Below are 56,166 nucleotides of genomic sequence, written 5' to 3'. Positions count from 1 at the left end.
CATCGGCGCCAGCGAAGTCGATTACGTGCTCAGGGATGGCCGCCAGGAGGCTGGCTCCCGCCTGCTTCCCGTCCATCTGCCGTAGGGATGAGGCCCTAGTCCAGCTTGAACTTGCCCACCACCGCAGCGAGGTTGCCGGCCTGGCCCTTGAGTGAATCGGCGGCGGCTGCCGCCTGTTCCACCAGGGCGGCGTTCTGCTGGGTGGTCTCGTCCATCTGGGTGATGGCCAGGTTCACTTCATTGATGCCGCCGCTCTGTTCCTGGGTGGCGGCGCTGATCTCGGCCACCACATCGGTCACGCGCCGCACGCTGGCCACCACCTCGTTCATGGTGCTGCCGGCGCGTTCCACCAGGGCGCTGCCGGCGCTGACCTTCTGCACCGAATCGTCGATCAGTTCCTTGATCTCCTTGGCTGCTCCGGCCGAACGCTGGGCCAGTGAGCGCACCTCCGAGGCCACCACCGCGAAGCCGCGGCCCTGTTCGCCGGCCCGGGCTGCTTCCACCGCTGCGTTCAGGGCCAGGATGTTGGTCTGGAAGGCGATGCCGTCGATCACGCTGATGATGTCGGCGATGCGGCGCGAGCTTTCGGTGATGCCTTCCATGGTCTGCACCACCTGGCCCACCACCTCGCCGCCCTGGCTGGCGATGTCCGAGGCAGTGGCTGCCAGCTGGTTGGCCTGGCGGGCGTTGTCGGCGTTCTGGGTCACGGTGGAGGTGAGCTGCTCCATGGCCGAGGCGGTCTCTTCCAGCGAACCTGCCTGCTGCTCGGTGCGGTTGGACAGGTCCAGGTTGCCGCGGGCGATTTCGTTGGAGGCGGTGGCGATGGTGTCGGTACCTTGGCGCACCTCGTTGACGATGTCGCGCAGGCTTTCATTCATGGCGCGCAGGGCCTCCATCAGGCGACCGGTCTCGTCACGCCCGGCCGGGCGAATGCGCAGCGTCAGGTCACCGCGCGCCACGCGCTGGGCGATCTCCACCGCTTCCTTGAGTGGACGCGCCACATTGGCGGCCACCACGAAGGCCAGCAACGAACCGATCGCCACGGTCGCCAGCAAGAGCCCGCCGATCCAGCGCTGGGCGCCACGGAATACACCGGTGGCTTCTTCGTCGGCCCGGGCGCTGCCGCTGGCGTTGATCTTCACGATGGCGTCCAGATTACCGACCATGGCGCCATACAGCCGCGCAGATTCACCCTTGAAGAGGACGCGGGTCTCGTCGTATTGCTGGTTGGCCGCCATCTCGGCCAGTTGCTCATCGACCTTGATGTAAGCGGCCAGGTTCTTGCCGAACTGGGCGTACTGCTCCTTTTCCTGCGGCTCGGACATACGTTGTTCGAAGACGGCGCGTTGCTTGGCCAGGGCCTCCAGGCGCGTCTTGATGGCCTGGTTGGCGGCGGCGCGCTCCTGCGGGGTGACGGCGGTGACCAGTTCCAGTTCGGTCAGGCGCAGCGGCGGCAGCGAACCCTGCAGCTCGCGCGCGGCATCCATGGTCGGCATCCACTTGGTGACGATCTCGCCGGAAGCGTTGTTGACCTGCTTGAGCTCCTTGATGGCGAACAGGCCCTGCAGCAGGGTCAGTGCGATCACCACGGCAAAGGACAGGGCCAGCTTCCTGGCGATGTTGAGGTTGTAGAACCAGATCATGTCTTCCTCGCGTTCGATTGCTATCGTTGTTGGTATCGGACCCAGGCGATGCGATCGATGCGGAGCCGCCCGTTTGGCGTGCGGGCGTGCGGGCGCGAGAAGTCAGGAGCGGCGGCCGGCCCGGATGGGCGGTCGCGGCGAGCAATGAAGTGCTGGTGATGTCATGCTGTCATGCCGTCACGAAGCGTCTGCTTCCTGCCCATCCTGTCTCTCTTCTTGCCGCCGGCTTCCCTGTACTGCCGGCGTTTGCTTGTTCGATGGTCGCATGGCTGAATCGCCAATGATAGTAATCAGCGGCAAGCCTTCCATCCAATGAAATTATTCTTTCGGGCAATGCGCGATTTGATATCGATTTGCAGCCCGTTCCCGTCGGTCGCGGCATTGGCTGGCGAGGGACGAAAAAAAAGACCGGGCGAACCCGGTCTTTTCTGGCTGCTTGCTTAGGGCCTGGCTCAGGCCTTGGACTTGCCGTCCTGTGCCTTGGCCGCTGCCAGCGCGGTCATGTTGATGACGCGACGCACCGTGCTCGACGGGGTCAGCACATGCACCGGGGCGGCCGCACCCAGCAGGATGGGGCCGATGGTGGTGCCCTGGCCGCTGCTGGTCTTCAACACGTTGAAGAGGATGTTGGCGGCATCCAGGTTGGGGCAGACCAGCACGTTGGCCGCGCCGGTGAGACCGCTGTCGGCCAGGCCGACGTTGTTGCGGATCTTTTCCGACAGGGCGGCGTCGCCGTGCAGTTCACCGGCCGATTCCACTTCCGGGGCCAGCTTCCTGAAGGCTTCATGCGCCTGCGCCATCTTGCGGGCCGACGGGCGCGAGGAGCTGCCATGGTTGGAGTGCGACAGGAAGGCTACCTTGGGCGGCACGCCGAAACGCGCCACTTCCTCGGCGGCGGCCTTGGCGATGCGCGCCAGTTGCTCGGCGTCCGGGGTGTCGTTGACGTAGGTGTCGGTGATGAAGAGGGTCTGGTCCGGCAGCAGCACGGCGTTCAATGCCGCGAATTCCTGGGCGCCGTCCTTCAGGCCGATGACCTTTTCCACATGCGCCAGGTGGCCGTCGTAGTTGCCGTCCAGGCCGCACAGCATGGCATCGGCGTCGCCGGCCTTGACCATCAGCGCGGCCAGCAGGCTGCCGCTGGCACGCACGTCGGCTTCGCTGCCGCCCTGGTATTGCGCGGCGTAGGCGGCCACGCGGGCATCGCTGGCGGGGTTGATGACTTGTACGTTCTGGCCGATCTTCAGGCGCAGACCAGCCTTCTTGATGCCGGCTTCGATGGCGTCCGCACGGCCGACCAGGATGGGTGCGGCCAGGCCTTCGTCGGCCACGAACTGTACTGCGCGCAGGACGCGCTCGTCTTCACCGTCGGCATAGACCACGCGCTGCGCGGCCACCTTGGCGGTGTTGAAGACGGGCTGCATGAACATGCCGGTCTGGTAGATGAAGCGGGTCAGCTCTTCGCGGTAGGCGGCGTAGTCCTTGATGGGACGGGTCGCCACGCCGGACTCGGCGGCAGCCTTGGCCACGGCCGGGGCGATCTTGAGGATCAGGCGCGAATCGAAGGGGGTCGGGATCAGGTAGTCGGCACCGAACACCAGCTCCTTGCCGGGATAGGCGGCGCTGACTTCGGCGCTGGTCTCGGCCTTGGCCAGGTCGGCGATCTCGCGCACGCAGGCCAGCTTCATGGCTTCGGTGATCTTGGTGGCGCCGCAGTCCAGCGCGCCACGGAAGATGTAGGGGAAGCACAGCACGTTGTTGACCTGGTTCGGATAGTCCGAACGGCCGGTGGCGATGATGCAGTCCGGGCGCACCGACTTGGCCAGTTCGGGGCGGATTTCCGGTTCCGGGTTGGCCAGGGCCAGGATGATGGGCTTGTCGGCCATGGTCTTGACCATCTCGGCGGTCAGCACGCCCGGGGCCGAGCAGCCCAGGAAGACGTCGGCGCCATTGACCACGTCGGCCAGGGTGCGCGCTTCGGTCTTGATGGCGTAGCGTTGCTTGGAGGCGTCCAGGCCACCGGGGCGGCCTTCATAGATGACGCCCTTGCTGTCGACCATGAAGACGTTCTCGCGCTTCACACCCAGGCCGATCATCACTTCCACGCAGGCAATCGCGGCTGCACCGGCGCCGGAGACGGCGATCTTGACGCTACCGATGTCCTTGCCGACCAGTTCCAGGCCGTTCAGCAGGGCTGCCGAGGAGATGATGGCGGTGCCGTGCTGGTCATCGTGGAAGACCGGGATGTTCATGCGGGCCGACAGCTTCTGCTCGATGTAGAAGCACTCGGGGGCCTTGATGTCTTCCAGGTTGATGCCGCCCAGGGTGGGCTCCAGCGAGGCGATGATCTCGACCAGCTTGTCCGGGTCGGTCTCGGCCAGTTCGATGTCGAACACGTCCACGCCGGCAAACTTCTTGAACAGGCAACCCTTGCCTTCCATCACCGGCTTGGACGCCAGCGGACCGATGTTGCCCAGGCCCAGCACGGCGGTGCCGTTGGAGACCACGGCCACCAGGTTGCCGCGCGAGGTGTAGTCGAAGGCTTTCAGCGGATCGGCTTCGATATCCAGGCAGGGATAGGCCACGCCCGGCGAATAGGCCAGCGACAGGTCGCGCTGGTTGGACAGCGGCTTGGTGGGGCGGACTTCGATCTTGCCGCGCGACGGGGTGCGATGGTATTCGCGGGCGGCGTCACGCAGGAGTTGCTCGGCGGCGGAAATTTGTTGGGTCATGATCTTGATGAGGGATTAACGGTCTTGAGGAAGCGAGGGCCGGATGCAGGCGGCTCGCGTTCGCTGTTCTGGTTTCCTGGTCTGAATGCGGCGGGCCGATCGCGCAGGGTGCTGCGTTCTCGTCGGCTCGGATAATGGGTGCGGGAACCGGTGACCGGCTCCACGCGCCTGCCTCCGCCCGCTCCGGGCTTGTGGCCGCCGGAACGGGTGCGGGGAGGGGGATATTACCTAAAATTTCAACATTCGGGTTTTTTGTGCGTACGTCGGCTTTGAGCGAAGTCTTGTCGGCTGTCTGTTACAAGCTGTTTCCATCTCGTTGATTGTCGACACATCTCTTCGAGAGGAAGGCGCGCATAATCCATTTGTCGGCGATCCCGTTCGTCCATGGGTTGAATGTGGGTCGCTGTGTCTACATTTGTCGTCATTACCGTAACGGCAGGAGCCCGCCATGATGAATCCGCAAGAAACCCAAGCCCTTCAGGATTTTCTCCAACAATTGACCCAGGTACGGGGCATCACCAAGGATGCCCAGGCCGATGCGATGATCGCCCAGGCGGTCGCGCAGCAGCCGGACGCGGCCTATCTGCTGGTGCAGCGGGCGCTGCTGATGGAGCAGGCGCTCAATGCCAGCAAGGCCCAGGTCAGTGCGCTGCAGGCCCAGGTACAGGCGCTGCAGGCCGGTGGCGCCCGTGAACCGGGTTTTCTGGATGGCAATGCCTGGGGGCATGCACCGTCTGGCGCCCGTCCGCAGGCGGCGCCGGCACCGGCCTATCCTCCGGCTTATGCAGCGGCGCCCGCACCGGCACCGGCCTATGCGTCACCTGCGCCAGCGCCGGCCTACCAGGCAGCGCCGGCACCGGCGCCGTCTTCAGGCTTCTTCGGGGGCGGCATGGGCAGCGTGCTGGGCAGTGTCGCCGCCACGGCGGCCGGCGTGGCCGGTGGTGCTTTCCTGTACCAGGGCATCGAGCACATGTTCAATGGCAATAGCGGGGCCGGCTTGGCGCGCCAGAACGGCCTGAGCGCTCCTGTGGAAAACATCGAGAACACCACGGTCAACAATTACTACGGCAGCGATGGCGAGCGCAAATCAGACCTGGCCAGCAATGCCAGCGGTAGTGACAGCGGTAATGACAGCAGTGACTTCGGCTCCAGCAGCGATCTGGCAGACCTGAGCAACTTCGATCTGGACGACAGCGGCGGTTATGACGATTCGCTGGTATGAGCGCATGAGGTCATGAGCATTTGGCGTGATTGCCTGATCGCCTGATTGCTTGATTGATGGAAGAAGAAAAGCCAGCTCCGCGGAGCTGGCTTTCTTGTTTTCGCTCAGGCTGGCATGGCTCAAAGCGGGTAGTGCTCATCTTCCAGCAGCATGTCTTCGAAGAAGGCGCCGAAGCGATGCTGAGGATCGCGCAGGTGGATTTCCAGGATCCAGCGCATGGTCGCCGGGGCCTGCTCGAAATCGGCCAGCGCACCGGTGTGGATGGCCGCATGCGGGAAATCGGACACGCGGTGGCCCGGCAGGTCGAAATTGAGTTCCCAACCCATGGCGCGCGCCGTCTTGTCCGCGAAGTCGTAGAGTTGGCGCCCGCTCAGTTGCTGCCGGTCCCAGGCCTGGCGTGCCTGGTGGAAGAGTTCCTCGGCATCGCGGGCGCAGCGTGCGTAATCGGCATGTTGGCCGACTGTGAAGGTCTTGCCGCCATCGCCTTCCCAGGCCTCCACGCGGGGGGCGATGTCGAGGAAGAAGATATCGTTTTCCCCCAGCACCACGCCGGGCTCGGAGGCCAGTTTCATGGGCTTGATGGTATTGCGCCCGAAACGCACGCGGGTGGGGTGCCAGCTCAGGGCCAGGCCCATCCCGGCCATCTCCTGTTTGGCCATGGCCACTGCGTCTTCTTCCACCATGCCAGGCACGACGCGCTCTGCGATGCGGGCGATGGCTTCACGGGTCTTGCGCCGCGCCAGCAGCATGCCGTCCACGGAGAAGGCCGGGCCGACGCGTTCGGCCGGCAGGGAAACGGAGGGGGTAGGGGAAGACATGCAGAACTCCTGGTGGTCATGCCGGCGGTGCGGCGGGAGCGAGGATTATCGCGGCGCCACCGCAAGCCGGGATGCGCATTCGGCCTGGACTTTCGGCCAGTCTGAAGGTGAATCCGGCCAGCACCGGGGCTGGCCGGATTCGGCTGTCGTCTGGCCGATGCTCAATGGCGCTGCCGCAGCGGCCGGCCCATGCGCGTGCCACAATTGCGCTCTGCCGAAGGCATGCGGGCAGGCCTGCATGCCGTTTTCCGACCCCTGATGCGAACCCCCATGAAGACAGTGACAGTCGTGATTTTCGATGGCGTGCAATCGCTGGATGTGTCCGGCCCGCTGGACGTGTTCTCCGAGGCCAACCGGTTTTTGCTGCCGGGTGACCGCTATCGCCTGCAGACCGTCAGTGTGGATGGCGCGGCAGTGACTTGTTCCAACGGCCTGGGCTTGAACGCCGGCCTTACCTGGCGCGACGCCGACGGCGAGGATGACCTCTTGCTGGTGGCCGGTGGCCCGACGCTGGTGGAACGTCGTTTCGATCCCGCCATCCATGCGTGGTTGCGCCAGGCCTGCGCCCGTGCCGGCAAGTTCGGCTCGATCTGCAATGGCGCGTTCATGCTGGGGCGGGCCGGCCTGCTGGATCACCGCACCGTGACCACCCACTGGAACGATGCCGCCGCGTTGGCCGCGCTGTGTCCGCTGGCGCGGGTCGAGGCCGATCGCATCTATGTGCAGGACGAGGGCCTGTACACCTCGGCCGGCGTTACCGCCGGCATCGATCTGGCGCTCTACCTGCTGCGTCAGGATCATGGCGCCGAACTGGCCCTGAACGTGGCCAAGCGGCTGGTGGTGGTGATGCAACGCAGCGGCGGCCAGTCGCAGTTCAGCCCGTATCTGGATCATCTGGCGCCGCCCGATTCTCCCATTGCCGAGGTGCATCGCCATGTGCTGGCCAATCTCAGGCAGCCGCTGTCGGTAGCCGAACTGGCGGCCGTGGCGCGCATGAGCCTGCGCAGTTTCTCCCGCAGTTTTTCACGCGAGGCGGGCATGGCGCCGGCCGAGTTCGTGCAGCGCGCCCGCGTCGATGCAGCACGCGCCCAGCTGGAGCATGGCACCGCGCCGATCAAGGCGATTGCCTACGCCTGCGGCTTTGGCGACGCCGGCCGCATGCGCAATGCCTTCGTGCGGGTGCTGGGGGTGAGTCCGCAGCGTTATCGGGAGTCCTTTGGCCAAGACCCGGGCACCTGATACGGCCGGGCTCAATTCTGCGGTGTGGCGCGGGAGGTACAACGCAAACCTGGAATCGGCAAAAAATATGATGATCATCATATTTGTGCTATTGTGCTTCCATGAATTCCACCGCACCCAGCAAGAAGGAGCAATCCCACCAGCGCATCGTGGCCGCCGCCGCGCGGGCGATGCGTCGCAGCGGCTTCAAGGGCGTCAGCGTGGCCGAGGTCATGAAGGAGGCCGGGCTGACCCATGGTGGCTTCTACGCCCACTTTGCCTCGCGGGATGCCTTGCTGGCCGAAGCGCTCAGCCATGCCAGCCGCGATAGCTCGACGCTGATCATGAACCACGTCGGCAAGCAGGCGGGCGCCGGTAGCGAGCGCTTCCGGGCCTACGTCAATGCCTATCTGTCCGACGCCCAGATCGAGGCCTGCGAAAACGGTTGCCCGGTGGCGGCGCTGTGCAGCGAGATGCGCGGCCAGGCGCCGGAGGTGATGGCGTCCTCGCGCGAGGCCATCCACAGCCTGCAGCAACTGGTGCGCGAGGTCTTGCCAGCCCATCATGACGAGCAGGCGAGCTGGATGGTGGCCGCGACCCTCAGCGGCGCGCTGCAGATGGCACGGGTGATGGGCAACACCCCGCAGGGACGCGCCTTGCTGGCATCCACCCGGGCCGAATTGCTGGCGCGCTACGCAGACTGAACAGGAAACTGAGCCAGGGCGCCCGGGATCGGGTGGCGCCCTGTTTTTTTACCCATGAATATGATGATAATCATATTTTGATTTGACCCGATCACAAGACGCTTGATTGCCAACCCGGATCGAGGCCGGACAGACCGGCCTCACTGACCCCACAGAACTCCATTGAAAGGAAAGATCATGAAACTCGAAAACGCTGTCGTCCTGGTGACCGGTGCCAACCGCGGCCTGGGCCTGGAATTCGCCAGACAAGCCCTGGAGCGCGGTGCCCGTCGCGTCTATGCCGGTGCGCGTGATATCGCTTCGGTCAAGCTGGCCGGCGTGGAGCCGATCGAACTCGACGTGACCAAGCCCGAGCAGGTCAAGGCCGCCGTGGAACGCATCGGCGACCTGAGCGTGCTGATCAACAACGCCGGCATCGCCCGCGTAGGCGGCCTGCTGCACGCCGGTGCGCAGGAACAATTGCAGGATCACTTGAACACCAACCTGTTCGGCATGCTCAACCTGAGCCAGGCCTTCGCCCCGGTGCTGGCCCGCCAGGGTGGCGGCGCGCTGGTCAACGTGCTGTCGGTGATCAGCATGGTCAATTCGCCCATGCTGGCGGCCTACGGGGTCTCCAAGGCAGCCGCCTGGTCGCTGACCAATGGCCTGCGCCAGGAACTGCGTGAGCAGGGGACGCAGGTGATGGGCGTGCACGCCGGTTTCATCGATACCGACCTGACCCGCGGCTTCGACGCCCCCAAGTCGCGTCCCGAAGATGTGGTGCGCCAGACCCTGGATGCGCTGGAAGCCGGTGCGCTGGAGGTCTTCGTCGATGAAGTCAGCCGCCAGGTGCATCAGGCCCTGTCGTCCTCGGTTTACCTGCAGGACGCGCTGGCCCGCTGAGTTGCGGCGTCATGCCTCGGCCCGCCCACGCGGCGGGCCCGCCTGGGGGCGGAACTTTTGGCGTACAATGATCATCTATTTTCGAAGTTGATCGACAGGAGAGCGCCATGCGCAAATCCAACGCCGAAACCGCCGAAACCAGGAAGCGCATCCTCGCCATCGCCTCCGGGCTGTTTCTCAAGAATGGCATCGCCGCCACCGCCATTTCCGACGTCATGTCCGCTGCCGGACTGACGCAGGGCGGCTTCTATCGTCACTTCACCTCCAAGGAACACCTCGTGGCCGACGCCAACGCGGTGGCCTTCGACTTCATCGTTGCCAACCTTGACGAAGCCACGCGCGGCATGTCGCCCCGCGAGGCGGTGCAGCAGATCGTCTTCCACTACCTGCGCCAGCATATGGGCCAGGACCCCCGCATGCTTTGTCCGCTGGCCAATCTGTCCACCGAACTGGGTCACGCCGACCAGCAGGTCAAGGAAGTGGTCACGGCCGGCTATTCGCGCTTCGTCAAGCTGTTCGCCGCCCACCTGATGCGGCTGGACTACCAGGACTACATCGGCCTGGCCGAGTCCATCGTCTCGGTCATCGTCGGCGCGGTCTCGCTGGCCCGCATGGCCGATGACCAGGCCCTGGTCGATACCATCGTCGGCAACGCCGAAAACACCGTCCAGCTGCTCCTGCAGAGCGCTCCCACCCAGACCGACCTGGTCACCGCCCGCCCATAAAAAAATCCCGGCAGGATGGCTCCTGTCGGGATAAAGTCGCTGCCCCTTGGCGGACAGCGACGCTCCACGGGGATGGTGCTCAGTCCTTGCGGGCCAGCCTGTCGGTGGCGCTGCCACTGCCACTGCCACTGCCACTGCTCTGTTCCTGCCAGCCTCCGCCCAGTGATTTGTACAGCGCGATGCGGTTCTGCACTTCGGCCAGGCCGGTACGGATGGTCTGCTGCTGGCTGGCGAACCAGGCACGTTGCGCATCGAGGTAGTCTAGATAGCTGGCTTCGCCGCTGTCATAGCGCAGCCTGGCCAGGTCATGGCGCTGCTGTTCGGCACGCTCCTGGGCCTGCACCGCACGCAGCTCGGCGCCTAGCGTTGCCTGTCCGGCCAGGGCGTCGGCCACTTCGCGGAAGGCCACCTGGATCGTCTTCTCGTACTGGGCCACGGCGATATCGCGGTCGGCCTGGGCCACGCCGAGATTGGCGCGATTACGGCCACCATCAAAAATCGGCAGGGTGATCGAAGGCAGGAAGCCCCAGGCCCGGCTGCCGGATTCGAACAGGCCATTCAAGGCATCACTGGCCGAACCAAAGCTGCCGGTCAGGCTGATGCGCGGGAAGAAGGCCGCCCGGGCCGCGCCGATGTTGGCATTGGCGGCGCGCAGCAGGGCTTCCTGCTGGGCGATGTCGGGGCGGCCCGTGAGCAGGTCCGAAGGCAGACCGGCGGGCAACTCGGCGATGACGCTGCTGTTCCAGTCGGTGTCGGCTGCCGGCAGCAGGCCGGCCGGGACCGGCTGGCCGATCAGCAGGGCCAGTGCATTCTGGTCCAGGGCGCGCTGGCGTTGGGCTTGCAACAAGGCGATGCGGGCGGCTTCCAGCAGCGAATCGGATTGGCGCAGGTCGTAATCGGAACTGGCACCCATCTCGCGCAGGCTGACCTGGCGCTGATGCGAGGCCGTGCGGCTGTCCAGCGTCTGGCGCGCCAGCGCCAGCAGGCGTTCGTCGGCCACCAGCGCTTCATAGGTGTAGGCCACTTGCGCCACCACGCTGATCTGCGTGGTCTTGCGAGCCTGCTCGGTAGCGCTGAAGCGTTCCAGTGCCGCGCCGCTCAGGTTGCGTACCCGGCCGAACAGATCCAGCTCGAAGGCGGTTACGCCCAGGCCCACGCTGTAGGCGGTGGTCAGGCCCCCCTTGCCGGCCGGGGCCACCGCATTCGGGGTTTCCTGGCGGGCGCCGGAGACGCCCAGGTTCAGCGTCGGCAGGCGGTCGGCCGACTGCACCTGGTAGAGGGAGCGCGCCCGCTCGATGTTCAGGGCGGCCACGCGCAGGTCGCGATTGTGGTCCAGGGCCAGGCTGATGAGCTGGCGCAGCGACGGATCGCGGAAGAACTGCTGCCAGGGCAGGCTGGCCGTCGACGGCGCCTCGCTGCCACCGGCGTTGGTGGTGGTGGCCAGGTCGGCCGGCCACTTGGTCTGCACCGGCAGGGCCGGGCGATCATAGGTGGGGGCCAGCGAGCAACCGGCCAGCAGGGTCGCCAGCAGAGACGCGGCGCCCAGATTTTTGATGACGTTCATGCGAACTCCTTGGAATCGGAATGCTTGACCAGAGGGGCGGTGGCCGAGGGTTTGCGCACCTTGAACCACAGCGAATACAGCGCCGGCAGGAACAGCAGGGTCAGCAGGGTACCCACGCCGACACCGCCGATGAGCACATAGGCCAGCGGACCCCAGAAGCTGGAATGGGTCAGCGGGATGAAGGCCAGCATCGCCGCCACGGCGGTGAGGATCACCGGACGCGCACGGCGCACCGTCGATTCGATCACCGCCTCGTAGGCCGACAGGCCGGCGTCGAGGTCATGGCGGATCTGGTCCACCAGGATCAGCGTGTTGCGCATCAGGATGCCGGCCAGGCCGATCAGGCCCAGGATGGCATTGAAGCCAAACGCCTGATGGAACACCAGCAGCGTGGGCACGGCACCCACCAGGCCCAGCGGGGCGGTGGCAAACACCATCCACATGGTGGCGAAGGAGCGCACCTGCAGCATGATGACGGTCAACATCAGCACGATCATCAGCGGGAACAGCTTGGCCAGCGCCTTGTCGGCCTTGGCGCTTTCTTCCACCGAGCCACCGGTATCGATGTGGTAGCCCGGCGGCAGGCTGGCCTTGAGCTGCTCCAGCTTGGGCAGGATGGCGTGGGTCACGTCGGGCGGCTGGGTGCCGTCGCGGATGTCGCCTTGCACGGCGATGTAGGTCTCGCGGTCATAGCGCTTGAGGACGGCATCTTCCATCCGCGTTTCCAGCCGCGCCACCTGGGCCAGCGGCACGCTGGCGCCGGTGTCGGTGGTCAGCACCAGATTGCGCAGGTCGGCCAGGTTGTTGCGTTCGGCGTGCGGGCTGCGGATGAGCACATCCACGGTGCGCAGGCCTTCCCTGACCTGGGTGGCGGGGATGCCGTTGAGCATGGCCTGCAACTGGTTGGCGGCGTCGCGCGGCGACAGGCCCAACTGGCGCAGACGCTCCTGGTCCAGGCTCAGGTGCACGGTGGGCGTACGGTTGCCCCAGTCCATGTGCACATCACGCATGTCGGGGTTCTGGATCATCACCACGCGCACCTGCTCGGCGATGTCGCGCACCTTGTCCAGGTCCGGACCGACCACGCGGAACAGTACCGGGAAGGGGACCGGCGGGCCGAACACGAACTGGCTCACCCGCACCCGTGCCTGCGGGAAGCGGCCTTCGGCGATCATCTTGCGGATCTTTTCCTTGAGCACGTCGCGCTCGGCAGGGCCGGCGGTGAGCACGATCATCTGTGCAAAGGCCGGGTTGGGCAGCTCGGGATTGATCGAAAGGAAGAAGCGCGGCGTGCCCTGACCGATGTAGCTGGAGACGATCTCGGCTTCCGGTTCCTGGCGCAGATTGGCTTCGATCTGCTTGACCACGGCGTCGGTAGCGGCAAAGGCGCTGCCTGGCGGGAGGTTGATTTCCAGCGTCAGTTCAGGACGTTCGGAGTTGGGGAAGAACTGCTTCTGCACCGACCCCATGCCCACGCCGGCCAGCAGGAACAGGCCCACGGTCACGGCGGCGGTCAGCCACTTGTGGTCCACGCACCAGCGCACCAGATTGCGCAGGCGCACGTAGTTGGGCGTGCTGTAGATCTCGTCGTGGCCACCGGCCTTGACAGCGATGTTGGGCAACATCTTCACGCCCATGTAGGGAATGAACAGCACCGCCACCACCCACGAGGTGATGAGCGCGAAGGCCACCACCCAGAAGATGTTGCCGGCGTATTCGCCCGCCGTGGAACGGGCGAAGCCCACCGGCAGGAAGCCGATGATGGTCAGGAGCGTCCCCGAGAGCATGGGGGCGGCCGTGGCGGTCCAGGCATAGGTGGCCGCCGCCACGCGGTCCAGGCCTTCTTCCATCTTCACCACGATCATCTCGATGGCGATGATGGCGTCGTCCACCAGCAGGCCCAGCGAGAGGATCAGCGCGCCCAGCGTGATGCGGTCGAACACCCGCCCGGTCATGAGCATGATGACGAACACCGCGCCCAGCGTCAGCGGCACGGCGGCCGCGACCACCACGCCGACGCGCCAGCCCAGGGTCGCCAGGCTGACCGCAATCACCACCGCCAGGGCCATGAAGAACTTGACCATGAATTCATTGATGGCGGCCTTGATGGCCTTGGACTGGTCGGCGATCTGTTCCAGGGCGACGCCGGTGGGCAGTTCATCCTGCATCTTGTGCTGGAAGCTGCCGAGGTCTTCGCCCAGTTGCAGGCCGTTGTAGCCTTTTTTCATGATCACCCCCAGCACCAGCGCGGACTCGCCCTGGGTGCGGATGACGAAACTGGCCGGGTCTTCATAGCCGCGGCGCACCTCGGCGATGTCGCCCAGCTTGACGGTCCGATCGGCACCCACGATGGGGATGGCCTTGACCGCCTCGACGCTGTCGATAGCGCCATCCAGGCGCAACTGCACACGCGGGCCGGTGGTCTCGACGAAGCCGGCCGAGGTCACGTTGTTCTGCTTGCCCAGCGCATCGATGATGGCCTGGGCCTTGATGCCCAGCGTGGCCAGGCGCTGGTAGGAGATATCGACGAAGATGCGTTGCTGCTGCTCGCCCAGGATATTGACCTTCTGCACGCCCGGTACATGCAGCAGGCGCTGGCGCAGGTCCTCGGCCTGCAGGACCAGCTGGCGATGCGGCAGCTTCCTGGCTTCCAGCGAGAAGAGCGAGAAATAGACGTCCGAGTATTCGTCGTTGATGAAGGGACCGTAGACCCCATGCGGCAGGTTGGCGGCTTCGTCGCCCAGCTTCTTGCGCACCTGGTAGAACTGTTCCTCCACGGTCTTGGCGTTGGTGTCGTCCTTGAGGTAGAGCTTCATGGTCACCAGCCCGGGGCGGGCGGCGGTTTCCACGCGGTCATAGGCTTCCAGTTCCTGCAGCCGCTTTTCCAGGCGGTCGCCCACCTGTTGCTGCATTTCCTGGGCGGTGGCGCCGGGCCAGGAGGCGGCGATGGTCATGACCTTCACCACGAAGCTGGGGTCTTCGGCACGGCCCAGGTTGAAGAAGGCGAAGATGCCGGCCACGCTGACGGCGATGATCAAAAACAGCGTGATGGCGCGCTGGCGCACGCCGAAGGCGGAGAGATTGAAGCCGCTCATGTTCCGCTCCCCATGCGGGTTTCCGCCAGCAGGGCTACCTTCTGCCCGGCCTTGAGCAGGTGTCCACCCATGGCCACCACGCGCTGGCCGGTGACCAGGCCGTCGGAGATGCGGACCTGCTCGGCCCCCAGTTGCTCTACCTTCACCGCTTGCAGGCTGACGGTATTGGTCTTGGCATCGATGACCCAGACACCGCTGCCCTTGCCCTGATCGACCAGCGCGCTGATGGGCAGGGTGACGCCGGTGGCGGCCGGGGTGGCGACATGGATGGTGACGGTGGCGCCCAGGGCGGCGTGGGCGGCACTGCCACCCAGGGCGTAGCGCGCCAGGTAGGTACGGGTCTGCGGATCGGCCACGGCAGCCAGTTCGCGCAGGGTGGCCGGGGCCTGCTTGTCCGGATCGCTGAACAGCGAGGCGGTGGCACTGCGCCTGGCCATGCCCAGTTCCTGCTCGGGCAGATAGATCAGGGCTTCGCGGGCGCCATCGCGGGCCAGGGTCACCACGTTCTGGCCAGCGGCGACCACCTGGCCGACATCGCTGGGCACGGCCAGTACCACGCCATCCATGTCGGCTTTCAGGACGGCATAGTCACGTTGATGTTCGGTCTCGCGGGCCTTGGCGGCTTCGGCGCGGGTCTGCGCCACGGCGGCGTCAGCCGCTGCCTTGGCCAGTTCATAGGCCTGATTGGAGACGGCGCCATGTTCCAGCAGCTTGCGCAGCCGCGCTTCCTCGGCCACCGCCTGCACCTGGCGCGCCTGGGCGGCTTCCACGGCGGCACGGGCGGCGGCCAGGGCCAGGTCATAGTCCTCGGCATCGATGCGCATCAGGGCCTGGCCACGGCGCACGGTCTGGCCCGGGTCCACCAGGCGCTCCACGATCTTGCCGGCCACCCGGAATCCCAGTTTGCTCTCGGTGCGCGCATGCACCACGCCGGTAAAGCTGACCCGCTCGGTGGTGGCCGGCTGCACGGTGGTCCAGGCCACCTTGGCGACGCTCTCGGCAGGTGGGGGCGGATGGCCGCAGGCGGCCAGAGAGAGCAGCAGCGTGGCGCTGAGGAGGGTGCGCCGCGGCAAACGGGGGAGCAGGGTTTTCATGAGGGCCTCGGAAGAAAGGGATGGTGCGGTACTGGCGCTGGCCAGCGAACATTAGAGTACATCTAACCACTAAATATAGATTATCAACGAACTCTAAATTGTTCAAGGTTTTTCTTCCGGGCGGGGTCCGGATACCACAATGCTGCTGCCCGGAAAGCTCAGTCCGCCACCGCGACCGGCGGCAGCATGGCGTGCAGGGTCTTGCGGCAATTGGCGAGGATGGCCTGCTGGCTGTCGTCGTTGATCGCCACCCGCGCCAGCATGACCGCCCCCACCATGGTGGTGACCACGGCTTCGGCCAGGCGGGCGGGATCGGGCGCACCGGCCCGGGTCGCCAGCATCTGGAAGAACTGCACCAGCCGCTGGTAGCCGGCCATGGCGGCGCCCCGCACCAGGCGATCGGCGCGGCGCAGTTCGCTGCCCAGGTTGGGCAGGGGACACATGCCGCCGCACTCCGCCCCATCGAGCTGGCTCAGGTACATGTCCACGGCGGTGGCCAGCGCCTGGCGTGGCGGCAGGCCGGCCAGCGCCTGGCTGAAAAAATCGAACATGCGGTCATTGGCGGCCAGGTTGGCTTCGGCGATGAGCTGCTCCTTGGACCGGAAGTGCCGGTAGAAGCCGCCCTGGGTCAGGCCGGCCGCGCTCATGATGCTGGCGATGCCGGTCTCGGCCAGGCCGTCGGCGAGGAACATGCGGGTGGCTGTGGACAGGATGCGCTTGCGTGTATCCAGTGTTTCCTGCTTGGATTTCTTCATGGCTTGAACTCCTTTTCAAATCTGCTTGCGCGATTTAGAGTTCTAATATAATCTATTTTTAGATGTTTACCGAACGCTAAATTGTTTCGATTTCTTTCATGGGAAACGGGCGCGGCGCGCGGCGGGTGGTGCAGCAGATCACCACCCGGTACGAAGAAAGTCTTTTCCATTGACCCGAATCAACCCATACGAGGAGTAGCAACATGTCCCCCATCAAGGTAGTGGTAGTGACCGGCGTGTCGTCCGGTATTGGCCGTGCAACGGCGCAACGCTTTGCCGAACGCGGCCACAAGGTGTACGGCACCGTACGCAAGCTGGAGGGTGCCGCCGGCATCACCGGCGTGACCCTGCTCGAGATGGACGTGCGCGACACTGCCTCCGTTGAGGCGGCCATGCAGCAGGTGGTACAGCGCGAGCAGGCCATCGACATCCTGGTCAACAACGCCGGCATGTCGCTGGTGGGGGCGGTGGAAGAGACCTCGGCGGCCGAGGCCCAGGCCCTGTTCGAGGTCAACGTGCTGGGCCTGCTGCGCACCAGCCAGGCGGTGCTGCCCCAGATGCGCAAGCAGGGTGCCGGGCGCATCGTCAACCTGAGTTCGGTGCTGGGCTTCCTGCCCGCGCCCTACATGGGCTTGTACGCCGCCTCCAAGCACGCCGTGGAAGGACTGTCGGAAAGCATGGACCATGAGACCCGCCAGTTCGGCGTGCGCGTGCTGCTGATCGAGCCGGCCTATACCCGCACCAGCCTGGATCTGAACGCACCCAAGGTCCATCACCGCATTCCCGCCTACGACGCCCAGCGGCAGGCCGCAGGGGCTGCGGTAGCGCACCACGTCAACCATGCGCCCCTGCCCGAGACGGTGGCCCAGACCATCGTGGCGGCCGCCCTCGACCCGAAGTGGCGCATGCGCCGCACGCCCAAGGGACAGGCCTCGCTGCTGAGCAAGCTGCGCCGCTTCATGCCGGCCGGCCCGGTGGATGCGGCCATCCGCAAGGACCTCAACCTGAAATGAAATGGGCCGGCGGGAGGGTGGTCGGGATGCATGCACCGAACAGGTGGCGTGATCCTGGGAAACATTCCCGCCGGACCGCGCGAGCGCAGCAAGGCGCTTGACTTGGCGTCGCACCGTCCATATGATGCGCATACATCGATGCATATGCATAGTTGTTGCGATCAGACGGCCGGCCATCCCGGTTGTCGGGTTTGTATCTACTGACGACCGGGATGCCCATGAGCAAGGATATTTGTACCTGCGCGCCCCTGCGCCGCCTCACGCGCAGGATCACCATCATCTATGACCACCACCTGCAGGACAGCGACCTGAGCATCACCCAGTATTCGCTGATCAGCCGCATCGGCCGCAAGGGCCCGATCGCCAATATCACTCTGGCGCAGGACATGGGCATGGACCGCAGCACCCTCAGTCGCGCCCTCAAGCCGCTGATGGCGGCCGGCTGGGTCGAGACCGTGGACCTGCCGGAAGAAGCCTTGCTGGACAAACGTTCCTTCGCACTGCAACTGAGCCGCGCCGGCCAGGCCAAGCTGGAAGAGGCGCGCCCCCGCTGGCGCCGCGCCCAGGACGAGATCGACCGCCGCCTCGGCCCCAAGCTGGCACGTGAATTCAACGACATCATCGAAGACGCCTATGCACGCCTGCAGGAGGCCTGATCGCGTCCGTCTTCGTTTTTGCTTTTGCTTCATCCAACACCACAACTCCAATCACCTACGCGACTCTTTCTCCACAGGACCGCAATGAACAAGCTCACACAATCACTCGCCAACGCCGTCACGCCACGCTTTCACTACGCCTGGGTGGTGGTGGGCGTGATCTTCCTGGTCCTGTTGTGCTCGGCCGGTATCCGTGCCACGCCTTCGGTGATGATCCTGCCGCTGGAGCAGGAGTTCGGCTGGAACCGCTCCACCATCTCGGTGGTGATCTCGGTCAACATCGCACTCTACGGCCTGATCGGTCCATTCTCGGCTGCCGCCATGCAGCGCTTCGGCATCCGCCGGGTGGTGCTGGCAGCCCTGGTGCTGCTGGCCACCGGCACGGCACTGTCGACCCTGATGCACATGCCCTGGCACATGCTGCTGTCCTGGGGCCTGCTGGTGGGCGCCGGTACCGGCGTGGCCGCCAATACCCTGGGTGCCACCATCGTCAGTCGCTGGTTCGAGACCCGGCGCGGGCTGGCCATGGGTCTGCTGACCGCCAGTGCGGCGACCGGACAGATGGTGTTCCTGCCGCTGATGGCGGCCATGGTCGGCAGCTATGGCTGGCGTTCGGTGGCCTTCCTGGTGTCGGCGGTGGCGCTGCTGGCCATCCCCCTGGTGTGGTTGTTGCTGCCGGAGAGCCCGGCGGCCATCGGCCAGAAGATGGTCGGCCAGGTCGAGGACATCAAGGACGAAGGCCTGTCCCGCCGCAATCCCCTGGCCATCGCCCTGGACGCCTTGCGCACCTCGGTACGCATGCCGGACTTCTGGCTGCTGTTCATGAGCTTCTTCGTCTGCGGCCTGTCCACCAATGGCTATATCGGTACGCAGTTCATCGCCATGTGCAATGACTACGGCATCAATGAAGTCAGCGGCGCCTCCATCCTGGCCGCCATGGGCATGCTGGACCTGGTCGGCACCACGCTCTCGGGCTGGCTGTCGGACCGCTACAATCCGCGCGTGCTGCTGTTCTGGTACTACGGCCTGCGCGGCCTGGCGCTGATCTTCCTGCCCTATGCCTTCGGTCTGCAATATTACGGCCTGACCATCTTCGCCATCTTCTATGGCCTGGACTGGATCGCCACCGTGCCGCCCACCGTGCGCCTGGCCAATGACGTCTTCGGTCGCCTGGCTGCACCCGTCGTCTTCGGCTGGATCGTCGCCGGCCACCAGCTGGGTGCCGCCACCGCCACCACGGTCGCCGGCTATATGCGGGCCACGCTGGGCAACTACACCCTGTCGTCCATCATGATGGGTGTGGCCTGTCTGATCGGTGCGGTGCTGGTACTGCGTATCAAGGGCAAGCAGAGTCAGCCGACGCCGGTTCCGGCCTGATTCTCCCCCCGGGTTTGTGCGAAAAGTCATCCTTCTTCTGGAAGGATGACTTTTCTTGCTTGTTAGGTATTTGTGGCAATCGTGCAAGGGCATATGGCGTGCGAGAATGCCGCACGCCCGCAGCGCCGGCCTGACCGGGCGTGCCGATCTCCGGCATCGCTTGCGCCGGTCCAAACACCTGCCCGATGATGAACAAGAATCGCAACCTCTCCCTGCCAAGGATGTTGACCGCGCTGGCGGTCATGCTCGGTCTGAACCTGCCGGCCTACGCCGGTCCGGCGACCCTGCCATCGATAGCGGACAAGACACCGCTGCGCATGCCGCCCGAAGCCCAGGCCCGGCCGGCCTTCCTGGCCCGCGCGTTGCGCCATTTCGAGCAGGGCCCGCAGGTCATCGGCGAGCTGCAGCAGGGGCTGTTCTGCTCGCGCAAGAACGACATCGTCTGGAACCCGAAAAGCGCCGATGTGCTGCTGCCGACCAATGCCCTGTCCGCACGCTTTCGCCGGGAGCTGCAGGCCCAGGGTTACCCGGTGCCGGCGGCGCGGCCGGAAATCCTGTTTCCCGAGCGGCCGGAAGACATCGCACAAGCCGATCCCAACCGGAGCGGCGAAGCCAATCTGCAGGTCGGCGTGGTGGTCACCCAGTTGCAGACCAATCTCTGCATGAAGGGCGGCAACGCCTGGACCGGCGAGGCCTACATCAGGCTCGACTGGCAACTGTTCGCGCCGGAGCTGCGCAAGGTGATCTATCGCGGCAGCAGCGAAGGGGTGTTCCGCTCGGGCAGCACGGGCTTCGAGGGCGCATCGCCCCAGGTTCCGGTGGAGGCCTTCGCCGTGGCCGTACGCAATCTGCTGGCCGATCCTGCATTCGCCCTGGCGGTGCAGACGCCCTACGAGCGCGTTGCCGCTGTATTGCCACCCCCCAGGGCCGAGCGCCAGCCGCCGGGCGCGGTAGTGGAGATCGACAACCGCGCGCCCGATCGGCCGGGCAGCGAGATGTCCAAGGTCATCGGCGAATTGCGCACGGCGGTGGTCACGGTCTTCAGCGAGCGCAGCTCGGGTACCGGTTTCTATATCGGCAGTTCCGGCTGGCTGCTGACCAACCATCACGTCATCGGCGATGCGCGGGTGGTGCGCGTGCGCCTGCCCGCCGGACGCGAGCTGATGGCCGAGGTGGTGCGCTCCGACGTGGCGCGGGACGTGGCCCTGCTCAAGACTGCGCCACCCGGCGTGCGTCCGCTGCCGCTGCGCCTGAGCGAGCCGGGTATCGGCGAGGATGTCTATGCCCTGGGCTCGCCGCTGGGCGATGCCTTCAACACCACGCTGACGCGCGGCATCCTCAGTGGTGTGCGCACGGTGCGCGATCTGGACTTCCTGCAGAGCGACGTGGCCATCCTGCCCGGCAGCAGCGGCGGTCCGTTGCTGGACAAGTCAGGCCAGGTGATCGGCATCACCGTGGCCGGGCTGGGGGCCAAGGGGCTGGCGGGGATGAATTTCTTCATTCCGGTGGGCAGTGCCCTGCAGCGCCTGAATCTGCAGTTGCTGGACCGGCCATCCTCCCCGATGCCGCAATCTTCCCCCTCCCGTAGCAGCCCCTAGCGGACTGCAGCTCAATTGGCGGCTTGCCGCAGTTCATAGACCTGCAGGTGGCAATAGGCCGCCCGTAGCAAGGGCAGCTCGATGCCGAGCTGCCGGGCCCGGGTCAGCATGTCGCCAATGATGGCGTCGGCTTCCAGCCGCGCCATGCCGGCGGCGATGTCGCGCGCCATCGAGGCTTCCCAGGTGGAAGCGGGTGACAGCAGCAGCTTGTGCATCTGGTCCAGCGCCACCTGCGACAGGGGATAGCCGCTGGCGGCGGCCACCGAGGTGGTCTCCGTGATGGCCTGACGCACCAGCGACTCGCCCCCGGCCGTCGCCAGGATCTGGCCGATGTTGCCGCGCATCAGGCAGGTCACGGCGGCGCCGGCCGCGATCATGGCCCACTTGTTCCACAGCGCCTGATCGATGTTGTCGGAGAACTGTCGCAGACCTGGCGTGCGTGCGATGGCGGCGTGGAACGCCCTGGCGATGTTCTCGCTGCTGCTGGCGCGGGCGCCTACGCTCAGGCTGTCGTTGCTGCCCTGGTGCTGGATATAGCCCTTCGTGTCCAGCGTGGTCGCGATATAGGACACCCCACCGAGGATGCGATCCCGACCGAACGTGGCATCCAGGCTGTCGTAGGTGGACAGGCCATTGAGAATGGGCAGGATGACCGTGTCCTGCCCCGTCAGTGGCTTCAAGGTCTCGATGGCACCGTCCAGGTCGTAGCTTTTGCAGGCCAGCAGAATGAGGTCGAACTCCGCCGCGATGGCGGTACCGGAGACCAGCGTCTTGACCGGGCCGGCGAAGTTGCCCAGCGCGCTGTCGATGACCAGTCCCTCCTGTTGCAATTGCCGGGCACGCCGCTCACGCACCAGGAAACTGACGTCCTGGCCCGCTTCAATCAGACGCGCACCGTAATATCCGCCCATGGCGCCAGCGCCGAGAATCAGTATCTTCATGTTCATTCATCCGATAAATAAATGTTGACCATAATATATAAATCGGAAAAAGCCTGCTCGACATGCATACGACATGCAGGCCTGCAGACGATACGGCAGCGATGGGACTTCAGGCGGGGAGGGCTAGGACCGGCTTTCTTTCAGATCGGCGAGCAGTTCTTTTCGGGCCGCGTCGAGGATTTCATCAGAGAGTGCCGTCGTCCCGCTGGCCCGGGCCAGCAGCAATGCGCCCACCATGGTGGAGAGCTGGGTGATGGCATGCCGCCGTCGGGTCTTGGGCCCCCCTTGTTCCTGCAGTGCGCCCAGGCTGTCGAGCAAGTCTTCGAGACCGGCGCGATAGGCCTCCCGTACCGGCTTATCTTCATCTTCGCGGGCGACATCGCTGGCCAGCATGGCCGCCGGGCAGGCCGTGCCTGGCGCGTTGCGGTTTTCCGGACTGAGGTAGCGGTTGATGATGGCACCCAAGGCAGCGGCCGGCGATCTGCTTTGCGTGACGCTGGCCTCCCATTTGTCGCGCGACAGATCGAAGGCGCGGGTGCAGGCGATGGCGGCGAGTTCGTCCTTGGATTTGAAGTGGCCGTAGAAACCGCCATGCGTGAGTCCGGCCGCCTTCATCAGATCGACCACGCTGACCCGGTCGACGCCCAGTTCGCGAAATAGCTGGGCCGATACCTGTTCGATGCGATCGCGATTCAGTTCGGCTTGTTCAAGGGAGACACGCGGCATGGTTGTTCCAGGGAGGGCGGTTGGGGTAGGCAGGAGAGCGACATGATAAGCGATCTGCGCCCTGACTTTCTCCTGCCGACGGCCTTGCCGCGCTCAGTCCCAGTGTGGTGCAAAGTCCGGATTGGCGAGGCGCTCGCCGCGATCCAGTGCTGCGATGGCACTCATCTCGGCGTCTGACAAGCTGATCTTCACCGCGGCCAGGTTGCTGGCCAGGTTCTCGCGCCGGGTGGACGAGGGGATCACCGCGAAGCCCTGTTGCAGCGACCAGGCCAGCGCCACCTGCGCGGCCGATACGCCGTGCCTGGCGGCGATCTCCAGCAGCGTCGCATCCTGCATCACCCGGCCGTAGGCCAGGGGCATGTAGGCGGTCAGGTGGATGCCCTGGGTGCGGGCGTACTCGATCAGCTTGCGGTTCTGCAGGAAGGGATGGATCTCGACCTGGTTGGTGGCGATCTGGTCGGCACCGACGGCGGCAATGGCCTGCTCCATGTGGGTGATGGTGAAATTGGAGATGCCGATCAGGCGCGTCAGGCCCTGTGCCTTGGCCTCGGCCAGTGTCTGCAGGTAGTCGGCCACCGGCAGCGCGTCCTGCGGCGAGGGCCAGTGGATCAGCGTCAGGTCGACCTGTTCCAGGCGCAGCTTCTGCAGGCTTTCCTTGAGGCTGGGGATGAGCTTGTCGCGCGACAGGTTTTCGGTCCAGATCTTGGTGGTGACGAACAGCGCATCACGGGCCACGCCGCTCTCGGCCAGCGCCTGGCCGACTTCGGCTTCGTTGCCGTAGATCTGCGCGGTATCGATATGGCGATAGCCCAGCTCCAGGCCGGTGCGTACCGAGTCGATGACCTGCTGGTCCTTGAGGCGGAAGGTGCCCAGGCCCAGGGCGGGGAGGGTGGGGGTATTCATAGGATTTTCCTTTGCAGTGGTGCGCCTGGCCCGGTGGGCTAGGCGGGTGAAATGGTTGTGAGCCAGTATCGGCCAATTCATTCCTTGCAAAAACCGCCGCTGCTACAAAACATTATTGATTCAAGATCAATAATCGGAGGGCATGAACGGCGACATCCTTGTTGTTTTGGTAACGCTACCAGCGATGCTAGAATGCGGCCATGCCCCAACACAGCCCTCTCCCTGAAAATACCCCCGACGACACCTCCGCAGATGCGCGTGGCGGCCGCGACGACGACGGTCCCGAACCGCGTCGTCGCGGCCCGCGCAAGAGCGCCGGTGGCATCACGCTGCGCGACGTGGCGCAACTGGCCGGGGTGGCGCCGATCACGGCGTCGCGGGCCTTGAACACACCCTCGGCGGTTTCGCCCAAGGTCTTGCAGAAAGTGCGCGAGGCGGTGGAAAAGACCGGCTACGTCCCCAACCTGCTGGCCGGCGGGCTGGCCTCCAACAAGAGCCGGTTGGTGGCGGTGGTGGTGCCCACCGTGATCGGGCCGGTGTTCCAGGAAATCGTCCATACCCTGACCGAAACCCTGGCCGCCGCCGGCTACCAGGTCATGCTGGGCCAGAGCGGCTACGAGAATTCGCGTGAGGATGCGCTGCTGGAAGCCATCATCGGCCGCCGTCCCGATGGCGTGGTGCTGACCGGCATCATGCGCTCGGCCGAGGCCAGGAAGCGCTTGCTGGCCAGTGGCATCCCGGTGGTCGAGACCTGGGACCTGACGCCCACGCCGATCGACATGCTGGTCGGTTTTTCGCACGAGGCCATCGGCCGCGAAGTGGCGCGCTACCTGCACCAGCGCGGTCGCAAGAAGGTCGCGGTGGTGGGCGGGCGCGACGAGCGCAGCCAGCGCCGCATGCAGTCCTTCGCGCAGGAAGCGGTGGCGCTGGGCATGAACGACGGGCAGGGGGCGGCAGCCCTGCCGATGTACCACGTCATCGCCCCGACCACCCTGGGGCAGGGACGGCGGGGTCTGGCTGATCTGTTGCAGCAACAGCCCGACACCGATGCCATCTTCTGCAGTTCCGACCTGCTGGCCCTGGGCGTGATGATCGAGGCCCAGAGCCGTGGCATCGCCATTCCCGGACAACTGGCGGTAGTCGGCTTCGGCGACCTGGAATTCTCGCGTGACCTGCAACCCCGCCTGACTACTGTGCGCATCGACGGCACCGGCATCGGCCAGCGCGCGGCGCGTTTCATCATCGACCGGGCGGCGGGCATCGAGGTGGCCGAGCGCATTGTCGATGTCGGCTTTTCCATCATCCAGCGCGAAAGCGCCTGACGCGGCGATTCCGCACTTCCTGCTCCTCCTGCCCCTCCTGTCTTTCCCACCTTTATTGCCCCATCCGTTTTGATGCTGCCAGGCAAGTTGATCTGGCACTTCACATCCCCCTGTTGACAGGCTGATTTGGTACCGCTACCATTCATTCATCCTGATTTGGTACCGCTACCAAATTATCGCCGGATCCGCTGCCAGGTCATTCCCGGCGGGTGCCGGGTTTTCTTCATTGAAAGAGAAAGTGCTGCCATGACTGCCCTTGCCACTCCTGCCTCCTCGACGTCTGCCACCTCGTCTTCCGCTGCCCTGGCCAAGGGGGCGCCCCGCGTCACCGACATGCGCGTCATTCCGGTGGCCGGCCATGACAGCATGCTGCTGAACCTGTCCGGCGCGCACGGTCCGTATTTCACGCGCAACCTGGTGATCCTCACCGACAGCGCCGGCCATACCGGGGTGGGCGAGGTCCCGGGCGGGGAGGGCATCCGCCAGACCCTGGAAGATGCGCGCTCGCTGGTGGTGGGGCAGTCCATCGGCAATGTCCAGGGCATCCTGAACCGGGCACGCACGGCCTTCGCCGACCGCGATGTCGGCGGTCGGGGCCTGCAGACCTTCGACCTGCGCATCGCCGTCCACGCCGTCACCGCGCTGGAAGCGGCCCTGCTGGACCTGCTGGGCAAGTTCCTGGAGGTACCGGTGGCGGCGCTGCTGGGCGAGGGGCAGCAGCGTGATGAGGTGGAAATGCTGGGTTACCTGTTCTACGTGGGCGACCGCAAGCAGACCGACCTGCCGTATCACGCCGAAGCGGAGCAGGCCGACGACTGGCTGCGCCTGCGCCATGAAGCCGCGCTCACGCCCGAGGCGGTGGTCCGCCTGGCCGAGGCGGCCTATGCGCGGTATGGCTTCAACGACTTCAAGCTCAAGGGCGGTGTCATGCGTGGCGAGGAAGAGATCGCCGCCGTCACGGCGTTGGCCGAACGCTTCCCCAAGGCTCGCATCACCCTTGATCCCAACGGCGGCTGGCTGCTCAAGGATGCCATCCGCCTGTGCCGCGACCAGCATGACGTGCTGGCCTATGCGGAAGATCCGTGCGGCGCCGAGGAAGGCTATTCCGGACGCGAGGTGATGGCCGAGTTCCGCCGCGCCACCGGCCTGCAGACCGCCACCAACATGGTGGCCACCGACTGGCGCCAGATGGGCCATGCGATTTCGCTGCAGTCGGTGGATATCCCGCTGGCCGATCCGCATTTCTGGACCATGCAGGGTTCGGTGCGGGTGGCGCAGATGTGCCATGAGTGGGGCCTGACCTGGGGTTCACATTCCAACAACCACTTCGACATCTCGCTGGCGATGTTCACCCATGTGGCCGCAGCCGCGCCGGGCAAGATCACCGCCATCGATACCCACTGGATCTGGCAGGACGGCCAGCGCCTGACCCGCGAACCGCTGCAGATCGTGGGCGGCAAGGTGCAAGTGCCGGCCAAGCCCGGCCTGGGCGTGGAACTGGACATGGAGCAGGTGGAAGCGGCCCACCAGACCTATCGCAACATGGGACTGGGTGCGCGGGACGATGCGGTGGCCATGCAGTACCTGATCCCGGGCTGGAAATTCGATCCCAAGAAACCCTGCCTGGTGCGTTGAGCACAGGGCTGCACATCTGCTAGCGGGGCCGTGACAAGAGCGCGATGAACGCGCCGCCGGTCCGAATTTTCGTTCAGCTTTTCTTTCATCCATCGGTAGTACGGGCTCAACAGAGGAGACAACCCGTGAATCCTTCCCCATCCGCCTCATCAGGCGCAGCAACCCTGGCCCTCACCAGCGCGGTGAGCAAGATCAAGTGGCGCATCCTGCCGCTGTTCGTGGCCATGTTCATCATCAACTACATCGACCGCGTCAACATCGGTTTCGTGCGCAGTCACCTCTCTACCGACCTGGGCATCGGCGCGGCTGCCTTCGGCCTGGGCGCCGGGCTGTTCTTCGTCGGTTACGCGATCTTCGAGGTGCCGTCCAACATGCTGCTGCAACGTTACGGCGCGCGCGCGTGGCTGACCCGCATCATGTTCACCTGGGGCCTGGTGGCGGCCTGCATGGCCTTCGTGCAGAGCGAGACCAGCTTCTATTTCATGCGTTTCCTGCTGGGCGTGACCGAGGCGGGGTTCTTCCCTGGCGTGGTGTATTACTTCACGCAGTGGTTGCCCAATCATGAACGTGGGCGCGCCATGGCTGTCTTCCTGTCGGGCTCGGCGATTGCCTCCATCCTCTCCGGCCCGATTACCGGTGCGCTGTTGCTCATCGAGGGCGGCGGCCTGCATGGCTGGCAATGGATGTTCCTGATCGAAGGCGGCGTCTCGATGCTGTTCTGCGTGGTGGTCTGGAATGTGCTGGACTCCACCCCGGCCGATGCCAGGTGGCTTTCGCCGGAACAGCGCGAAGCGCTGACCGCGGTGATCGCCGCCGAACAGGAGCTGCGCGCCGCCAACCGGCCGGCGCACGTTTCCGCGCTGACCTTGTTGCGCGATCCGCAGATCGTCTTGTTCTGTCTGATCTACTTCGCCATCCAGCTGACCATCTACGGTGCGACCTTCTGGCTGCCGACCATCATCAAGAAGATGGGTCATTTCAATGACTTCAAGTCGGCCTCTTCAATACCATTCCGTGGATCATCGCCATTGCCGCCATGTACATGTTCGCGGTGCTGGCGGCGCGCTTCAAGCGGCAGCAGTTCTGGGTCGCTGCCGCGCTGGTGATCTCGGCGACGGGCATGGCGGTGTCGGCCTCGTCCGGGCCGGTGATCGGGTTTGTCGCGGTGTGCTTCGCCGGCATCGGCTTCAAGGCGGCTTCTTCGCTGTTCTGGCCGATCCCGCAGGCCTACCTGGATGCACGCATTGCGGCAGCGGTGCTGGCACTGGTCAATTCGCTGGGCAACCTGGGCGGCTTCTTCGCGCCGGCCACCTTCGGCTACCTGGAGCAGAAGACCGGTTCCATCCAGGGCGGGCTGTATGCCCTGTCCGGTGCCTCGCTGCTGGCAGCGGTGCTGGTGTTCCTGGCGCGCACCCGGCCGGCAGCACAGGATGGCGGTGGTACCGCCAGCGGCAAGAGCGAGGCCGTCGTCAAGCACGCTGCCTGAGGCAGTCCGGCAGTATCGATTTCTCCGAGGTCTTCCTCGTTCGCGCCCTGCGCGCCCGCGTTGCAGCGGGTGAGCAGGGCGCTTTTTGTGGTCCGTCCCGTTTTTACCCGTTTCAGGCCAAGCAGGGGCGGGGCCGGCATGCCTATAATGGCAGCCTGCAATCCGCCGTTACGGCGGGACAGTCGCCGCTTCTCACGCGGCAAGACATCAAGGCGGCCTGGCCATGGAAACCCTCTACCACCTCATCGAGCAATACGGTCTGATCCTCGTTTTCGTCAACGTGCTGGTGGAGCAGCTGGGCGCGCCGGTGCCGGCCTATCCGACACTGATCATCACCGGTGCCTTGTCGGCCACCGGGCGCTACTCGCCGCTGCTGTTGCTCGTCCTGGCGGTCTGTGCGGCGCTGATGGCCGATTACGTCTGGTATCTCGCCGGCCGCCGTTACGGGCGCAAGATCATGTCGCGCCTGTGCCGCATTTCGCTCTCGCCGGATTCCTGTGTGCGCCAGACCGAATCGATCTACCTGCGCTGGGGCGCGCGGTCCTTGCTGCTGGCCAAGTTCATCCCCGGCTTTGCCTCGATTGCCAGCGCGCTCTCCGGCACCATGGGAACGCGCCGCGTCAGCTTCATCCTGTGGGACGCAGCGGGCAGCGCTTTATGGGCGGGGCTGGGGATTTTCCTGGGCTCGCTGTTCAGTTCGGCCGTGGATGACCTGCTGAACGTGCTGGCCCAGCTGGGGCATTACGGGATGCTGTTGATCGCCGTGGCGCTGGCGGCGTTCGTGGCCAACAAGTGGTGGCAGCGCCGGCGCTTCCGCAAGTCGCTGGAGATGGCGCGCATCACCGTGGATGAACTCAATACCATGCTCGAACAGGGCAATGCGCCCACCATCATCGATGTGCGCTCGCCGCTGTCGCAGCAGGATGGCCGTATTCCGGGAGCGGTGACCATCTCCAACCAGGAAATCCAGACCTTCGTCTTCGATGGTCCGGTGGAAGGGGAAGTGGTGGTCTATTGCGCCTGTCCCAACGAGGCCTCGGCGGCCGTGGTGGCGCGCCAGCTGATGCGACGCGGCTACACCCGGGTGCGGCCGCTGACTGGCGGCATCGATGCCTGGCGCGCAGCCGGTTACGCGATCGACGTCTGAATCGCCGTGCCCTGGCGGATGGTCTTGGTGACTGGGGTCTTTTCGCAGATTTCGGCCAGGCGGGTCAGTTGTTCCTGGCTCAGGGCATTGCCGAAGCTGATCTTGCGGGTGATGGTTTCCAGGCCGCTGTCGTCGCGGCCGAAGTGGGCGTCCACTGCGATGCTGCCCAGGTCCCAGCCCTTGCGGTCGGCATACATGCGCAAGGTCAGCGAAGTGCAGGATGCCAGTGCGGCCAGCAGCAGTTCATAGGGCGCGGGACCGGTGTCCTTGCCGCCATTGCTTTCCGGTTCATCCGACTTGAGCTGGTGGATGCGCGCCTTGATGTCCTGGGCGTAGCCGGCGGCGTTGTGCAGGGTGACGTGGGCCATGGTTTCTCCGATCGGTAGTCTGTGTGGCTTAAGGGGGAGCGGCGATTGTGACACACACGCGGCGGCCGATCTTGTACTTTCCTGCTGCGACCTTACACCAGCGTGCGCACCGAATTGGAGATCGAGCGTGCGCACTCCAATACCAGCGGCCCCAGCTTGCGTTCGGCATCCTCGGCGGTCCAGCGGCTGGTCGGCGCCACCACGTGCACGGAAGCCACCGGCCTGCGCTCGCTGTTGAAGATGGGCGCGGCCACCGTCATGTCGCCCAGGAACAGTTCTTCCCGGTTGCTGGCAAAGCCGCGTTCGCGGGCCATCCTGACCATGTCCATGATCTCTTCCACCCCGGTGCGCGTATGCGGCGTGTGGACCGTGCGCTCGCTGGAGAGCAGGATGGCCTGTGCCTCGCCCTCGTCCAGCCCGCTCAGGTAGGCCCGCCCGGAGGCGGTGCAATACATGGGGATGCGGCTTCCGATGGGCATGTGGATGGGGATGAACTTGCTGGCCACGAAGCGGGCCACGTAGACCATCTCGCGCTCGTAGGGCTCGGTGAGATTGACGGTCTCGCCGGTCATGTTGGCCAGTTCCGACAGGAAGGGATTGGCCACGTCCACCAGGATGTCGGCCGCCAGGTAGTTGTAGCCCACCTCTAACACCTTGGGCGTGAGCTGGTAGCGGCGCGTCCTGGGGTGCTTGCAGATGTAGCCCAGTGTTTCCAGCGTATGCACCATGCGTTGCGCCGAACTCTTGGAGATGGACGTGGCGCTGGCCACGTCGCCCAGGGTCATGGTGCGGCGCTGCGCATTGAAAGCGCGCAGCACGGCCAGGCCTTTTTCCAGTGATTGATTGAACAGCAGGTCGGTGGGGCTTGCTTCGGTCTCGCTCATGCCTACTCCTCGCAGATAGGAATGGGGGAATTCTACGGGAATTCGCTTCTTATGTATCGAATATCGATACATAAATATCTATTGACGATTCAGGTAAACCAAATATACTTAATCCAAGGCCGTATATTGATATTCATGCATCTTTGTTTGTCGTCTGCCGTTCTTCCAGCCTCAGCCCTTCCAGCCGCTTCAGTGGTTTAAGTCGCATCGCGCCATACCGGGTAGTCCGATGCAGGCCGGGCCGGGGAGGAAGACCGGAAACCGCGTCCCCGCCCGGGGGCGTCGCAGTCCACACCGCCGTCGGCACCTGCTGGCGTGCGGACTTCCAGCCGTTCGTTCCGATCCGTCGTGATCTTGTGCCAAAGGGGGAGTCGTATGAAGTCGTTCAATCTGCCGTCCAGTCGCCTGTTGCATCGTCTGCTGTCGCCACTGCTGGGGGCTGCGGCCCTGATGTCGGTGCTGGCCGCCGCGCCCGCCATGGCCCAGTCCAGCTACAACGTGGGCGCCACCTCCACCGGGGTGCCTTTCACCTTCCTCGATATCAAGACCAACAAGCTGCAGGGCATGATGGTCGATACCGTCACGGCGGTGGGCAACAAGGCCGGTTTTTCGGTGAACATCCAGCAGACGCCGTTCTCCGCGCTGATCCCCTCGCTGACCGGCAACAAGATCGACATCATCGCCGCGGCCATGTTGAAGACCGAGGCCCGCGCCCAGATCGTGGACTTCAGTGATCCGGTCTATTCCTATGGCGAGGGTCTGTTCGTCAACGCCCAGGACCAGAAGGTCTACAAGACGCTGGACGACCTCAAGGGTGAGATCGTCGGCGCCCAGGTGGGGACGGTGTTCGTCGATGCCCTGAACAAGAAGGGCGGCTTCAAGGAAGTGAAGACCTACGATTCAGTAGCCGACATGATGCGCGACGTCGGCCTGGGCCGCATCAAGGCCGGTTTCGGTGATCGCCCGATCGTGGCCTACCAGCTCTCGCAGGGCGCCAATCCGCAGGTGCGCCTGGTCAAGGAATACCAGTCCACCCTGATGGGGGATGTCTGCCTGGTGATCCGCAAGGGAGACCCCAAGCTCATGGAGCGCCTGAACAAGGCGATTGCCGAACTCAAGGCCGATGGCACGCTCGCGCGCATCGTCGATCAGTGGAAGCTGAACTGAGTGAACCGGGCTGACGCCGGCGCGACGTCGCTGTAACCGGAGGTCGCCGCTCCACCGGCGGCCGCGCAAGTTCCCGTCACCGCTGGGTGGCGGGGCGATTCTCCTGCGCAGCTTTCCACGCTCATTTCCACCTACCTTCCACGCCCATGCTTTCCCAAACCGTGCTGGACTTCCTGCCCATCCTCCTCAAGGGAGCGCTGGTCACCATCGAAGTCACGATCTATTCCTTCCTGCTCAGTTCGCTGCTGGGGCTGGTACTGGCGCTGATGAAGGTATCGCGCCTGAAACCGGTCTCGCTGCTGGGCGCCACCATCGTCAACATCATCCGCGGGCTGCCCATCATCGTGCAGCTGTTCTACATCTATTTCGTGCTACCCGAGATCGGCATCCAGCTCTCCGCCTTCCAGGCCGGGGTGATCGGGCTGGGGATCGCCTACTCGGCCTACCAGGCGGAGAACTTCCGCGCCGGCATCGAGGCAGTGGACGTGGGCCAGATCGAGGCGGCGCAATCGATCGGCATGCGCGGGCCGCTGATCATGCGCCGCGTGATCCTGCCGCAGGCCTTTCGTATCGCGCTGCCGCCCTATGGCAATACGCTGGTGATGATGTTGAAGGATTCGTCGCTGGTCTCGACCATCACCGTGCTGGAGATGACCCGCGCCGGCCAGATGATCGCCTCCAGCACCTTCCAGAACATGACGGTCTATACCATGGTGGCAGTGCTGTACCTGCTGTTGTCGCTGCCGCTGGTGTTCCTGATCCGTCGCCTGGAAATCCGTGGCAGCAAGGGGAGGGCACGATGATCGAGGTCAAACGTATTTCGAAGTGCTTCGGCCAGCACGAGGTGCTCAAGGATGTCTCGCTGTCGGTGGCCGAGGGTGAGGTGGTCTGCCTGATCGGGCCCTCGGGCTCGGGCAAGTCCACGGTCCTGCGTTGCATCAATGGACTGGAATCCTATGAGCGCGGCGACATCCTGATCGACGGCCAGCGCGTGGATCGCAACGGCGCCGACATCCACCGCCTGCGCACGCGGGTGGGTATGGTGTTCCAGCGCTTCAACCTGTTCCCGCATCGCACGGTGCTGGAGAACGTCACCGAGGGGCCGATCTTCGTCAACCGGGTGCCGCGTGAACAGGCGCGGGCGCAGGCCATCGCCCTGCTGGACAAGGTCGGCCTGGCGCAGCGCTGCGATGCCTATCCGGCGCAATTGTCGGGCGGCCAGCAGCAGCGTGTGGCCATTGCCCGCTCGCTGGCGATGCAGCCGGAAGCCATCCTCTTCGATGAGCCGACCTCGGCCCTGGACCCGGAACTGGTGGGCGAGGTGCTGGCGGTGATGCGCACCCTGGCCGCGGACGGCATGACCATGATCGTGGTGACGCACGAGATGGGCTTTGCCCGCGAGGTGGCCGACCGCGTCTGCTTCCTGCACAGCGGCAGCATCGTCGAATCCGGCCCGGCGGCACAGGTGCTGAGCGAACCACAACATGCACGTACCCAGGATTTCCTGCGGCGCGTGATTGGCAAGTGAGGCGCGCATGACCAGCTTGCTGCAGGATTTTCCGCCCTCCCTGTGGGCTGCCACGGCTGCCGCCGACCCCGCCCCGGAGGTGCCGCCGCTGGCCACCAGCGCGCGCTATGACGTGGTCATCGTCGGTGCCGGTTATACCGGGCTCTCGACCGCACTGCACCTGGCCGAGGCCGGGGTATCGGTGTGCGTGCTGGATACCCAGGCCCCCGGCTGGGGCGCTTCCGGGCGCAATGGCGGGCAGGTGATTCCGGGGCTCAAGTACGACCCGGACCAGTTGCGGGTGATGTTCGGCAGCGCCGTGGCCGATCCGCTGATCGCGGCCATCGGTTCGGCCGCCGATACCGTCTTCGACCTGATCGAACGCCACGGCATCGCCTGCGATGCGCTGCGACGCGGCTGGATCCAGCCCACCCATTCGTCCAAGGTGATGCATGCGCTGGAAGCCCGCGCCCGGCAGTGGATGGCCGAAGGCGCGCCGGCGCGGCTGATGGATGCGGCCGAGGTGGCGCGCCATATCGGCACCGATGCCTACGTCGGCGGCTGGAAGGATGAGCGTGCCGGCAGCCTGCATCCGCTGAAGTATTGCCAGGGACTGGCGCGTGCGGCGCAGCGGCTGGGCGTGGTGATCCACGGTGGCACGCAGGTGGTACGACTGGAGCGACGCCCGCCGGGCTGGCGCCTGCATACCGCCCAGGGGCCGCATGTGGATGCCGAGCGCGTGGTCATCGCCACCAATGGCTATACCGACGGGCTGTGGCCGCATCTGCGGCAGTCGGTGATCGCTGCCAACAGCTTCATCGTGGCGACGCAACCCCTGTCGCCGGAGCAGGGGGCCAGCATCCTGCCCGGTGGCGAGGTCACCTCCGATTCGCGGCGGCTGCTGCTGTATTACCGGCGCGATGCCCAGGGGCGCCTGCTCATGGGCGGTCGGGGGCCCTTCGGCGAGCCGCGCGGGGCGGGTGATTTCGCGCACCTGGAACGGTCGGTGGAACTGCTGTTCCCGCAGTTGGCGGGGATCGGCTATGAATACCGCTGGTCGGGCCGGGTCGCCATCACGCGTGATTTCCTGCCGCACGTGCATGAGCCGGCGGCCGGGCTGTCCATCGCGGTGGGCTACAACGGGCGCGGCATTGCCATGGCCAGTACCATGGGACGTTGCCTGGCGCAGCGCATCACGGGGCAGGCGGGGGCGGTGTTTCCGTTCCCGGTCAGTACCATCCAGCCGATTCCGCTGCACGGCCTGCAGCGCTTCTACATCGCCGCCGGCGTGGCCTGGTACAGCGTGCTGGATCGCTTTTCCTGACACTGTATGCCGGGCAGGGACGAAAAAAAACCACGCTTGCGCGTGGTTTTTTCTTGCCGGGAAGGCAGCAGCCGGGATCAGGCGAAGTTCTTGGCCACGAAGTCCCAGTTGATGATGCCCCAGTAGTTCTCGACATACTTGGCGCGTGCGTTGCGGTAGTCGATGTAGTAGGCGTGTTCCCACACGTCGACCGTCAGCAGCGGCTTGCTGTCGGTGGTCAGCGGGGTGCCGGCGCCGGTGGTGTTGACGATGTCCAGGGCGCCGTCAGCCTTCTTGACCAGCCAGGTCCAGCCGGAACCGAAGTTGGCCAGGCCCTGCTTGGTGAACTCGGCCTTGAAGGCGTCGAAGCCGCCCCACTTGGCGTTGATGGCGTCAGCCAGCGCGCCGCTCGGAGCGCCTTGGCCCTTCGGGGTCAGGCCGTTCCAGTAGAAGGTGTGGTTCCACACCTGGGCGGCGTTGTTGAAGATGCCACCGGAAGACTTCTTGATGATTTCTTCCAGGGACAGGTTTTCGAATTCGGTACCCGGGATCAGGTTGTTCAGGTTGGTCACATAGGTCTGATGGTGCTTGCCATAGTGATATTCCAGGGTTTCCTTGGAAATCGTGGGCGCCAGCGCGTCCAGATCGTAAGGCAGTGCCGGAAGGGTATGTGCCATGATGAATCCTTTCAGTCTTGTTGGTTTGCTACGAAGGGGTCTTTTCCGAACCTGAGATTCTAAAGCGGAAGACAATTCTTTGCACTCGATCAAATGCCCTGCCGGTCGGCTTCTTTCACATCCCGGTCGGGTAATGCGAATGGTTCTTGCTGGCGTGGCGCCTGTCCGCGAGGCAAGGAAAACCGTAGATGCCAGTGGTGGAAAGACGTTCCAGCTCATCCTTCACCTGCGTGGCGGACGTGCCAAGCCGAACGGGCCGGGAACCGTCCCCGGCCGGCGTTATAAGCTGATGAGAAAAAAGTCTGCCACAGCTGTCAAGCGTAGCGCGTTCACCCTTCAATCCAGCCGTGGCTGCACGCTGGCAATGCCGACCTCGGCGCTGCCCTGGGCCAGGCGGATGGTGATCTCGCTGCGGGCGGCCAGCTCGGCCGGTGCGTGCAGCACCCGCCCCTGACGGTCGCTGACGATGGCATAGCCGCGTTCCAGCGTGCGTTGCGGGTTCAGCAGTTCCAGCTGCGCATTCAGGCTGGCCAGCGCCTGGCGCTGCTGGGCCTGGCGGCTCGCCTGGGCATCCTGCAGGCGGCGCGCCAGCTCGGCCAGATCACGCCGGGCGTGGGTGGTATCGGGCATCTGGTGCGCCAGGTGGGTGGCGGCCTGCTGCAGGCGATGGCGCATGCGCGTCAATGGCACGCGGTTGGCATGCGAGAGGCGGGTTTGCAGGGCGGCCAGCTTGACCCGCTCATGGGCGATGGTGGCACCCGGATTGACCAGGCGGCGTGCCAGCCAGTCCATGTTCTGGGCGCGATCGGCGAGGGTACGGCGCAGGGCGCGGGTGAGCTCGCCCGCATGGCCGCGCAGTTCGGCCAGCCAGTCTTCGCGGGCCGTGGCGGCCAGCTCGGCGGCGGCGGTCGGCGTAGGGGCGCGCAGGTCGGCGGCGAAGTCGGCAATGGTGAAATCGGTCTCATGGCCGACGCCGGAAATGACCGGCATGGGCGCGGCGACGATGGCGCGGGCCACCACCTCTTCATTGAAGGACCACAGGTCTTCGATGCTGCCACCGCCCCGGCAGACCAGCAGGACGTCGCACTCGGCGCGGGCCGAGGCGGTCTGGATGGCGGTGGCGATGCGCTGGGCCGCGCCTTCGCCCTGCACCGGGGTCGGATAGAGCACCACCTCCACGTGCGGCGCCCGGCGGCGCAGGGTGGCCAGCACATCGCGCAGGGCGGCGGCCTGGGGGCTGGTGACGATGCCGATGCGGCGCGCAAAGCCCGGCAGGGGGCGTTTGCGCTCGCGGGCGAACAGGCCTTCGCGTTCCAGTCTTTCCTTCAGCTGCACGAAGGCAGCGTAGAGGTCGCCTACACCGGAGCGGCGGATGGCTTCCACGTTCAATTGGTAGTCACCCCGTGGCGCGTAGAGGGTGACCAGGGTGCGTACCTCGACCTTGTCGCCCTCGCGCGGCATGAAGCCGGCGTACTGGGCGCGTCCCTTGAACATGACCGCGCGGACCTGGGCGCCGTCATCCTTGAGATTGAAGTACCAGTGGCCGGAGGCGGCGCGGGTGAAGTTGGAGATTTCGCCCTTGACCCAGATCAGCGGGAAATTGCGCTCCAGCATGCGGGCCACCGCCTGGTTCAGCGCGGAGACCGTCAGCATGGGCGGTCCGCCCTCGCTGGCGCTGCCTGCGGGCAGGGCTTCGGCACGGGGGCGGGCGGTAGGGAAGGGCGGGAACTTGTCGGTGGGCATGAGGGCGCAGGTGATCCAGGGGCGATACAATGCCGCATTGTAAGGCCAAGCCGACGGCGCTTGCCGAGGCGCACGCAACCGGCTACATTCTGCACCGCAGAAGAAGGCGCGCCCGGCGGGTCGTCTCTTTGCAACAGGATCAGATTTTCACCGCATTCAACAGGAGTACGTTTTGCTCGCCATCATCCTCGCCGCCGGCTGGCCGATCTGGCCTTTGCTGATCGCTTCCATCATCGGCCTGGCGCTGGTCATCGAAAGACTGGTCTATCTGCGCCGCCCGCGCATCCTGCCGCCGGACCTGCTGGGGGAGGTGGTACGGGTCTATCAGAGCGGTCGCGTCAACGACGACGTGATCGACAAGCTGGAACAGAATTCGCCGCTGGGCCAGGTGCTGGCTGCCGGTCTGCGCAATGTCGACGCCCCGCGCGAAGTCATGAAGGAAGCCATCGAAGAAGCCGGCCAGGCCGCCGCGCACCGGCTGGAGCGCTTCCTGACCACGCTGGGTACCATCGCCTCGCTGGCACCGCTGATGGGCCTGTTCGGTACCGTGGTGGGCATGATCGAGATCTTCGCCTCGCAGAATGCCGTCGGCACCAACCCGGCGCAGCTGGCACACGGTATCTCCATTGCGCTCTACAACACCGGGTTTGGCCTGGCCATCGCCATGCCGGCGCTGGTGTTCTACCGCCACTTCCGCGCCCAGGTGGATGGCTTCGTGGTGGACATGGAGCAGCAGGCCGTGAAGTTCGTGGACATCGTGCACGACGTGCGCCGTTGATTGCGCGGAGCCGACCATGAACTTCCGCAAGGGCCGTCCCCGCGAAGACCTGGAGATCAACCTGATCCCCTTCATCGATGTGCTGCTGGTGATCGTGATCTTCCTGATGGTGACCACCACCTACAGCAAGTTCACCGCGTTGCAGGTCACGCTGCCCACGGCCGATGCCCAGAAGGCGCTGGAGCAGCCCTTCGAGATCAACATCGCCATCGATGCCAGCGGGCGCTATGCGATCAACAACAAGCGCATCCCAGCGCGTGATGCGCAGGGGCTCGCCGAGGAAATGCAGGCCGCCGTGCAGGCCAGCGGCAGCCAGCGCGACCCGGTCATCATCATCAATGCCGACGCACTGGCCACGCATCAGACCGTGGTCAACGTGATGGAGGCGGCGCGCCTGGCGGGGTATCCCAAGCTGACCTTTGCAGCGCAGTCCAGCAGCAAGTGATTTATCCACAGGCTTTTGTTTTCCGACGTGGCGCCAGGGCCTTGGCCTTGGCGCCACGCTTTTCTTGATGACGGATTGAAACCATGGCCGATTCCAGGCCCACTGCCGAAGCCATCCTGAGCCGCGCCTGGCAATCCCGTGGCGTGCTGGCCTGCGCGCTGTGGCCGCTGTCGCTGCTGTTCGGCGGCCTGGCGGCGCTGCGCCGGCTGCTCTTTGCGCTGGGCATCAAGCGCGCCGAGCGCCTGCCGGTACCGGTGATCGTGGTGGGTAATGTCTTCGTCGGCGGGACCGGCAAGACGCCTTTTGCGATCTGGCTGATCGAGGCGCTGCGGGCGGCCGGTTTGCATCCGGGCGTGATTTCGCGTGGCTATGGAGGAGGCAACGGTGCCGGGCAGACCCTGGAGGTCAGCCCCGAGGCCGCGGCGTCGCAGGTCGGCGACGAGCCGCTGCTGATCGCCCAGCGTACCGGCGTGCCGCTGGTGGTGGGGCGGCGCCGGGTTGCGGCGGCGCGCAGCCTGCTGGCGGCGCACCCGGAGGTGGATGTGATCATCTCCGACGACGGGCTGCAGCATTACGCACTGGGGCGCGATATCGAGATCGTCCTCTCCGATGCACGGGGCGTGGGCAATGGCTGGCTGTTGCCGGCCGGCCCCTTGCGCGAGCCGGCTTCGCGCCGGCGTGATTTCTCGGTGCTCAATGTTGGCTTGCAGGGCAAGGCTCCGGCCGGTGTGCATGCCATGCGCCTGCAGGCTGACGAGGCCGTGCAACTGGCGCCACCGCAGGCGCGCAAGCCATTGGCACAGATGGGCGAGGGCGCGGTACGCCTGGCAGCGGTGGCCGGCATCGGGAATCCCGAGCGCTTTTTCGCCACGCTGGAAGGGGCCGGCCTGAGCTTTGCCCGCCACCCCTTGCCTGACCATTACGACTTCGCCATCGATCCCTTTGCAGGCCTTGCCGCCGATGTCATCCTGATCACGGAAAAGGATGCAGTAAAATGCAGGGCTATCGAGGCCATCCGAAACGACCCGCGTATCTGGGTCGTGCCCGTAACAGCGCGCATCGACGGCGCGCTGGCTGAACATATAGTGGAGAAACTCCGTGAACGCCCGACTGCTTGATATCCTGGTTTGCCCCATCTGCAAGGGTCCGCTGGACTACGACAAGAAAGCCCAGGAACTGATCTGCAAGGCAGACAAGCTGGCCTACCCCATCCGTGACGGCATCCCCATCATGTGGGCCGATGAAGCACGTGAACTGGGTGCTGCGCCTGCGGCTGCTTCAGGTACTTCCGCGCCGGCGGCTCCGGCAGCCTGACCCCGATTTTCCCTTCCTGCTGCGGCTGATCCCATGACCTTCACCGTCATCATCCCGGCGCGCCTGGCTTCCACGCGCCTGCCCAACAAGCCCCTGGCCGACCTCGGCGGCAAGCCGATGATCGTGCGGGTGGCCGAGCGCGCTGCCCTGTCCGGTGCCGCACGCATCATCGTGGCCACCGATCACCACGACATCCATGCCGCCTGCCAGGCGCACGGCGTGGAGGTGGCGATGACCCGCGCCGACCATCCCTCCGGCACCGACCGCATCGCCGAGGTGGCCGCCGCCATGGATCTGGCCGAGGATGCCGTGGTGGTCAACGTGCAGGGTGACGAGCCGCTGATCGATCCTGGCCTGATTGCCGCCACCGCCGCCCACATCAAGGCCGGCGTGCCCATGGCCACGGCTGCGCATGCCATCGAGAGCGCCGCCGATGCCTTCAATCCCAATGTGGTCAAGGTGGTGCTGAACAAGGAAGGCTGCGCCATGTATTTTTCGCGGGCCACCATTCCCTGGCATCGCGATGCCTTCGCCCAATCGCGCGAGGTGTTGCCGGACGCCAGCGGCCCTGATCACGCCAACGAATACGTACCGCTGCGCCATATCGGGCTGTATGCCTACAGCAACCGCTTCCTGCAGCTCTATCCCACGCTTACGCCGGCCCCGCTGGAACGCATCGAGGCGCTGGAGCAGCTGCGCGTGCTGTGGCACGGCCATGCGATTGCCGTGCATGTCACTTCGCTGGTGCCGGAAGCCGGCGTCGATACGCCCGAGGACCTGTTGCGCGTGCGCAAGCATTTCGAGGCCCCGCCCGACAGTGCCCTGGTGCAAAGCATCTCCGCACTCTGATAGGCAGATAGGCAGCCATCCTGGCATGATCCGGCGCAAGGCCGGCCGGTGCCGCTTGCTGTAAGTTCCCTGTCAAGCTGACAGGACACAATCAGGGCCAGGAGACTGCTTAAAAATCAGGCGTTTGTCATGGTTCGGTAAGATTTTGTGGTAAGTTTCGTCCCGGAGCTGACGCAAACGGCGCGCAAACAAGCTGCATAACCGTGTAGATGGCAGGCATCCTCTGTCATCCCGTCGCAAAAGAATTCAAGCATTCAAATTTTCAAAAACCTCAATTTAGGAAACCCTATGCGCCTCATCCTTTTAGGAGCGCCTGGTGCCGGTAAAGGCACGCAAGCCACTTTTATCAAGGAAAAATTCAACATTCCGCAGATCTCCACCGGCGACATGCTGCGTGCTGCGGTGGCGGCGGGTACCGAGCTGGGTATCGCCGCCAAGAAGGTGATGGATGCGGGCGGTCTGGTTTCCGACGACATCATCATCGGCCTGGTCAAGGACCGTCTGCAACAGCCGGATTGCGCCAACGGCTATCTGTTCGACGGCTTCCCGCGCACCACCCGTCAGGCTGACGCCATGAAGGAAGCCGGCGTGGCCATCGACTACGTGCTGGAAATCGACGTCCCCGACAGCGCCATCGTCGAGCGCATGAGCGGCCGTCGCGTGCACCCGGGTTCGGGCCGCAGCTACCACGTCAAGTTCAACCCGCCCAAGGTCGAGGGCAAGGATGACATCACCGGCGAAGCACTGGTCCAGCGCGACGACGACAAGGAAGAAACCGTCAAGAAGCGCCTGTCGGTCTATCATGACCAGACCGAAGTGCTGCTGGGCTACTACGGCAAGTGGGCCGAATCGGGCCAGCCGGGTGCGCCGAAGTATCGCAAGATCGCCGGCGTGGGTCCGGTGGAAGAAATCAGGGATCGTGCATTTGCCGCCCTGGCGGAGTAAAGTAAAGCGGACTACGGTCCGCTTTTTTTTTAGCCTTTTGAAGGCTGACACAAAGAGCGGAAGAGCTCGAAAACTAACAAATCGATAGATCGCGGCAGATCGCGGTCCATCGGCGAGGTCAATCGGCGAGGTCGATCGGAATTGGTCGCCGCCCGCACCCGCCCGAGGGTGTGGCGGTTGCAGCCCCGGCAAGCACAACAACTCCAATAAGAAGGGCGACGTAATTTGCAGGCGCAGTATCGGCGGTGATGCGTGGGTAACAGGGCAGCGATGCCCGCCCGGGTGCCACGGCGGATGTTCGTGATTGTTGATGAGTCGTGATAACAAAAGGAGATAAAGATGGCACTTGCCCTGTGGTTTGCCATTGCCTGCGGCATTGTCGCGGTGATCTATGGCCTCGTCTCGCGTAGCTGGATTCTCAAGCAGGACCCCGGCAACCCCCGCATGCAGGAAATCGCACTGGCCATCCAGCAGGGCGCGGCGGCCTACCTGGCGCGGCAGTACCGCACCATCGCTATGGTGGGCGTGGTGCTGCTGATCGTCATTGCCCTCATCCCCGGACTGGGCTGGCTGACCGCCGTCGGCTTCCTGCTGGGGGCGGTGCTGTCGGGCGCCTGCGGCTTCATCGGCATGAATGTCTCGGTGCGGGCCAATGTGCGCACCGCCCAGGCAGCCACGCGGGGCATGAACGAGGCGCTCGCCGTGGCATTTCGTGGCGGGGCGATCACCGGGATGCTGGTGGTGGGGCTGGGGCTGCTGGGAGTGTCGCTGTTCTTCTGGGTCCTGTTCGTCTATGGACAGGGGCGCGCGGCCAGTCTGCACGACGCCATCCAGCCGCTGATCGGGCTGGCTTTCGGGGCTTCGCTCATTTCCATCTTCGCCCGCCTGGGCGGGGGGATCTTCACCAAGGGCGCCGATGTGGGCGCCGACCTGGTGGGCAAGGTCGAGGCCGGCATTCCCGAGGACGATCCGCGCAATCCGGCGGTGATCGCCGATAACGTCGGCGACAACGTGGGCGACTGCGCCGGGATGGCGGCCGATCTGTTCGAGACCTACGTGGTCACGCTGATCGCCACCATGCTGCTGGGTACCCTGGTGCTGCAGGGCATGGAGACGCTGGCCGTGCTGTATCCGCTGGCGCTGGGCGGGGTGTCGATCCTGGCCTCCATCGTCGGCTGCGCGATGGTCAAGGCGCAGCCGGGCAAGAAGATCATGTCGGCGCTCTATACCGGCTTGTGGTGGTCGGCCGGGCTGTCGCTGGTAGGCTTCGCGCTGGTCACCTGGCTGCTGCTGCCGCCCGAATTGCGTGTGCCGCTGATGGGCGCGGCGGTGGTGGGCATCGTGCTGACCGGCCTGATGGTCTATATCACCGAGTACTACACCGGCACCGACTTCAAGCCGGTGCGGCATATCGCCGAGGCCTCCACCACCGGCCATGGCACCAACATCATCGCTGGCCTGGGGGTGTCGATGAAGTCGACCGCCTATCCGGTGCTGGCGGTGTGCGCGGCGATCCTGGTGTCGTACTGGCTGGCGGGCCTGTATGGCATTGCCATCGCGGCAACCGCCATGCTGTCCATGGCTGGCATCGTGGTGGCGCTCGATGCCTATGGCCCCATCACCGACAATGCCGGCGGCATCGCCGAGATGTCCGGCCTGCCTGACTCGGTGCGGGCCATCACCGATCCGCTGGATGCGGTGGGCAATACCACCAAGGCCGTTACCAAGGGCTATGCCATCGGTTCGGCCGGGCTGGCGGCGCTGGTGCTGTTCGCTGATTACACGCATGCGCTGGAATCGGTGGGCAAGACGGCCAGCTTCGACCTCTCCAGTCCGGCGGTGATCATCGGGTTGTTCATCGGCGGCCTGATTCCCTACCTGTTCGGCGCGATGGCGATGGAAGCGGTGGGGCGGGCGGCTGGCGCGGTGGTGGTCGAGGTACGGCGCCAGTTCAGCGAGATCAAGGGCATCATGGATGGCAGCGGACGGCCGGAATACGACAAAGCGGTCGACATGCTGACCTCGTCTGCCATCCGCGAGATGATCCTGCCGTCGCTCCTGCCGGTGATCGTGCCGATCCTGGTGGGGCTGCTGCTGGGTGCCTCGGCGTTGGGTGGGCTGTTGATGGGGACCATCGTCACCGGCCTGTTCGTGGCGATCTCGATGACCACTGGTGGCGGCGCCTGGGACAACGCCAAGAAATACATCGAAGACGGTCATCACGGCGGCAAGGGTTCCGATGCCCACAAGGCGGCAGTCACCGGTGACACCGTGGGTGACCCCTACAAGGACACGGCGGGACCGGCGGTCAATCCGCTGATCAAGATCATCAACATCGTGGCGCTGCTGCTGGTGCCGCTGTTGCCGAACATCCCTAACTGAGCCCGTCTGCAGTCGTGCAATTGTCGCCGCGCCGATAGTCGGGGCGCGGCGGCCTGCGCATAATCTCCGCCAGCAGGGAATCGCCACGCCGGGCAGACATTGCCAGGCCGGCCGATCCGTCAAATAATGCTGCCTGAGGCATCACCTCATCATCAGGCCACGGCGACCCGGGCCATCCGTCCGGGTCAGCGAGATAAAAAACAGGAGACTCCATGCGTATCGAAGGAAATGTTTTCATCGTCACCGGCGCAGCATCCGGTCTGGGCGCGGCCACTGCGCGCATGATCGCCGCCGCCGGCGGCAAGCCGGTGCTGGCCGACCTGAACCAGGAAACCGGCAGCGCGCTGGCGCAGGAACTGGGCGGCATCTTCGTGCGCTGCGATGTCAGTTCCGAGGACGATGCGCAGGCGGTGGTGCAGGCCGCGCAAGCGTTGGGCAGCCTGCGCGGCCTGATCAATTGTGCCGGCATCGCCCCGGCCGAAAAGCTGATTGGCAAGAACGGTCCGCATACCATGGCGCTGTTCATGAAGACGCTCAACATCAACCTGGTCGGCAGCTTCAACATGGCGCGCTTCGCCGCCGATGCCATGGCCAAGGGCGAGGCGCTGGCGGAGGGCGAGCGCGGCATCATCATCCACACTGCCTCGGTGGCGGCGTATGACGGCCAGATCGGGCAGACCGCCTATTCGGCCTCCAAGGGTGCCATCGTGGCGATGACCTTGCCGATGGCGCGTGATCTGTCGCGCAGCGGTATCCGGGTCATGACCATTGCCCCCGGCATCTTCGAGACGCCCATGATGCTGGCCATGCCGCAGGAAGTGCTGGACTCGCTGGGCCAGGCCGTGCCCTTCCCGCCGCGTCTGGGGCGCGCCACCGAATACGCGCAGCTGGCCAGGAGCATCATCGAGAACGTGATGTTGAACGGCGAGACCATCCGTCTGGATGGGGCCATCCGCATGCCCCCCAAATAGGCCGCATTTCCCTGCCAATTCTCTTGTCCACAGCGCGGGCGCTGCTGATAAGCTGCCCGCATGGAGACAATGGAACATAAAACAGGATTGATCCTGACCGGCGGCGGCGCACGGGCGGCCTATCAGGTGGGCGTCCTCAATGCGCTCTCGATGATCCTGCTCGAAGCCGGCTGGCCGGTACACAGCAATCCCTTCCCCATCATCTGCGGCACGTCGGCCGGTGCCATCAACGGTACCGCGCTGGCCTGCCGTGCCGATGATTTCGGCGAGGCCGTGCGCGAGCTGATGGCGGTATGGAGCAACTTCCAGGTGGAGCAGGTCTACCGCGCCGATTCACTGGGCGTGATCCGCTCCGGGGCGCGCTGGCTGTCGCTGTTCTCATTCGGCTGGCTGCTGCGCAAGTGGCGCGCCAACCCGCCCAACTCCCTGCTGGACAACACGCCCCTGGTGAGCATGCTGCATCGCCTGCTGGACTTGCCGCGTCTGGATGCCGCGCTGGCGGAAGGACAGCTGCACGCGCTGGCGGTGACCGCCTCGTCCTATACCAGCGGCCAGCACATCACCTTCTATCAATGCGCCGAGGAAATCGAGCCCTGGCGGCGCACGCAGCGTCTGGCCATCCGCGACCAGATCGGCGTCGACCATCTGCTGGCCTCGTCGGCGATTCCCTTCATCTTTCCGGCCATCCCCGTGTATATCGACGGGCGCTGTGAATACTGCGGCGATGGCTCCATGCGCCAGATCGCACCGATCTCGCCGGCCATCCACCTGGGCGCGACCAAGGTGCTCGTCATCGGCGCTGGCCGCATGGGCGAGAAAGGCGAGCAGGCGCCCACCAACACGCCGCACTATCCCAGCCTGGCGCAGGTGGCAGGGCATGCGATGTCGGGCATCTTCCTGGATGGCCTGTCGGCCGACATCGAACGCATCAACCGGGTCAACCAGACCCTCTCGGTGTTGAACGAGGAGCAGCGTCGCCACACGCCCTTGAAACCCATCCGCACGCTGGTGATCTCGCCCTCGCACCGCATCGACAGCATCGCCAGCCGTCACGTGAGCAGCCTGCCGCGCCCGATCCGCACCATGCTGGGCGGCATCGGCGCGACCGAGGCACGTGGTTCGGCATTGGCGTCCTATCTATTGTTCGAACAGAGCTTCACCAACGAGTTGATCGCCCTGGGAGAGAGCGATACCTACGCCAAGCGCGAGGAAGTGCTGGCCTTTTTTGAACCGGACACGGCGCAATTGCTCCAAGCCTCTGCCTGATTTGCTGCCGGTCAAGCCTTGGCCCTGCCGTGGTTGCCTAGCTGAAAGCAACAAGTTAATCTACCGGGTGCTGTTGTTTTTAATTGACAAAATTGCAATTTAGAGAATAACCACGGACCACGCAGATGCGAGCTCGATTCATCTCCTCGATATTCATGAAGTATTGGCTGGTGCTGCTCACCGCCCTGATGCTGGCCGCGCCCGTGCATGCACGTGGCCCGGAGCCGGGCGGTCTGCCCGAAGTGAACCTCGACCAGCTGCCGCGCGAGGCCCAGCAGACCATGGCCCTGATCCGCGAGGGCGGGCCTTTCCCGTATGAAAAGGACGGTGCCGTCTTCGGCAATTACGAAGGGGTTTTACCCAGGCAGAAGCGCGGGTATTATCGCGAATACACTGTCAAGACGCCGCGCGCCCGCAACCGGGGCGCCCGACGCATCATCAGTGGCGGGGATCCCAAGTCTTCCGGCGAATACTATTACACGAGCGATCACTATAAGAGCTTCCGCCGGATCCGCGATTGATCGCGGTCAGGCAGCAGGGCAGGGCACCGGGCCCTGTCGCAGCACGCGTGTCAGCCAGGTCAGCCAGATCAACCACGACAGCCACACAGCCCCGCCTATGGATACTGAAGGGAGAATGAGTTTGTTTAAAACGGTGCCGCCCAATATCGTGCAGTCCATTCGCGCCTTTCGCGTGAACGAGCTGCAGCAGGAGGCCGCGCATCTGGAGCAGCATTTTCTCTATGCCTATTGTGCCGAGGCCGTCACCAAGCAGCAGGTGTTGAGCACCATCGCCAGCGCCTTCCATTTCCCCCGTCATTTCGGCAAGAATTTCGACGCCCTGCATGATTGCCTGACCGACCTGACCCACAAGGCCGGCAAGCAGATCGGCTTCGTCGTGGTGCTGGAGCAACTGCCCAATACCCAGAAGTTCGACAAGGAAGCCCGGGAGACCCTGCTGGACGTGTTCCGCGATGCCGCCGATTACTGGGCCGAAAAGAAGGTGCCGTTCCGGGTTTTCTATTCCTTCCAGTAAATTGCGCAGCAATCCGGGCACATTCCGGCACATTCGGGGTACATCCGGATAAACCATTTACGCCACGCTCTGCCTTTCGCATTGTGAAAAACGGCGGCAGCCGGGCCGGCAGCAGGTACAATGCGACCCCATGAGAAGCATCGTCATCCTGATTTCCGGACGGGGCAGCAATATGGAAGCCATCGTCCGTGCCGCACAGGCCGAGCGGTGGCCTGCCAGAATCGCCGCCGTCATCAGCAACCGCGCTGATGCCAGCGGCCTGGAATTCGCCGCCCGGCACGGTATCGCCACCGCCGTCATCGCCAATCGCGACTATCCCACGCGTGATCTGTTCGACGCCGCACTGCGCGATCGCATCGATGCGTTTGCCCCTGACCTGGTGGTCCTGGCCGGCTTCATGCGCATCTTGACGGCGCCTTTCGTGGACCATTACCAGGGCCGCATGCTCAACATCCATCCGTCCCTGCTGCCCAGTTTTCCGGGCCTGGCGACGCACCGGCAGGCCCTGGCCGCCGGCGTGAAGCTGCATGGCGCCACGGTGCATTTCGTCACGCCCGATCTCGACCACGGCCCCATCGTGGCCCAGGCGGCCGTGCCGGTGCTGGAAGAGGACAGCGAGGAAACGCTGGCCCAGCGCGTGCTGGAACAGGAACATGCGATCTACCCGCGCGCCGTGCGCTGGTTCATCGATGGCCGCCTGACACTGGAGGGCGCCCGCGTGCGCCTGACGGGCGCGGCCTGAATTGCCTGCCGGCCGTGGCGGCCTGCGCATCACTTATCTTGAATTGAAACTGAAGGACCTAGCATGAGATTGCCTCCCGCGATCATTCCCCATACCGAAGAACTGCTGCGCGAAGTGCTGCGCTTCACCGGCCCGGCCGACGTGACGCTGTCGCGTTATTTCCGCGACAACCCGCGCCTGGGCAGCCGCGAGCGCGGCGTGATCGCCGAAGCCATCTACGGGTTGCTGCGCAACAAGACGGTGCTGACCAACTTCGCCGAGTCCGGCATCGGTCCGATGATGCGCCGCCTGGCCCTGCTGGGCCTGGCCGATGCTGTCGGTGCCGAATCCATCGCCGGCCTGCAGGAGGGCGAGGCCGAATGGCTGGACCGTGTGGCCCAGATCGATCGTACCCAGCTGGCGCCGCAGATGCGCAGCAACCTGCCGCCCTGGCTGTGGGACAAGCTGGTGGCCCGCATGGGCGAGGCGGCTACCCTGGAACTGGCCGACGCCATGAACCGCCCGGCCCCGCTGGACCTGCGCGTGAACACCATCAAGTCGGACCGCGACACCGTCATCGCCGAACTGGCCAAGGCCCCGGTGGCCTGTGAGCCGACCCCGTATTCGCCGCTGGGCCTGCGCGTGTTCAAGAAACCGGCGCTGCAGAACATCCCGGTGTTCAAGGACGGCGCCATCGAAGTACAGGATGAAGGCAGCCAGTTGCTGGCCCAGATCGTCGGCGCCAAGCGCGGCGAGATGGTGGTCGATTTCTGTGCCGGTGCCGGCGGCAAGACCCTGGCCCTGGGTGCGCTGATGCGCAATACCGGTCGCCTGTATGCCTTCGACGTGTCCGAAAAGCGCCTGGCCAAGCTCAAGCCGCGCCTGGCGCGCAGTGGCCTGTCCAACGTGCACCCGGTGGTGATTGCCCACGAGAACGACGCCAAGGTCAAGCGCCTGGCCGGCAAGCTCGATCGCGTGCTGGTCGATGCGCCCTGCAGCGGCCTGGGCACCCTGCGTCGCAACCCCGACATGAAATGGCGCCAGTCCGTGGAGACGCTCAGCGAGATGCGCGCCAAGCAGGGCTCCATCCTGGCCAGCGCGGCCCGCCTGGTGCGCCCGGGCGGTCGCCTGGTGTATGGCACCTGCAGCATCCTGGAAGAAGAGAACGACGAAGTCATCGCCGACTTCCTGCAGTCGCACCCGGATTTCATCCTGCGTCCGATGAGCGAGGTCCTGGCCGAGCAGAAGATTGCGCTGGACATGGGCGACTACCTGAAGTTGCTGCCGCACCTGCATCAGACCGATGGCTTCTTTGCGGCCGTGCTGGAGCGCCGCGCGGCATGAAGCGCATGATGGGCATGATGCGCCTGGCTTCTGTGCCGGTCCTGACGGCCGGGCTGCTGCTTGGCCTGGCCGCCATCCCCGGCGCCCAGGCCAGGGAATCCCTGCCGCCACCGCCCGTGGTGGCCGCGCAGGGCACGATCCAGTCGGCCTTCGCTCCCTGGGATGACATCGAAGGCCTGATCGTCAGCCAGCTTGACGGCGCCCGGCGCCAGATCCTGGTGCAAGCCTATCTGCTGACCAGCCGGCCCATCACCGACGCCCTGGTGGCCGCCCGCAAGCGCGGCATCGATGTGCGCGTGCTCATGGATGGCGGGCAGCTGGACAAGAACGCCAACGACCGCCTGCGCCAGCTGCGCGGTGCCGGCATCCCGGTCTGGCTGGAGACCGCCTACCGCAATGCCCACAACAAGGTGATCGTCATCGATGCCAGCCTGGCCTCGGCCACGGTGATCACCGGTAGCTATAACTTCACCTGGTCGGCCCAGCACAAGAACGCCGAGAACATCCTGGTCCTGGGCAAGAATCCACCACTGGCCGCGCGCTACGCCGCCAACTGGCAACGCCACCGGCAGGATGCCGAAGCGGCGCCTTGAAGCGTCGAGCCTGAGCTGACCGTCGACAGCGGCCTTTCATGACCCCATGACCGACCATTTCTTCTCCCTTTTCACTGATCCCAGCCCGGTTGACCTGTTGCGCCAGCTGGTGGTGATCGTCCTCTCGCTGCTGGGCGGTATCGGCCTGTCGCGCTGGCTGCGCGCGCGTTTCGTGCTGCCCTCCGACCAGGAAGAGCAGTCCCTGGTGATGCAGATCGGCGTCAAGAGCTTCGCCCGCGTGCTCTCGCCGCTGCTGGCACTAGGCCTGCTCACGGGGGCGTACTTCATCCTCAAGCGCGGCGGCCACGGGGTCTCCCTGTGGGAAATCATGTTCCCGCTGGCCGTCGCGCAGGTGGCGATGCGCTTCGTGTTCTATGTATTGCGAGGGATCTTCGTCAAGGACGCCACCGTGGGCGCGCTGCTGCACCTGTCGGAAAAGCTGATCGCGCTGCTGGTCTGGCTGTGCGTGGTGCTGTGGATCACCGGCCTGTGGCCGGACTTCGTCGATTATCTCGATACCACCACGCTGCCGCTGGCGCGCCACAAGGTGTCGCTGCTGACCATGCTGCAGGGCGCGGCCTCGGTGCTGGTGACGCTGATCATCGCGCTCTGGATAGGCACGGTGGTGGAGAACCGGCTGATGAAGTTCAGCGGCATGCACTCCTCGCTGCGCACGGTGGTGGCCCGCATGGCACGAGCGCTGCTGATCCTGATCGCCTTCCTGGTCAGCCTGTCGCTGGTGGGCATCGACCTGACGGTGCTGTCGGTCTTCGGCGGCGCGCTCGGCGTGGGTATCGGTCTGGGCCTGCAGAAGATCGCCAGCAGTTATGTCTCCGGTTTCGTGATCCTGCTGGAACGCAGCATGGTCATCGGCGACATGGTTGCAGTGGAGAAATATTTTGGCAGGGTCACCCAAATCAACTCCCGCTACACCATCCTGGAAGGGCTGGACGGTATCGAGACGGTGTTGCCCAATGAGCTCTTTGTCTCCAATCCGGTACAGAACTATTCCTTGACGCATCGCATTGTACGTTTGTCTACACAAGTTACAATTCTGTACCAGGATGATGTGGAAACGGTCTTGTCCATCATGGAGCAGGCCGCACTTGGTGTAGAGAGAGTCTCCCAGCAGACCGCGCCGCATGCGCTGCTGATCAAGATCGGCGTCGATGGGCTGGACCTGGAGCTGGGGTTCTGGATCACCGATCCTGAAAACGGGCGCCTCAATGTCCTTTCCGACGTCAATCGTGCGATCTGGAAAGCCTTCAAGCAACATGGCATCCAGGTGGCCCATGCCAAGCGCGACATTCGCATCATGGATGAGCGGAGCTTCCGCCAAAGTACGCCCCAGGAAAATCCTGATGGTCCGGAGCCGAAGAATTCGCGTACAATACCCGGCACTTAAAAGAAAATAAAACCATTTTCACGGAACAAGTAATATCCCGATTTGTAGTCCGATAGTTGTTTTCTATTTGGAGTTGTACTGATGACCCTTGATGCGATCCTCGACTTTGTTGCCAACGGCCTGCTGCATGCATCCGGTTGGCAGATTGTCATCTACACACTGGTGATGACCCACATCACCATCGTGGGCGTGACTCTCTACCTGCATCGTTGCCAGGCGCACCGCGCGCTCGAACTGCACGCGATCCCCAGCCACTTCTTCCGTCTGTGGCTGTGGATGACCACCGGCATGGTGACCAAGGAATGGGCTGCCATCCACCGCAAGCACCACGCCAAGTGCGAGACTGAAGAGGACCCGCACAGCCCGCAGACCCGCGGCATCAACAAGGTGATGTGGCAGGGCGCCGAGCTCTACCGCAATGAGTCCAAGAATGCCGAGACCATGGAAAAGTTCGGTCACGGCACCCCGGACGACTGGATTGAGCACAACATCTACAGCAAGTACGGCTGGCAGGGTGTGGGCATCATGCTGATCATCGACGTGCTGCTCTTCGGCGCCATCGGCCTGACGGTCTGGGCCGTGCAGATGGCTTGGATTCCCTTCTGGGCAGCCGGCGTGGTCAACGGCCTGGGTCACTTCTGGGGTTACCGCAACTACGATTGCAATGATGCAGCCACCAACCTGTTCCCGATCGGCATCATCATCGGCGGCGAGGAAATGCACAACAACCACCACACCTTCGGCACCTCGGCCAAGTTCTCGGCCAAGTGGTACGAGTTCGACATCGGCTGGATGTACATCCGCATCCTCGAAACCTTCGGCCTGGCCAAGGTCAAGAAGGTGGCTCCGGTGCCCAAGTTCGATCGCCAGAAGTCCGTGATCGACCTGGATACGCTGCAATCGGTCATTTCCAACCGTTACGACGTGACGGCCAAGTATGCCCGTTCGCTGAAGACCGCCTGGCAGGACGAGCTGGACCACCTGATCGAGAAGGCCAAGCTGGAATCGCGCTTCCTGAAGTCCTCCAAGAAGCTGCTGCAGCGTGAGCCGGGCCGCCTGGAAGATGGTCAGAAGCAGCAATTGTCCGAGCTCTTCGCCCACAGCAAGGCGCTGCAGACCATGCATGAAATGCGCATCGAACTGAGCGCCATCTGGGAGCGTTCGCATTCGACCCGCGAACAGCTGCTGCAGCAACTGCAGGACTGGTGTGCACGTGCCGAAGCCTCGGGCGTGAAGGCCCTGCGCGACTTCGCCCTGCGCCTGCGCAGCTACGCATGATTTTCCAGCCCGGTCAGGCCGGGATGTGAATGAAAAATCCCCGCAGAGCGATCTGCGGGGATTTTTTCTTTGGGCGCCGCTCAGGGATATGAACAATCGTCCGCGCCGGGTCAGGGGCTGCAGCGGCGCTCGCGTCGGTCATCCCGACAAGGTGGGAGCATGGACGCAGCGTCCAATGACGGATGGCCGGCTGGTCCCGCAGCCTTGCGCCCGCTGCCGAGCAGAAAGAGCGGTGCTCCCTTCCAGAAAGTGGAGGAGGGCGACTGGCGCCAGGCAATAAAAAACCCGCAGATCGCTCTGCGGGTTTTTTACTGGAATATCCAGAGACCGGGATCAATTACTTGATCTTGGTTTCCTTGTATTCGACGTGCTTGCGCGCCTTGGGATCGAACTTCATGATGCTGATCTTTTCGGGCGTAGTACGCTTGTTCTTGGTGGTGGTGTAGAAGTGACCAGTACCTGCGGTCGACTCCAGTTTGATTTTGTCGCGGCCGGATTTCGCCATGATAGATTTCCTTTACTCTGCTAATTAGACTTTTTCGCCACGAGCACGCAGATCGGCCAGAACGGCATCGATGCCGATCTTGTCGATCACGCGCAGGCCGGCGTTGGACAAACGCAGCGAAACCCAACGGTTCTCGGATTCGACGAAAATGCGGCGATTCTGCAGGTTGGGCAGGAAACGACGCTTGGTCTTGTTGTTTGCATGGGAAACGTTGTTGCCGACCATCGGCCCCTTCCCGGTGACTTGGCAGACACGTGCCATGTGAGACTCCTTAAAAATTTCCGAATTTGGGAAAAACGAGAGTATATGGAAAAAACTCAGCTTTTTCAATGACTTGCATAAAACAATTGTGTCTTGCCATTCCTGTTTTATTTAACAATTGGCGGAGGCATTGCTGTCAAGACCTGGGTCATCGGGCTCTCAGCCTTGTCCCATGCGGGTTTGCGGCTGGCCAGGCCTGCCTGGTTCACAGCCGGCCATGGTCGGCGAAGGAGTACACGAGTGTCTCGGCCACCACGAAATGGTCCAGCAGATCCACGTTGATCATCCCCAAGGCCTCGTCCAGCGCCTTGGTGAGTTCCAGGTCGGCCTTGCTGGGCTCAGGGTCACCCGAAGGGTGGTTATGGGCCACGATCACCGAGGCGGCATTGTGTCGCAGCGCCGCCTTGACCACTTCGCGCGGGTAGACCGCGGAATGATTGAGCGTGCCGCGAAACAATTCCTCGGTACCGATCAGGTGACCGCGCACATTGAGGAAGAGGGCGACGAAACTTTCACGTTCCTTGCCCTTGAACATCAGCTTCAGGTAGTCGCCCACGGCGCGGCTGGAGTTCATGACCGATCGTTTCTTCAACTGTTCGTGGATCACGCGCCGCGACAGTTCCAGCGCCGCCCGCAACTGGCTGCATTTGGCCGGACCCAGGCCGTCGCCCAGGTCGCTGTTCTTGTGGGCGGCATCGAAGAGTTCATCGAGGGTGCCGAAACGCTGCAGCAGCCCATGGGACAGGTCCATCACGTTCTTGCCGGGGATGCCCACCCGCAGGAAGATCGCCAGCAATTCGGCGTCCGACAGGGCTGCCGGCCCATGCTGGATCAGGCGTTCGCGTGGCCGTTGGTCCTTGGGCCAGGCTGTCAGGGTCATGCTCATGTCGTTGCTCCTCTAAGAAGATGGAATGAAGATCACGAGGGAGCGGATTTGCGCAGGCGCAAGGACAGGGCAGGGAACTGCATGTGGAACCTCAGCGCCGTGAAGCCTCCAGCGGCGCGCCGGTCCAACGTGGCTTACAATAGCGGGTTCCTGTGCACCTTCGAATACCTGTCATGTCCAGCCCATCCGTCCCCGTCGTCACCGAAAACGCCTATCTCACGCTGCATTACCGCCTGGCTTCGCTGGAGGGGGAAGATATCGTCAGCACCTTCAACGAAAACCCGGCCACGCTGCAATTCGGCCAGGGCCAGTTGGCCCCTTTCCTGGAAGCCTGCCTGCTGGGCCTGCCGGAAGGGGCGCACCAGACCTTCGAACTGGCGCCGGCCCAGGCCTTCGGCGAACGCAGCGATGAACTGGTCCAGCGCATCTCGCGTGCCACGCTGGACGAGAACTCGTCCATGGACGAGCAGTACCGCATCGGAGACCTGGTGGACTTCGCCGCCCCCGGTGGCGGCCGCTTCGCCGGCATCCTGCGTGCAATGGATGATGATGGCGCAATTTTCGACTTCAATCACCCGCTGGCCGGGCAGACGCTGAAGTTCGAGGTGAAAATCATAGGAATCCTGTAAGCGCCTCGATAATTGGCGATACTGCGCTCGCGATGTTTTGAAGAATCAAGGGAATTACCATGACCATGGCTAAAGCCGAATCCGAAATCCTGCTGGCCCAGCCCCGTGGTTTCTGCGCGGGCGTGGACCGCGCCATCGAGATCGTCGAACGCGCCCTGGCGCAGTTCGGCGCCCCCATCTATGTGCGCCATGAGATCGTGCACAACGCCTATGTGGTCAATGACCTGCGCGCCAAGGGCGCAGTGTTCATCGAGGAACTGGCCGACGTGCCGGCCGGCAGCACTGTCATCTTCTCGGCACACGGCGTGTCCAAGGCGATCCAGGCCGAGGCGGCCGAACGCGGCCTGACCGTGTTCGACGCCACCTGTCCCCTGGTCACCAAGGTGCACATGGAAGTGGCCAAGATGCGCCGCGAAGGGCGCGAAATCATCATGATCGGCCACGCCGGCCACCCCGAAGTCGAAGGCACCATGGGCCAGACCGAAGCCGGCATGCATCTGGTGGAAACGGTGGACGACGTCGCGCGCCTGCAGGTGGCCGACCCGGCGCTGCTGGCCTATGTCTCCCAGACCACGCTGTCGGTGGACGACACCGCCGAAATCATCGCCGCCCTGCGCGAGCGCTTCCCGGCCATCTCCGAACCCAAGAAGGGCGATATCTGCTACGCCACCACCAACCGCCAGGAAGCCGTGAAGTTCATGGCGCCGCAAGTGGACGTGGTGATCGTGGTGGGTAGTCCCAACAGCTCCAACTCCAACCGCCTGCGTGAACTGGCCGAAAAGAAGGGCGTACCGGCCTTCATGGTCGACAACGCTGCACTGATCGATCCGCAATGGATCAGCGGCCGCCAGCGTATCGGCGTCACTGCCGGCGCCTCTGCGCCGGAAGTGCTGGTGCAGGCCGTGATCGATCGCATCAAGGAAATCGGTGCCCGCAGCGTCCGTGTGCTGGAGGGGATCGAGGAAAACGTCACCTTCCCCCTGCCCAAGGGCCTGGGCGCGCGCGGCACGGCTGCCGAGACCCACTGAGTACCTGCGAGCTGGCGGCCGTATGACTGTTGCGGCCGCCACAACCGCCACAACCGCCACAACCGCCCCCAGGCTTGCTGACGCAAGCCTTTTTTGTTGGGAATTCGCCTTGCCGGAGCCTGTTGCAGATTTGCCCCATGGTTCAATGGTCTTACCGCGATTTCTTGTGTAACAGCCGATTGTTTGTGCGCGATTGTTGGCCGCTTCTGCGTATAATTCCGCACCATTATCGACACGCCGCCCAAAAGGCGGCTCCCGCGCAAGCCCTCTCCAAAGAGGGCGGAGCGCCGCAAATGCGGCGCAACCAGAGACAGGGAGACACCACCATGCAAGTCCATCTGCCTACCGGCGCGCGCCGGTGCATCCGGTCCCGGCCGCCCAGTTGCCGCTCCGGTGGCGCTTCCTGGTCCAGCCCCCGCCGCCCTGGCGGCGACAGCAGCTGATCCCCACTTCATTTCCTCCCGAATTCGACGACTGTTTCGACGGTGCGCTATCGCCTTTTATATGAAGGGTGATAACGCTATCCCGAACGCCGGGAACGGATTTTGCTAATCGACATGCTTTCGCGCGGTGTCCGCTTTGGTGCAGACCTGCGTGTTTTTATTGTTTCAATTTAGATCGAAGAGTTA

At 64.5% G+C, this 56,166-nt stretch carries 52 protein-coding genes and 1 pseudogene (1 of these 53 only partly in view); 36 read left to right on the top strand and 17 right to left on the bottom strand.

The features are described 5' to 3' along the window. Positions 1–85: the final stretch of a hypothetical protein gene (locus HFRIS_RS12755; RefSeq protein ID WP_006463780.1), read on the top strand. It extends 116 nt beyond the left edge of the window; 85 of the gene's 201 nt are visible here — the last part of the coding sequence; the start codon falls outside the window, past its left edge; its stop codon occupies positions 83–85. A 10-nt stretch (positions 86–95) separates the two neighbouring features. Here HFRIS_RS12755 and HFRIS_RS12750 read toward each other — a convergent pair whose 3' ends face one another. Together HFRIS_RS12750 and HFRIS_RS12745 are read right to left on the bottom strand one after the other, a co-directional pair. After that, entirely contained in the window at positions 96–1,643 is a 1,548-nt protein-coding gene (locus HFRIS_RS12750; protein ID WP_006463779.1) for a methyl-accepting chemotaxis protein, read from the bottom strand. Positions 1,644–2,095: 452 nt separating this feature from the next. Then, the gene (locus HFRIS_RS12745; RefSeq protein ID WP_006463778.1) at positions 2,096–4,372 is read right to left on the bottom strand and encodes an NADP-dependent malic enzyme; all 2,277 of its coding nucleotides are present in this window, start codon (positions 4,370–4,372) and stop codon (positions 2,096–2,098) included. Positions 4,373–4,823: 451 nt separating this feature from the next. Between HFRIS_RS12745 and HFRIS_RS12740 the strand changes: the two genes are divergently transcribed. After that, positions 4,824–5,594: a DUF2076 domain-containing protein gene (locus HFRIS_RS12740; protein ID WP_039875615.1), complete on the top strand. Its 771-nt coding sequence runs from the start codon at positions 4,824–4,826 to the stop codon at positions 5,592–5,594. A gap of 119 nt (positions 5,595–5,713) precedes the next feature. Here the strand turns inward: HFRIS_RS12740 and HFRIS_RS12735 are convergent, their stop codons facing one another. Beyond that, positions 5,714–6,412, bottom strand: coding sequence for a M24 family metallopeptidase (locus tag HFRIS_RS12735; protein WP_006463776.1), 699 nt, complete (start codon positions 6,410–6,412; stop codon positions 5,714–5,716). Between the two features lie 270 nt (positions 6,413–6,682). Here HFRIS_RS12735 and HFRIS_RS12730 point away from each other — a divergent pair, with 270 nt between their 5' ends. From HFRIS_RS12730 to HFRIS_RS12715, 4 genes are all read left to right on the top strand, one after another. Continuing rightward, the gene (locus HFRIS_RS12730) at positions 6,683–7,651 is read left to right on the top strand and encodes a GlxA family transcriptional regulator (RefSeq protein WP_006463775.1); all 969 of its coding nucleotides are present in this window, start codon (positions 6,683–6,685) and stop codon (positions 7,649–7,651) included. Between the two features lie 101 nt (positions 7,652–7,752). Further along, positions 7,753–8,334, top strand: coding sequence for a TetR/AcrR family transcriptional regulator (locus HFRIS_RS12725; protein WP_006463774.1), 582 nt, complete (start codon positions 7,753–7,755; stop codon positions 8,332–8,334). A 177-nt stretch (positions 8,335–8,511) separates the two neighbouring features. Next, positions 8,512–9,216, top strand: a complete 705-nt coding sequence (locus HFRIS_RS12720; protein WP_006463773.1) for an SDR family oxidoreductase — start codon at positions 8,512–8,514, stop codon at positions 9,214–9,216. Positions 9,217–9,323: 107 nt separating this feature from the next. Next, positions 9,324–9,941, top strand: a complete 618-nt coding sequence (locus HFRIS_RS12715) for a TetR/AcrR family transcriptional regulator (RefSeq protein WP_006463772.1) — start codon at positions 9,324–9,326, stop codon at positions 9,939–9,941. A gap of 79 nt (positions 9,942–10,020) precedes the next feature. On the opposite strand, the gene HFRIS_RS12710 is transcribed toward HFRIS_RS12715, so the two are convergent. The 4 genes from HFRIS_RS12710 to HFRIS_RS12695 form a co-directional block, all read right to left on the bottom strand. Then, complete coding sequence (locus HFRIS_RS12710; protein ID WP_006463771.1) at positions 10,021–11,505, bottom strand: efflux transporter outer membrane subunit; 1,485 nt, start codon at positions 11,503–11,505, stop codon at positions 10,021–10,023. Further along, positions 11,502–14,600 (bottom strand): efflux RND transporter permease subunit, encoded by a 3,099-nt coding sequence (locus HFRIS_RS12705; RefSeq protein ID WP_006463770.1) that lies wholly within the window; start codon positions 14,598–14,600, stop codon positions 11,502–11,504. The genes HFRIS_RS12710 and HFRIS_RS12705 overlap by 4 nt, the downstream gene beginning before the upstream one ends. Next, positions 14,597–15,694: an efflux RND transporter periplasmic adaptor subunit gene (locus HFRIS_RS12700; RefSeq protein WP_039875579.1), complete on the bottom strand. Its 1,098-nt coding sequence runs from the start codon at positions 15,692–15,694 to the stop codon at positions 14,597–14,599. The genes HFRIS_RS12705 and HFRIS_RS12700 overlap by 4 nt, the downstream gene beginning before the upstream one ends. 158 nt (positions 15,695–15,852) lie before the next feature. Next, on the bottom strand, positions 15,853–16,449 hold the full coding sequence (locus HFRIS_RS12695; protein WP_006463768.1) for a TetR/AcrR family transcriptional regulator: 597 nt from the start codon (positions 16,447–16,449) through the stop codon (positions 15,853–15,855). Positions 16,450–16,652: 203 nt separating this feature from the next. Here HFRIS_RS12695 and HFRIS_RS12690 point away from each other — a divergent pair, with 203 nt between their 5' ends. The 4 genes from HFRIS_RS12690 to HFRIS_RS12675 all read left to right on the top strand — a co-directional run bounded on the left by HFRIS_RS12690 (position 16,653) and on the right by HFRIS_RS12675 (position 21,093). After that, complete coding sequence (locus HFRIS_RS12690; RefSeq protein ID WP_006463767.1) at positions 16,653–17,462, top strand: oxidoreductase; 810 nt, start codon at positions 16,653–16,655, stop codon at positions 17,460–17,462. A 218-nt stretch (positions 17,463–17,680) separates the two neighbouring features. Continuing rightward, positions 17,681–18,118, top strand: coding sequence for a MarR family winged helix-turn-helix transcriptional regulator (locus HFRIS_RS12685; RefSeq protein ID WP_039875611.1), 438 nt, complete (start codon positions 17,681–17,683; stop codon positions 18,116–18,118). 84 nt (positions 18,119–18,202) lie between these two features. Further along, on the top strand, positions 18,203–19,495 hold the full coding sequence (locus tag HFRIS_RS12680) for an MFS transporter (RefSeq protein WP_006463765.1): 1,293 nt from the start codon (positions 18,203–18,205) through the stop codon (positions 19,493–19,495). A gap of 185 nt (positions 19,496–19,680) precedes the next feature. Beyond that, entirely contained in the window at positions 19,681–21,093 is a 1,413-nt protein-coding gene (locus tag HFRIS_RS12675) for a S1C family serine protease (RefSeq protein WP_051110914.1), read from the top strand. Positions 21,094–21,104: 11 nt separating this feature from the next. Here HFRIS_RS12675 and HFRIS_RS12670 read toward each other — a convergent pair whose 3' ends face one another. The 3 genes from HFRIS_RS12670 to dkgB all read right to left on the bottom strand — a co-directional run bounded on the left by HFRIS_RS12670 (position 21,105) and on the right by dkgB (position 23,663). Further along, positions 21,105–22,034: a ketopantoate reductase family protein gene (locus HFRIS_RS12670; RefSeq protein WP_006463763.1), complete on the bottom strand. Its 930-nt coding sequence runs from the start codon at positions 22,032–22,034 to the stop codon at positions 21,105–21,107. A 123-nt stretch (positions 22,035–22,157) separates the two neighbouring features. After that, positions 22,158–22,760 (bottom strand): TetR/AcrR family transcriptional regulator, encoded by a 603-nt coding sequence (locus HFRIS_RS12665; RefSeq protein WP_006463762.1) that lies wholly within the window; start codon positions 22,758–22,760, stop codon positions 22,158–22,160. 93 nt (positions 22,761–22,853) lie between these two features. After that, positions 22,854–23,663, bottom strand: coding sequence for a 2,5-didehydrogluconate reductase DkgB (gene dkgB, locus HFRIS_RS12660; protein ID WP_006463761.1), 810 nt, complete (start codon positions 23,661–23,663; stop codon positions 22,854–22,856). Between the two features lie 200 nt (positions 23,664–23,863). Between dkgB and HFRIS_RS12655 the strand changes: the two genes are divergently transcribed. The 4 genes and pseudogenes from HFRIS_RS12655 to HFRIS_RS12640 all read left to right on the top strand — a co-directional run bounded on the left by HFRIS_RS12655 (position 23,864) and on the right by HFRIS_RS12640 (position 29,253). Beyond that, positions 23,864–24,985: a LacI family DNA-binding transcriptional regulator gene (locus HFRIS_RS12655; RefSeq protein ID WP_006463760.1), complete on the top strand. Its 1,122-nt coding sequence runs from the start codon at positions 23,864–23,866 to the stop codon at positions 24,983–24,985. A gap of 246 nt (positions 24,986–25,231) precedes the next feature. Next, positions 25,232–26,620 carry a glucarate dehydratase gene (gene gudD, locus HFRIS_RS12650; RefSeq protein ID WP_039875576.1) on the top strand — a complete coding sequence of 463 codons (1,389 nt, stop codon included), beginning with the start codon at positions 25,232–25,234 and terminating at the stop codon, positions 26,618–26,620. 125 nt (positions 26,621–26,745) lie between these two features. Then, positions 26,746–28,106, top strand: a pseudogene (locus HFRIS_RS12645) (MFS transporter). A gap of 223 nt (positions 28,107–28,329) precedes the next feature. Next, on the top strand, positions 28,330–29,253 hold the full coding sequence (locus tag HFRIS_RS12640) for a DedA family protein/thiosulfate sulfurtransferase GlpE (protein ID WP_006463756.1): 924 nt from the start codon (positions 28,330–28,332) through the stop codon (positions 29,251–29,253). Here HFRIS_RS12640 and HFRIS_RS12635 read toward each other — a convergent pair. Together HFRIS_RS12635 and HFRIS_RS12630 are read right to left on the bottom strand one after the other, a co-directional pair. Then, positions 29,235–29,621 (bottom strand): OsmC family protein, encoded by a 387-nt coding sequence (locus HFRIS_RS12635; RefSeq protein WP_006463755.1) that lies wholly within the window; start codon positions 29,619–29,621, stop codon positions 29,235–29,237. The genes HFRIS_RS12640 and HFRIS_RS12635 overlap by 19 nt on opposite strands. A gap of 92 nt (positions 29,622–29,713) precedes the next feature. Further along, positions 29,714–30,505: an IclR family transcriptional regulator gene (locus HFRIS_RS12630; RefSeq protein ID WP_006463754.1), complete on the bottom strand. Its 792-nt coding sequence runs from the start codon at positions 30,503–30,505 to the stop codon at positions 29,714–29,716. A gap of 375 nt (positions 30,506–30,880) precedes the next feature. Here HFRIS_RS12630 and HFRIS_RS12625 point away from each other — a divergent pair, with 375 nt between their 5' ends. The 4 genes from HFRIS_RS12625 (at position 30,881) to HFRIS_RS12610 (ending at position 34,503) form a co-directional block, all read left to right on the top strand. After that, positions 30,881–31,672 carry an ABC transporter substrate-binding protein gene (locus HFRIS_RS12625; protein ID WP_006463753.1) on the top strand — a complete coding sequence of 264 codons (792 nt, stop codon included), beginning with the start codon at positions 30,881–30,883 and terminating at the stop codon, positions 31,670–31,672. 146 nt (positions 31,673–31,818) lie between these two features. Further along, complete coding sequence (locus tag HFRIS_RS12620) at positions 31,819–32,475, top strand: amino acid ABC transporter permease (protein ID WP_006463752.1); 657 nt, start codon at positions 31,819–31,821, stop codon at positions 32,473–32,475. Next, positions 32,472–33,200, top strand: a complete 729-nt coding sequence (locus tag HFRIS_RS12615; RefSeq protein WP_006463751.1) for an amino acid ABC transporter ATP-binding protein — start codon at positions 32,472–32,474, stop codon at positions 33,198–33,200. The genes HFRIS_RS12620 and HFRIS_RS12615 overlap by 4 nt, the downstream gene beginning before the upstream one ends. A 7-nt stretch (positions 33,201–33,207) precedes the next feature. After that, the gene (locus HFRIS_RS12610) at positions 33,208–34,503 is read left to right on the top strand and encodes an NAD(P)/FAD-dependent oxidoreductase (RefSeq protein ID WP_006463750.1); all 1,296 of its coding nucleotides are present in this window, start codon (positions 33,208–33,210) and stop codon (positions 34,501–34,503) included. A gap of 77 nt (positions 34,504–34,580) precedes the next feature. On the opposite strand, the gene sodB is transcribed toward HFRIS_RS12610, so the two are convergent. Both sodB and xseA read right to left on the bottom strand, forming a co-directional pair. Continuing rightward, the gene (sodB, locus tag HFRIS_RS12605) at positions 34,581–35,159 is read right to left on the bottom strand and encodes a superoxide dismutase [Fe] (RefSeq protein WP_006463749.1); all 579 of its coding nucleotides are present in this window, start codon (positions 35,157–35,159) and stop codon (positions 34,581–34,583) included. Positions 35,160–35,495: 336 nt separating this feature from the next. Further along, positions 35,496–36,902, bottom strand: a complete 1,407-nt coding sequence (gene xseA, locus HFRIS_RS12600; protein ID WP_006463748.1) for an exodeoxyribonuclease VII large subunit — start codon at positions 36,900–36,902, stop codon at positions 35,496–35,498. Positions 36,903–37,074: 172 nt separating this feature from the next. Here xseA and HFRIS_RS12595 point away from each other — a divergent pair, with 172 nt between their 5' ends. From HFRIS_RS12595 to HFRIS_RS12520, 16 genes are all read left to right on the top strand, one after another. Beyond that, complete coding sequence (locus HFRIS_RS12595; RefSeq protein WP_006463747.1) at positions 37,075–37,680, top strand: MotA/TolQ/ExbB proton channel family protein; 606 nt, start codon at positions 37,075–37,077, stop codon at positions 37,678–37,680. Between the two features lie 16 nt (positions 37,681–37,696). After that, complete coding sequence (locus HFRIS_RS12590; RefSeq protein ID WP_006463746.1) at positions 37,697–38,125, top strand: ExbD/TolR family protein; 429 nt, start codon at positions 37,697–37,699, stop codon at positions 38,123–38,125. 83 nt (positions 38,126–38,208) lie between these two features. After that, positions 38,209–39,243 (top strand): tetraacyldisaccharide 4'-kinase, encoded by a 1,035-nt coding sequence (gene lpxK / locus HFRIS_RS12585; protein ID WP_006463745.1) that lies wholly within the window; start codon positions 38,209–38,211, stop codon positions 39,241–39,243. Continuing rightward, complete coding sequence (locus HFRIS_RS12580) at positions 39,224–39,439, top strand: Trm112 family protein (RefSeq protein ID WP_006463744.1); 216 nt, start codon at positions 39,224–39,226, stop codon at positions 39,437–39,439. The genes lpxK and HFRIS_RS12580 overlap by 20 nt, the downstream gene beginning before the upstream one ends. Positions 39,440–39,472: 33 nt before the next feature. Then, positions 39,473–40,288, top strand: a complete 816-nt coding sequence (kdsB, locus tag HFRIS_RS12575; protein WP_006463743.1) for a 3-deoxy-manno-octulosonate cytidylyltransferase — start codon at positions 39,473–39,475, stop codon at positions 40,286–40,288. A 288-nt stretch (positions 40,289–40,576) separates the two neighbouring features. Further along, on the top strand, positions 40,577–41,233 hold the full coding sequence (gene adk, locus HFRIS_RS12570; RefSeq protein ID WP_006463742.1) for an adenylate kinase: 657 nt from the start codon (positions 40,577–40,579) through the stop codon (positions 41,231–41,233). A 339-nt stretch (positions 41,234–41,572) separates the two neighbouring features. Further along, entirely contained in the window at positions 41,573–43,615 is a 2,043-nt protein-coding gene (locus HFRIS_RS12565; protein ID WP_006463741.1) for a sodium-translocating pyrophosphatase, read from the top strand. 212 nt (positions 43,616–43,827) lie between these two features. After that, complete coding sequence (locus HFRIS_RS12560; RefSeq protein WP_006463740.1) at positions 43,828–44,586, top strand: SDR family NAD(P)-dependent oxidoreductase; 759 nt, start codon at positions 43,828–43,830, stop codon at positions 44,584–44,586. Positions 44,587–44,646: 60 nt separating this feature from the next. After that, positions 44,647–45,852 carry a patatin-like phospholipase family protein gene (locus HFRIS_RS12555; protein WP_039875568.1) on the top strand — a complete coding sequence of 402 codons (1,206 nt, stop codon included), beginning with the start codon at positions 44,647–44,649 and terminating at the stop codon, positions 45,850–45,852. Between the two features lie 125 nt (positions 45,853–45,977). Next, entirely contained in the window at positions 45,978–46,373 is a 396-nt protein-coding gene (locus HFRIS_RS12550) for a guanyl-specific ribonuclease (RefSeq protein ID WP_039875565.1), read from the top strand. After that, positions 46,369–46,887, top strand: a complete 519-nt coding sequence (locus HFRIS_RS12545; protein ID WP_338033742.1) for a barstar family protein — start codon at positions 46,369–46,371, stop codon at positions 46,885–46,887. Before HFRIS_RS12550 ends, HFRIS_RS12545 begins: the two co-directional genes overlap by 5 nt. Positions 46,888–47,017: 130 nt before the next feature. Then, positions 47,018–47,629 (top strand): phosphoribosylglycinamide formyltransferase, encoded by a 612-nt coding sequence (gene purN / locus HFRIS_RS12540; protein ID WP_006463736.1) that lies wholly within the window; start codon positions 47,018–47,020, stop codon positions 47,627–47,629. A gap of 63 nt (positions 47,630–47,692) precedes the next feature. Beyond that, on the top strand, positions 47,693–48,952 hold the full coding sequence (locus HFRIS_RS12535; RefSeq protein WP_039875563.1) for an RsmB/NOP family class I SAM-dependent RNA methyltransferase: 1,260 nt from the start codon (positions 47,693–47,695) through the stop codon (positions 48,950–48,952). Then, entirely contained in the window at positions 48,949–49,545 is a 597-nt protein-coding gene (locus tag HFRIS_RS12530; protein ID WP_006463734.1) for a phospholipase D family nuclease, read from the top strand. Before HFRIS_RS12535 ends, HFRIS_RS12530 begins: the two co-directional genes overlap by 4 nt. Before the next feature lie 46 nt (positions 49,546–49,591). After that, the gene (locus tag HFRIS_RS12525; RefSeq protein WP_006463733.1) at positions 49,592–50,950 is read left to right on the top strand and encodes a mechanosensitive ion channel family protein; all 1,359 of its coding nucleotides are present in this window, start codon (positions 49,592–49,594) and stop codon (positions 50,948–50,950) included. A gap of 81 nt (positions 50,951–51,031) precedes the next feature. Next, positions 51,032–52,228, top strand: a complete 1,197-nt coding sequence (locus tag HFRIS_RS12520; RefSeq protein WP_006463732.1) for a DesA family fatty acid desaturase — start codon at positions 51,032–51,034, stop codon at positions 52,226–52,228. A 337-nt stretch (positions 52,229–52,565) separates the two neighbouring features. On the opposite strand, the gene rpmG is transcribed toward HFRIS_RS12520, so the two are convergent. The 3 genes from rpmG to radC all read right to left on the bottom strand — a co-directional run bounded on the left by rpmG (position 52,566) and on the right by radC (position 53,880). Next, a complete protein-coding gene (rpmG, locus tag HFRIS_RS12515) occupies positions 52,566–52,733 on the bottom strand; it encodes a 50S ribosomal protein L33 (RefSeq protein ID WP_006463731.1) in 168 nt (55 codons plus the stop codon). Positions 52,734–52,757: 24 nt separating this feature from the next. Beyond that, complete coding sequence (gene rpmB / locus HFRIS_RS12510; protein ID WP_006463730.1) at positions 52,758–52,994, bottom strand: 50S ribosomal protein L28; 237 nt, start codon at positions 52,992–52,994, stop codon at positions 52,758–52,760. Between the two features lie 205 nt (positions 52,995–53,199). After that, a complete protein-coding gene (gene radC, locus HFRIS_RS12505; protein WP_006463729.1) occupies positions 53,200–53,880 on the bottom strand; it encodes a RadC family protein in 681 nt (226 codons plus the stop codon). A 173-nt stretch (positions 53,881–54,053) separates the two neighbouring features. Between radC and HFRIS_RS12500 the strand changes: the two genes are divergently transcribed. Further along, positions 54,054–54,509 carry an FKBP-type peptidyl-prolyl cis-trans isomerase gene (locus tag HFRIS_RS12500; protein ID WP_006463728.1) on the top strand — a complete coding sequence of 152 codons (456 nt, stop codon included), beginning with the start codon at positions 54,054–54,056 and terminating at the stop codon, positions 54,507–54,509. Positions 54,510–54,568: 59 nt separating this feature from the next. Further along, on the top strand, positions 54,569–55,537 hold the full coding sequence (gene ispH, locus HFRIS_RS12495) for a 4-hydroxy-3-methylbut-2-enyl diphosphate reductase (protein ID WP_006463727.1): 969 nt from the start codon (positions 54,569–54,571) through the stop codon (positions 55,535–55,537). Positions 55,538–56,166: the final 629 nt, after the last annotated feature.

It is taken from the genome of Herbaspirillum frisingense GSF30 (assembly GCF_000300975.2).
Classification (GTDB): domain Bacteria; phylum Pseudomonadota; class Gammaproteobacteria; order Burkholderiales; family Burkholderiaceae_D; genus Herbaspirillum; species Herbaspirillum frisingense.
Note: the sequence above shows the minus strand (reverse complement) of the source record. Positions and strands in the feature narration are given on the sequence as shown.

Bases quoted from the DNA above. Each gene is read 5' to 3' on its own strand.
- HFRIS_RS12750 (WP_006463779.1), bottom strand. From the start codon at position 1,643: ATGATCTGGTTCTACAACCTCAACATCGCCAGGAAGCTGGCCCTGTCC.
- HFRIS_RS12745 (WP_006463778.1), bottom strand. From the start codon at position 4,372: ATGACCCAACAAATTTCCGCCGCCGAGCAACTCCTGCGTGACGCCGCC.
- HFRIS_RS12740 (WP_039875615.1), top strand. From the start codon at position 4,824: ATGAATCCGCAAGAAACCCAAGCCCTTCAGGATTTTCTCCAACAATTG.
- HFRIS_RS12735 (WP_006463776.1), bottom strand. From the start codon at position 6,412: ATGTCTTCCCCTACCCCCTCCGTTTCCCTGCCGGCCGAACGCGTCGGC.
- HFRIS_RS12730 (WP_006463775.1), top strand. From the start codon at position 6,683: ATGAAGACAGTGACAGTCGTGATTTTCGATGGCGTGCAATCGCTGGAT.
- HFRIS_RS12725 (WP_006463774.1), top strand. From the start codon at position 7,753: ATGAATTCCACCGCACCCAGCAAGAAGGAGCAATCCCACCAGCGCATC.
- HFRIS_RS12720 (WP_006463773.1), top strand. From the start codon at position 8,512: ATGAAACTCGAAAACGCTGTCGTCCTGGTGACCGGTGCCAACCGCGGC.
- HFRIS_RS12715 (WP_006463772.1), top strand. From the start codon at position 9,324: ATGCGCAAATCCAACGCCGAAACCGCCGAAACCAGGAAGCGCATCCTC.
- HFRIS_RS12710 (WP_006463771.1), bottom strand. From the start codon at position 11,505: ATGAACGTCATCAAAAATCTGGGCGCCGCGTCTCTGCTGGCGACCCTG.
- HFRIS_RS12705 (WP_006463770.1), bottom strand. From the start codon at position 14,600: ATGAGCGGCTTCAATCTCTCCGCCTTCGGCGTGCGCCAGCGCGCCATC.
- HFRIS_RS12700 (WP_039875579.1), bottom strand. From the start codon at position 15,694: ATGAAAACCCTGCTCCCCCGTTTGCCGCGGCGCACCCTCCTCAGCGCC.
- HFRIS_RS12695 (WP_006463768.1), bottom strand. From the start codon at position 16,449: ATGAAGAAATCCAAGCAGGAAACACTGGATACACGCAAGCGCATCCTG.
- HFRIS_RS12690 (WP_006463767.1), top strand. From the start codon at position 16,653: ATGTCCCCCATCAAGGTAGTGGTAGTGACCGGCGTGTCGTCCGGTATT.
- HFRIS_RS12685 (WP_039875611.1), top strand. From the start codon at position 17,681: ATGAGCAAGGATATTTGTACCTGCGCGCCCCTGCGCCGCCTCACGCGC.
- HFRIS_RS12680 (WP_006463765.1), top strand. From the start codon at position 18,203: ATGAACAAGCTCACACAATCACTCGCCAACGCCGTCACGCCACGCTTT.
- HFRIS_RS12675 (WP_051110914.1), top strand. From the start codon at position 19,681: ATGATGAACAAGAATCGCAACCTCTCCCTGCCAAGGATGTTGACCGCG.
- HFRIS_RS12670 (WP_006463763.1), bottom strand. From the start codon at position 22,034: ATGAAGATACTGATTCTCGGCGCTGGCGCCATGGGCGGATATTACGGT.
- HFRIS_RS12665 (WP_006463762.1), bottom strand. From the start codon at position 22,760: ATGCCGCGTGTCTCCCTTGAACAAGCCGAACTGAATCGCGATCGCATC.
- dkgB (WP_006463761.1), bottom strand. From the start codon at position 23,663: ATGAATACCCCCACCCTCCCCGCCCTGGGCCTGGGCACCTTCCGCCTC.
- HFRIS_RS12655 (WP_006463760.1), top strand. From the start codon at position 23,864: ATGCCCCAACACAGCCCTCTCCCTGAAAATACCCCCGACGACACCTCC.
- gudD (WP_039875576.1), top strand. From the start codon at position 25,232: ATGACTGCCCTTGCCACTCCTGCCTCCTCGACGTCTGCCACCTCGTCT.
- HFRIS_RS12640 (WP_006463756.1), top strand. From the start codon at position 28,330: ATGGAAACCCTCTACCACCTCATCGAGCAATACGGTCTGATCCTCGTT.
- HFRIS_RS12635 (WP_006463755.1), bottom strand. From the start codon at position 29,621: ATGGCCCACGTCACCCTGCACAACGCCGCCGGCTACGCCCAGGACATC.
- HFRIS_RS12630 (WP_006463754.1), bottom strand. From the start codon at position 30,505: ATGAGCGAGACCGAAGCAAGCCCCACCGACCTGCTGTTCAATCAATCA.
- HFRIS_RS12625 (WP_006463753.1), top strand. From the start codon at position 30,881: ATGAAGTCGTTCAATCTGCCGTCCAGTCGCCTGTTGCATCGTCTGCTG.
- HFRIS_RS12620 (WP_006463752.1), top strand. From the start codon at position 31,819: ATGCTTTCCCAAACCGTGCTGGACTTCCTGCCCATCCTCCTCAAGGGA.
- HFRIS_RS12615 (WP_006463751.1), top strand. From the start codon at position 32,472: ATGATCGAGGTCAAACGTATTTCGAAGTGCTTCGGCCAGCACGAGGTG.
- HFRIS_RS12610 (WP_006463750.1), top strand. From the start codon at position 33,208: ATGACCAGCTTGCTGCAGGATTTTCCGCCCTCCCTGTGGGCTGCCACG.
- sodB (WP_006463749.1), bottom strand. From the start codon at position 35,159: ATGGCACATACCCTTCCGGCACTGCCTTACGATCTGGACGCGCTGGCG.
- xseA (WP_006463748.1), bottom strand. From the start codon at position 36,902: ATGCCCACCGACAAGTTCCCGCCCTTCCCTACCGCCCGCCCCCGTGCC.
- HFRIS_RS12590 (WP_006463746.1), top strand. From the start codon at position 37,697: ATGAACTTCCGCAAGGGCCGTCCCCGCGAAGACCTGGAGATCAACCTG.
- lpxK (WP_006463745.1), top strand. From the start codon at position 38,209: ATGGCCGATTCCAGGCCCACTGCCGAAGCCATCCTGAGCCGCGCCTGG.
- kdsB (WP_006463743.1), top strand. From the start codon at position 39,473: ATGACCTTCACCGTCATCATCCCGGCGCGCCTGGCTTCCACGCGCCTG.
- adk (WP_006463742.1), top strand. From the start codon at position 40,577: ATGCGCCTCATCCTTTTAGGAGCGCCTGGTGCCGGTAAAGGCACGCAA.
- HFRIS_RS12565 (WP_006463741.1), top strand. From the start codon at position 41,573: ATGGCACTTGCCCTGTGGTTTGCCATTGCCTGCGGCATTGTCGCGGTG.
- HFRIS_RS12560 (WP_006463740.1), top strand. From the start codon at position 43,828: ATGCGTATCGAAGGAAATGTTTTCATCGTCACCGGCGCAGCATCCGGT.
- HFRIS_RS12555 (WP_039875568.1), top strand. From the start codon at position 44,647: ATGGAGACAATGGAACATAAAACAGGATTGATCCTGACCGGCGGCGGC.
- HFRIS_RS12550 (WP_039875565.1), top strand. From the start codon at position 45,978: ATGCGAGCTCGATTCATCTCCTCGATATTCATGAAGTATTGGCTGGTG.
- purN (WP_006463736.1), top strand. From the start codon at position 47,018: ATGAGAAGCATCGTCATCCTGATTTCCGGACGGGGCAGCAATATGGAA.
- HFRIS_RS12535 (WP_039875563.1), top strand. From the start codon at position 47,693: ATGAGATTGCCTCCCGCGATCATTCCCCATACCGAAGAACTGCTGCGC.
- HFRIS_RS12530 (WP_006463734.1), top strand. From the start codon at position 48,949: ATGAAGCGCATGATGGGCATGATGCGCCTGGCTTCTGTGCCGGTCCTG.
- HFRIS_RS12525 (WP_006463733.1), top strand. From the start codon at position 49,592: ATGACCGACCATTTCTTCTCCCTTTTCACTGATCCCAGCCCGGTTGAC.
- HFRIS_RS12520 (WP_006463732.1), top strand. From the start codon at position 51,032: ATGACCCTTGATGCGATCCTCGACTTTGTTGCCAACGGCCTGCTGCAT.
- rpmG (WP_006463731.1), bottom strand. From the start codon at position 52,733: ATGGCGAAATCCGGCCGCGACAAAATCAAACTGGAGTCGACCGCAGGT.
- rpmB (WP_006463730.1), bottom strand. From the start codon at position 52,994: ATGGCACGTGTCTGCCAAGTCACCGGGAAGGGGCCGATGGTCGGCAAC.
- radC (WP_006463729.1), bottom strand. From the start codon at position 53,880: ATGAGCATGACCCTGACAGCCTGGCCCAAGGACCAACGGCCACGCGAA.
- HFRIS_RS12500 (WP_006463728.1), top strand. From the start codon at position 54,054: ATGTCCAGCCCATCCGTCCCCGTCGTCACCGAAAACGCCTATCTCACG.
- ispH (WP_006463727.1), top strand. From the start codon at position 54,569: ATGACCATGGCTAAAGCCGAATCCGAAATCCTGCTGGCCCAGCCCCGT.